The sequence below is a fragment of the Paraburkholderia sp. WS6 genome (genome assembly GCF_030464835.1).
In the GTDB taxonomy this organism is placed as follows: domain Bacteria; phylum Pseudomonadota; class Gammaproteobacteria; order Burkholderiales; family Burkholderiaceae; genus Paraburkholderia; species Paraburkholderia madseniana.
The window spans coordinates 56,647-113,960 of record NZ_JALQCK010000012.1 but is presented as its reverse complement, the minus strand read 5'-3'; the positions used below and the strand labels follow the sequence as shown (position 1 = coordinate 113,960).

General features: G+C 62.6%; 50 protein-coding genes and 1 riboswitch. Of the genes, 32 read left to right on the top strand and 18 right to left on the bottom strand.

From position 1 onward, the window contains the following. Window positions 1–29: 29 nt before the first annotated feature. From M0D64_RS16855 to M0D64_RS16840, 4 genes are all read left to right on the top strand, one after another. On the top strand, window positions 30–572 hold the full coding sequence (locus tag M0D64_RS16855) for an Lrp/AsnC family transcriptional regulator (protein WP_266258561.1): 543 nt from the start codon (window positions 30–32) through the stop codon (window positions 570–572). A 135-nt stretch (window positions 573–707) separates the two neighbouring features. Beyond that, entirely contained in the window at window positions 708–1,220 is a 513-nt protein-coding gene (msrB, locus tag M0D64_RS16850) for a peptide-methionine (R)-S-oxide reductase MsrB (RefSeq protein WP_154567028.1), read from the top strand. Window positions 1,221–1,239: 19 nt separating this feature from the next. Next, on the top strand, window positions 1,240–1,983 hold the full coding sequence (gene msrA / locus M0D64_RS16845) for a peptide-methionine (S)-S-oxide reductase MsrA (RefSeq protein WP_266258560.1): 744 nt from the start codon (window positions 1,240–1,242) through the stop codon (window positions 1,981–1,983). Window positions 1,984–2,503: 520 nt separating this feature from the next. Next, on the top strand, window positions 2,504–3,400 hold the full coding sequence (locus M0D64_RS16840) for a MipA/OmpV family protein (protein ID WP_266258559.1): 897 nt from the start codon (window positions 2,504–2,506) through the stop codon (window positions 3,398–3,400). 144 nt (window positions 3,401–3,544) lie between these two features. On the opposite strand, the gene M0D64_RS16835 is transcribed toward M0D64_RS16840, so the two are convergent. Then, window positions 3,545–4,777 carry an MFS transporter gene (locus tag M0D64_RS16835; protein ID WP_266258558.1) on the bottom strand — a complete coding sequence of 411 codons (1,233 nt, stop codon included), beginning with the start codon at window positions 4,775–4,777 and terminating at the stop codon, window positions 3,545–3,547. A gap of 107 nt (window positions 4,778–4,884) precedes the next feature. Between M0D64_RS16835 and M0D64_RS16830 the strand changes: the two genes are divergently transcribed. Further along, entirely contained in the window at window positions 4,885–5,775 is an 891-nt protein-coding gene (locus M0D64_RS16830) for a LysR family transcriptional regulator (protein WP_266258557.1), read from the top strand. Between the two features lie 141 nt (window positions 5,776–5,916). Continuing rightward, entirely contained in the window at window positions 5,917–6,735 is an 819-nt protein-coding gene (locus M0D64_RS16825; RefSeq protein ID WP_266258556.1) for a helix-turn-helix transcriptional regulator, read from the top strand. An 88-nt stretch (window positions 6,736–6,823) separates the two neighbouring features. Here M0D64_RS16825 and M0D64_RS16820 read toward each other — a convergent pair whose 3' ends face one another. Further along, entirely contained in the window at window positions 6,824–7,765 is a 942-nt protein-coding gene (locus tag M0D64_RS16820; RefSeq protein ID WP_266258555.1) for a LysR family transcriptional regulator, read from the bottom strand. Between the two features lie 216 nt (window positions 7,766–7,981). Here M0D64_RS16820 and M0D64_RS16815 point away from each other — a divergent pair, with 216 nt between their 5' ends. The 3 genes from M0D64_RS16815 (at window position 7,982) to M0D64_RS16805 (ending at window position 11,099) form a co-directional block, all read left to right on the top strand. Then, window positions 7,982–9,181: an amino acid aminotransferase gene (locus M0D64_RS16815; RefSeq protein WP_266258553.1), complete on the top strand. Its 1,200-nt coding sequence runs from the start codon at window positions 7,982–7,984 to the stop codon at window positions 9,179–9,181. Window positions 9,182–9,235: 54 nt separating this feature from the next. After that, window positions 9,236–10,027: a class II aldolase/adducin family protein gene (locus M0D64_RS16810; protein WP_266258552.1), complete on the top strand. Its 792-nt coding sequence runs from the start codon at window positions 9,236–9,238 to the stop codon at window positions 10,025–10,027. 88 nt (window positions 10,028–10,115) lie between these two features. Continuing rightward, on the top strand, window positions 10,116–11,099 hold the full coding sequence (locus M0D64_RS16805; RefSeq protein WP_266258551.1) for a 2-dehydropantoate 2-reductase: 984 nt from the start codon (window positions 10,116–10,118) through the stop codon (window positions 11,097–11,099). A 98-nt stretch (window positions 11,100–11,197) separates the two neighbouring features. Here the strand turns inward: M0D64_RS16805 and M0D64_RS16800 are convergent, their stop codons facing one another. The 4 genes from M0D64_RS16800 to M0D64_RS16785 all read right to left on the bottom strand — a co-directional run bounded on the left by M0D64_RS16800 (window position 11,198) and on the right by M0D64_RS16785 (window position 16,718). Then, on the bottom strand, window positions 11,198–11,389 hold the full coding sequence (locus M0D64_RS16800; RefSeq protein WP_097396572.1) for a hypothetical protein: 192 nt from the start codon (window positions 11,387–11,389) through the stop codon (window positions 11,198–11,200). Between the two features lie 19 nt (window positions 11,390–11,408). Next, the gene (locus M0D64_RS16795; protein WP_266258550.1) at window positions 11,409–13,127 is read right to left on the bottom strand and encodes an FAD-dependent oxidoreductase; all 1,719 of its coding nucleotides are present in this window, start codon (window positions 13,125–13,127) and stop codon (window positions 11,409–11,411) included. 220 nt (window positions 13,128–13,347) lie between these two features. Continuing rightward, on the bottom strand, window positions 13,348–15,300 hold the full coding sequence (locus M0D64_RS16790) for an AI-2E family transporter (RefSeq protein ID WP_266258549.1): 1,953 nt from the start codon (window positions 15,298–15,300) through the stop codon (window positions 13,348–13,350). Window positions 15,301–15,437: 137 nt separating this feature from the next. Continuing rightward, window positions 15,438–16,718, bottom strand: a complete 1,281-nt coding sequence (locus tag M0D64_RS16785; protein WP_266258548.1) for a DUF445 domain-containing protein — start codon at window positions 16,716–16,718, stop codon at window positions 15,438–15,440. 195 nt (window positions 16,719–16,913) lie between these two features. On the opposite strand from M0D64_RS16785, the gene M0D64_RS16780 reads away from it, so the two are divergent. Further along, window positions 16,914–18,056 (top strand): DNA repair exonuclease, encoded by a 1,143-nt coding sequence (locus tag M0D64_RS16780; RefSeq protein ID WP_266258547.1) that lies wholly within the window; start codon window positions 16,914–16,916, stop codon window positions 18,054–18,056. Then, a complete protein-coding gene (locus tag M0D64_RS16775; RefSeq protein WP_266258546.1) occupies window positions 18,053–20,677 on the top strand; it encodes an AAA family ATPase in 2,625 nt (874 codons plus the stop codon). The genes M0D64_RS16780 and M0D64_RS16775 overlap by 4 nt, the downstream gene beginning before the upstream one ends. 73 nt (window positions 20,678–20,750) lie before the next feature. On the opposite strand, the gene cobJ is transcribed toward M0D64_RS16775, so the two are convergent. From cobJ to cobG, 4 genes are read right to left on the bottom strand one after another with little or no spacing between them, the layout of a single operon-like run. Next, on the bottom strand, window positions 20,751–22,553 hold the full coding sequence (gene cobJ, locus M0D64_RS16770) for a precorrin-3B C(17)-methyltransferase (protein WP_266258545.1): 1,803 nt from the start codon (window positions 22,551–22,553) through the stop codon (window positions 20,751–20,753). Further along, a complete protein-coding gene (locus M0D64_RS16765; protein ID WP_154560496.1) occupies window positions 22,541–23,272 on the bottom strand; it encodes a precorrin-2 C(20)-methyltransferase in 732 nt (243 codons plus the stop codon). Before M0D64_RS16765 ends, cobJ begins: the two co-directional genes overlap by 13 nt. Next, complete coding sequence (locus M0D64_RS16760) at window positions 23,273–23,899, bottom strand: precorrin-8X methylmutase (protein ID WP_266239250.1); 627 nt, start codon at window positions 23,897–23,899, stop codon at window positions 23,273–23,275. Beyond that, a complete protein-coding gene (cobG, locus tag M0D64_RS16755; protein ID WP_301717543.1) occupies window positions 23,892–25,379 on the bottom strand; it encodes a precorrin-3B synthase in 1,488 nt (495 codons plus the stop codon). Before cobG ends, M0D64_RS16760 begins: the two co-directional genes overlap by 8 nt. Before the next feature lie 92 nt (window positions 25,380–25,471). After that, a riboswitch (cobalamin riboswitch) is annotated at window positions 25,472–25,651 on the bottom strand. 84 nt (window positions 25,652–25,735) lie between these two features. Here cobG and cbiE point away from each other — a divergent pair. From cbiE to cobM, 4 genes are read left to right on the top strand one after another with little or no spacing between them, the layout of a single operon-like run. Then, complete coding sequence (gene cbiE / locus M0D64_RS16750) at window positions 25,736–27,082, top strand: precorrin-6y C5,15-methyltransferase (decarboxylating) subunit CbiE (protein WP_266258543.1); 1,347 nt, start codon at window positions 25,736–25,738, stop codon at window positions 27,080–27,082. Next, window positions 27,082–28,170 carry a cobalt-precorrin-5B (C(1))-methyltransferase gene (locus M0D64_RS16745; RefSeq protein WP_266258542.1) on the top strand — a complete coding sequence of 363 codons (1,089 nt, stop codon included), beginning with the start codon at window positions 27,082–27,084 and terminating at the stop codon, window positions 28,168–28,170. The genes cbiE and M0D64_RS16745 overlap by 1 nt, the downstream gene beginning before the upstream one ends. Next, complete coding sequence (locus M0D64_RS16740) at window positions 28,167–28,889, top strand: cobalt-precorrin-6A reductase (RefSeq protein ID WP_266258541.1); 723 nt, start codon at window positions 28,167–28,169, stop codon at window positions 28,887–28,889. The genes M0D64_RS16745 and M0D64_RS16740 overlap by 4 nt, the downstream gene beginning before the upstream one ends. 46 nt (window positions 28,890–28,935) lie before the next feature. Then, window positions 28,936–29,664, top strand: coding sequence for a precorrin-4 C(11)-methyltransferase (gene cobM, locus M0D64_RS16735; RefSeq protein WP_211608026.1), 729 nt, complete (start codon window positions 28,936–28,938; stop codon window positions 29,662–29,664). 19 nt (window positions 29,665–29,683) lie between these two features. On the opposite strand, the gene M0D64_RS16730 is transcribed toward cobM, so the two are convergent. Continuing rightward, on the bottom strand, window positions 29,684–30,784 hold the full coding sequence (locus M0D64_RS16730; RefSeq protein ID WP_266258620.1) for a polyamine ABC transporter substrate-binding protein: 1,101 nt from the start codon (window positions 30,782–30,784) through the stop codon (window positions 29,684–29,686). A gap of 55 nt (window positions 30,785–30,839) precedes the next feature. Continuing rightward, on the bottom strand, window positions 30,840–31,826 hold the full coding sequence (speB, locus tag M0D64_RS16725; protein WP_266239253.1) for an agmatinase: 987 nt from the start codon (window positions 31,824–31,826) through the stop codon (window positions 30,840–30,842). Window positions 31,827–32,010: 184 nt separating this feature from the next. Here speB and M0D64_RS16720 point away from each other — a divergent pair, with 184 nt between their 5' ends. Continuing rightward, the gene (locus tag M0D64_RS16720; protein WP_266258538.1) at window positions 32,011–32,898 is read left to right on the top strand and encodes a LysR substrate-binding domain-containing protein; all 888 of its coding nucleotides are present in this window, start codon (window positions 32,011–32,013) and stop codon (window positions 32,896–32,898) included. 59 nt (window positions 32,899–32,957) lie between these two features. Here M0D64_RS16720 and M0D64_RS16715 read toward each other — a convergent pair whose 3' ends face one another. Beyond that, window positions 32,958–34,451, bottom strand: coding sequence for an MDR family MFS transporter (locus M0D64_RS16715; protein ID WP_171927120.1), 1,494 nt, complete (start codon window positions 34,449–34,451; stop codon window positions 32,958–32,960). 240 nt (window positions 34,452–34,691) lie between these two features. On the opposite strand from M0D64_RS16715, the gene M0D64_RS16710 reads away from it, so the two are divergent. The 4 genes from M0D64_RS16710 to M0D64_RS16695 all read left to right on the top strand — a co-directional run bounded on the left by M0D64_RS16710 (window position 34,692) and on the right by M0D64_RS16695 (window position 37,722). Further along, a complete protein-coding gene (locus M0D64_RS16710) occupies window positions 34,692–34,952 on the top strand; it encodes a DUF1488 domain-containing protein (protein ID WP_154560487.1) in 261 nt (86 codons plus the stop codon). 181 nt (window positions 34,953–35,133) lie between these two features. Then, a complete protein-coding gene (locus M0D64_RS16705) occupies window positions 35,134–35,637 on the top strand; it encodes a lipocalin-like domain-containing protein (RefSeq protein ID WP_154560486.1) in 504 nt (167 codons plus the stop codon). 121 nt (window positions 35,638–35,758) lie between these two features. Further along, a complete protein-coding gene (locus M0D64_RS16700) occupies window positions 35,759–36,394 on the top strand; it encodes a carbonic anhydrase (protein WP_168435693.1) in 636 nt (211 codons plus the stop codon). 212 nt (window positions 36,395–36,606) lie between these two features. After that, entirely contained in the window at window positions 36,607–37,722 is a 1,116-nt protein-coding gene (locus M0D64_RS16695; protein ID WP_266258536.1) for an alkene reductase, read from the top strand. 116 nt (window positions 37,723–37,838) lie between these two features. Here the strand turns inward: M0D64_RS16695 and treA are convergent, their stop codons facing one another. After that, window positions 37,839–39,506: an alpha,alpha-trehalase TreA gene (gene treA, locus M0D64_RS16690; RefSeq protein ID WP_266258535.1), complete on the bottom strand. Its 1,668-nt coding sequence runs from the start codon at window positions 39,504–39,506 to the stop codon at window positions 37,839–37,841. A gap of 445 nt (window positions 39,507–39,951) precedes the next feature. Between treA and M0D64_RS16685 the strand changes: the two genes are divergently transcribed. The 5 genes from M0D64_RS16685 (at window position 39,952) to M0D64_RS16665 (ending at window position 46,925) form a co-directional block, all read left to right on the top strand. Next, a complete protein-coding gene (locus M0D64_RS16685; protein ID WP_266258534.1) occupies window positions 39,952–40,851 on the top strand; it encodes a DMT family transporter in 900 nt (299 codons plus the stop codon). 327 nt (window positions 40,852–41,178) lie between these two features. Beyond that, window positions 41,179–42,168: a DUF4148 domain-containing protein gene (locus M0D64_RS16680; protein ID WP_266258533.1), complete on the top strand. Its 990-nt coding sequence runs from the start codon at window positions 41,179–41,181 to the stop codon at window positions 42,166–42,168. A gap of 479 nt (window positions 42,169–42,647) precedes the next feature. Next, on the top strand, window positions 42,648–43,793 hold the full coding sequence (locus M0D64_RS16675; RefSeq protein ID WP_266258532.1) for a porin: 1,146 nt from the start codon (window positions 42,648–42,650) through the stop codon (window positions 43,791–43,793). A gap of 263 nt (window positions 43,794–44,056) precedes the next feature. Next, complete coding sequence (locus M0D64_RS16670; RefSeq protein WP_266258531.1) at window positions 44,057–45,220, top strand: epoxide hydrolase family protein; 1,164 nt, start codon at window positions 44,057–44,059, stop codon at window positions 45,218–45,220. Window positions 45,221–45,569: 349 nt separating this feature from the next. After that, window positions 45,570–46,925: a sigma-54 dependent transcriptional regulator gene (locus M0D64_RS16665; protein WP_266258619.1), complete on the top strand. Its 1,356-nt coding sequence runs from the start codon at window positions 45,570–45,572 to the stop codon at window positions 46,923–46,925. Window positions 46,926–47,018: 93 nt separating this feature from the next. Here M0D64_RS16665 and M0D64_RS16660 read toward each other — a convergent pair whose 3' ends face one another. Both M0D64_RS16660 and M0D64_RS16655 read right to left on the bottom strand, forming a co-directional pair. Continuing rightward, entirely contained in the window at window positions 47,019–48,104 is a 1,086-nt protein-coding gene (locus M0D64_RS16660; protein ID WP_154560479.1) for a TIGR03118 family protein, read from the bottom strand. A gap of 122 nt (window positions 48,105–48,226) precedes the next feature. Further along, window positions 48,227–49,630, bottom strand: a complete 1,404-nt coding sequence (locus M0D64_RS16655) for a PLP-dependent aminotransferase family protein (RefSeq protein WP_266258530.1) — start codon at window positions 49,628–49,630, stop codon at window positions 48,227–48,229. A 428-nt stretch (window positions 49,631–50,058) separates the two neighbouring features. On the opposite strand from M0D64_RS16655, the gene M0D64_RS16650 reads away from it, so the two are divergent. Together M0D64_RS16650 and M0D64_RS16645 are read left to right on the top strand one after the other, a co-directional pair. Next, window positions 50,059–51,288 (top strand): FAD-binding oxidoreductase, encoded by a 1,230-nt coding sequence (locus M0D64_RS16650; protein ID WP_266258529.1) that lies wholly within the window; start codon window positions 50,059–50,061, stop codon window positions 51,286–51,288. A 131-nt stretch (window positions 51,289–51,419) separates the two neighbouring features. After that, window positions 51,420–52,571, top strand: coding sequence for a branched-chain amino acid ABC transporter substrate-binding protein (locus M0D64_RS16645; RefSeq protein ID WP_266258528.1), 1,152 nt, complete (start codon window positions 51,420–51,422; stop codon window positions 52,569–52,571). Between the two features lie 32 nt (window positions 52,572–52,603). On the opposite strand, the gene M0D64_RS16640 is transcribed toward M0D64_RS16645, so the two are convergent. Beyond that, a complete protein-coding gene (locus M0D64_RS16640; protein WP_266258527.1) occupies window positions 52,604–53,371 on the bottom strand; it encodes a YkgJ family cysteine cluster protein in 768 nt (255 codons plus the stop codon). A 274-nt stretch (window positions 53,372–53,645) separates the two neighbouring features. On the opposite strand from M0D64_RS16640, the gene M0D64_RS16635 reads away from it, so the two are divergent. Next, window positions 53,646–54,269, top strand: a complete 624-nt coding sequence (locus M0D64_RS16635) for an HAD family phosphatase (RefSeq protein ID WP_266258526.1) — start codon at window positions 53,646–53,648, stop codon at window positions 54,267–54,269. A 30-nt stretch (window positions 54,270–54,299) separates the two neighbouring features. On the opposite strand, the gene M0D64_RS16630 is transcribed toward M0D64_RS16635, so the two are convergent. Then, on the bottom strand, window positions 54,300–55,205 hold the full coding sequence (locus M0D64_RS16630) for a LysR family transcriptional regulator (protein WP_266258525.1): 906 nt from the start codon (window positions 55,203–55,205) through the stop codon (window positions 54,300–54,302). A 136-nt stretch (window positions 55,206–55,341) separates the two neighbouring features. On the opposite strand from M0D64_RS16630, the gene M0D64_RS16625 reads away from it, so the two are divergent. Genes M0D64_RS16625 through M0D64_RS16610 form a run of 4 tightly spaced genes read left to right on the top strand, consistent with a single transcriptional unit; the run spans window position 55,342 to window position 57,076 of the window. After that, entirely contained in the window at window positions 55,342–55,677 is a 336-nt protein-coding gene (locus tag M0D64_RS16625; RefSeq protein ID WP_097397296.1) for a helix-turn-helix transcriptional regulator, read from the top strand. Then, a complete protein-coding gene (locus M0D64_RS16620; RefSeq protein ID WP_266258524.1) occupies window positions 55,674–56,126 on the top strand; it encodes an SRPBCC domain-containing protein in 453 nt (150 codons plus the stop codon). Before M0D64_RS16625 ends, M0D64_RS16620 begins: the two co-directional genes overlap by 4 nt. Before the next feature lie 46 nt (window positions 56,127–56,172). Next, a complete protein-coding gene (locus M0D64_RS16615; RefSeq protein ID WP_266258523.1) occupies window positions 56,173–56,829 on the top strand; it encodes a glutathione S-transferase family protein in 657 nt (218 codons plus the stop codon). Window positions 56,830–56,866: 37 nt separating this feature from the next. Further along, window positions 56,867–57,076 carry a hypothetical protein gene (locus M0D64_RS16610; protein ID WP_154560470.1) on the top strand — a complete coding sequence of 70 codons (210 nt, stop codon included), beginning with the start codon at window positions 56,867–56,869 and terminating at the stop codon, window positions 57,074–57,076. The last annotated feature ends 238 nt before the right edge of the window (window positions 57,077–57,314 follow it).

The following is a 57,314-nucleotide window of genomic DNA, read 5'->3' as shown; positions in this document are numbered from 1 at the left end:
TGACCTAATAAAAGGCCGAACGGGAAACAATGAACGCAACAAAAGTTCGTGGTGCATCAACGACTGCAACCGCAACTGCCGCCGCACCCTCATCCGCGGAAGCCGATCCGCTTCACGCGCTCGATCGCATCGACCGGGCGATCCTGCGTCAACTGCAAACCGACGCGTCGATCTCGAACGTCGCGCTCGCGGCCAAAGTCAAACTGAGTGCGCCAGCGTGTCTGCGGCGCGTCGAGCGGCTGAAGGAGTCGGGGCTGATTCGCGGCGTCGTCGCGTTGATCGACCCGAAGGCGGCCGGGGCGGGCATGCTGGTCATCATCGGCGTGGTGCTGGATCGGTCTACGCCGGAGTCGTTTGCCGAGTTCGAGAAGGCGGCCCAGAAGGTGGCAGGGTGCATGGAATGCCACGTCGTGACCGGCGAGTTCGACTATTTCATGACGATCCGCACGCGTGATAGCGACAGCTTCAATCGTCTGCACGCGGAACAGTTGCTCTATTTGCCGGGCGTCCGGCAAATCCGCTCGTTCATGGTGCTCAAGGAAATCCTGTCGACCACCAAATTTCCGCTGTAGCCGCTGCCGTCACGCAAAAAGACGCGCATGCTGTCATAAATCCCCTTGCTGGACGACTAAGTGTCGGGACCACTCGCGGGCGGCGCGCTTAGCGCCTGAACGGGTGAACGGTACGGACTTTCCGGGGCGATCATCATGGCTTGCAACAGACGGACATTCTTCAGGTTAATCGGCGCGGCGTCGCTCGCCGGCGGCACCGCGGCTTGGCGCACGGCAGGCGCAGCGGAGCTAGGCACAGCAGCGGCCTACGAGGTCGCGCACAGCGACGCCGAATGGCACAAGCTGCTCACGGACGCGCAATTCCGCGTGTTGCGCGAAGCGGGCACGGAGCGCCCATTCAGCAGCCCACTGAACGACGAGCACCGCGCCGGCACATTCGGGTGCGCCGGTTGCGCGCTGCCGCTGTTTTCGTCGAAGACGAAGTTCGATAGCGGCACCGGCTGGCCCAGTTTCTGGCAGCCGATGGATCACGCAGTCATCACGCATACCGACAAGTCGTTCGGCATGACGCGCGACGAAGTACTGTGCCGGCGCTGCGGCAGCCATCTGGGTCACGTATTCGACGACGGCCCCAAACCGACCGGCCTGCGCTATTGCATGAACGGCCTCGCGTTGACTTTCACGCCTGCCGCGCGCGGCACGAGTTGATCGAATCAGGACGGACATCATGAACATCGAGAAACGCATTATCGGCAAACCGGCCCGCTCGCGCGGGGCGGCCATCGCGCTTTCGGTCGGGCTCGGCGCGCTGGCGCTGCTGCTGGCGCAGCGCATGGCATTCTCGTCGGAAGCTGGGGTTGTCATTGCGCCGCCCGCTGTCGACGAACCGATCTCCGCCACAACCGCGCACGAAGAAACCGCCGTGTTCGCGGGCGGCTGCTTCTGGGGCGTGCAGGGCGTGTTCCAGCACGTGCGGGGCGTCACGAAGGCGGTGTCGGGTTATTCGGGCGGCCAGCGCGACACTGCACAGTATGAGACCGTCAGTGGCGGCGAAACCGGCCACGCGGAATCCGTGCAGGTCACGTTCGACCCCACCAAGGTCACCTATGGGCAGTTGTTACAGGTCTACTTTTCTGTGATTCAGGACCCGACCGAGTTGAACCGCCAGGGGCCGGACAGCGGCACGCAATACCGCTCGGCAGTGTTCCCGTTGAATGACACGCAGCGGCACGTCGCGCAAAGCTATATCGCTCAACTCGAGAAGGCGCATGCCTTCCCGGCGCCGATCGTCACGAAAACGGAGCCGTTCAAGGGCTTCTATCCTGCCGAGTCCTACCACCAGAACTACCTGACGTTGCATCCGAACTCCGCGTATATCGCCATCAACGACATGCCGAAGGTCGCCAATCTGAAGCGTCTGTTTCCGAATCTCTATCGCGACAAGCCCGTGCTGGTCGAAGCGGCACAGTAAGCCGGCGCTACAAATCGGCGCAGTCCAGCAGCGCAATAGAGCAAAATAACAAGGCAGCGCTGCAAAGAGGTGAACGCCGCACCGGCGCTAATCGCCCTGTTCCTGCGCCGCATCGCGCGGCGCCGGATTTTTTTTGCGACTGTATTCTGCCTCTCAACATCGCCACGGCACGCCTGGCAGCGACCGCCGGGCTGCCTTGCGATTCTCCTGTTCGACCTCATCGAGCCAACCCGATCCAACCGAAGCCGATCCAAGCCGGCTCTCCGGCGACTAGGCCCGCATTTTGCAAAGGAGCGTACGTCGGCAATTCTTTCGCACGTCTCTGTTCGTGCACATGCCCAATTTACGCTGGGCGGCACCAGGTTCGGACAGCGCGTTTCGCCGGCAGTGCGTGTCGTTCGCTGAAAGAATTACGTGCCGCGCGTAGCATTGCAGCGGTCACCTGGAAGTTTGCAATCCATTGCGGACCTCGGGTGAGAACCTAAACCCCGTCGCGATACGCGAGGAACGGAGGCTTCCGGTGTCGAACAGCCGTAGAAAGCGGATCGGCAAGATTCGCAAAAAAGAAACAAGCATCGCGGCAACATCGCTGGTCGCCGTGACCGTCGGCGGTATCGGCGTTTTGCCGGCTTCGGCCTTGGCCCAAACTCCTTCGCCACTGGGCGAATGGCAGTATTCGGTGGGCATTCCGCTGCAGAAGATGTGGCAGCCGGATATTCCCGAATGGCAGGTGCGTATCGGCGCGGCAACGTCGTTCCAGCCGCGTTATGAGGGTTCCGACCGGTATCACGTAATGGCCGGTCCGAGCATCGACGTGCGCTACAAGGATCTGTTCTACTTTTCGAGCGGCGAAGGCCTTGGGGTCAATTTCGCGCAAGGGCAGAACTGGCGCGCGAGTCTCGGGGTCGTCTACGATCTCGGGCGTCGCGGCCATGACGATCCGGAGGAGTTGAACGGTCTGGGCAACATCAATCAGGCGCCGGGCGTCAAACTCGCGGGGGAATATGTTGTGTCGAAAGATTTCCCGCTCGTGCTGCGCGCCGACGTCCGACGCTATTTCGGCGGCTCGAACGGCTGGATCGGCGATCTCGGCGCCTATTTGCCGATGCCGGGCAGCACCAAACAATTCTTCTGGTTTGCCGGGCCGAACGTGACACTCGCGGACTCCAAGTACATGAACAGTTGGTATGGTGTGAATCAGAATCAGGCGGCACACTCGCAATACTCGCAGTATCACGCGAGTGCCGGTTTCAAGTCGGTGGGTTTCGGCATTAGCGCAGTGTGGCTGTTCGACAAGCACTGGTTTGCCACTGCCGACGGCGCATTTGAAGAACTGGTCGGCAGCGCGGGCAATAGTCCGATTACGCACAGCAGGGCCACCGGTGTGGCCGATGTTTCCATTAACTATCGCTTCTGATGCAGCGGTTCTCTATTTGAGGGTATGGACGCAGGCGCGCGATTCTGGCGCGTCGCTCCAGGTGCTGAAGACCGTAATCAAGGCCGCCGAATGGCATCGCGTGTGGACGTATGAACACGCGCCTCCGGTCGGTCGCAAGATCGATCATGTGTCGCACCCACGCGAACTGTCGCGCAGATGCAGCCCCGCTGCCGCAGCGAAAAACCCCAACGCGGCGACGCATACACCCGTCCAGCCCCAACGCGCGAGCGCCGGCCCGGCGATGGTGGCGCCTACCGCGCTGCCGACAAAAAAGAGCCCCGTGTAGAGCCCATTCACCCGGCCACGCGATTCGGGCGCTAGCTGATTGATTGCGCGCCGGCCGAGCGCCTGATCGGCAATCACGCCACCGTCGATGAAGAATGCGGCCACAGCCAGCATGGTGATCGATGCGACGCGCGACACACCCGAAGTCAGCGCCAATGCCGCCAGCAGTGCGGCTGCGATGGCGACCGCGTGAGCGAGCATACTGGCGGGCTTCGACCAGCCCCTGTCGCCGGCACGGCCTGCCAACGGTGCGATGAACACGCTGCCGCCGCCGGCTAACGCGAAGAGCGCGACAGAGGTGCTGTTCAACCCGAGTGGCGCACGCGTCAGGACAATGGCAACGCTGCTCCAGAACGCATTGAAGCCAGCCATGAGCAGGCCCTGATACAGGGCTCGGCGGCGCAGCACCGGTTCATGTGCCAGCAATCGCACCATGGACGTCAACAACGCAGCATAGGGCGGCGCGCCGACAGGGCGGCTATCCGGCAACCGTGGCACCACGGCGAGCGTAACAGCGGCGAGCAGCAGAGCATCGGCGGCGTAAAACGCTCGCCAGCCGAGTGCGCCGCCGATCACACTGGCAAGCGGCCGCGATAACAGAATGCCGAGCATCAAACCGCTCATCACATTGCCGACGACTTTGCCCCGCGAAGCCGGCGGCGCGAGTGACGCCGCCGCGGGCACCAGCATCTGCACGACACTCGACGTCACGCCGACAGCGAACGACGCGGCCAGAAACACCGGCGCGAGCGGCGCGATGGCGGCCAGCGCAAGACACGCGATCTGCGCGAACAACGTCGCCGCAATCAGAGGCCGATTGGGCAGGCGGTCGATCAGCGGCACGAGTCCGACGAGGCCGACCGCATAGCCGAACAGCGTCAATGCGGTGACGAGCGTGGTCCATGCGCCGAGATGCAGCGAGGCGTCGAGCGGGCCAATCAACGTTTGTGACGCATACAGTGGCAGCACGGCAACCGCGACCATCGCGGCGAAGCGCGCGGTCGGAACGCTCTGTGCCGGCGGCGTAGCCGCTTGGGCTGCCGTCGGGCATTGAATCGTGGATGAGTCCATCGCCGGGCTACCCGTAAAGTCAAAGTGAATCGATGCTACTCTCCCATCAGGCAAACATAATTCGCACGGAATTGGATACATCCTCACGATAAACGGGAGAATCGCCGATGGATGCATTGCGCGATCTGGAAACCTTGGTGGCAGTGGTCGAGGAGGGCAGTCTGACGAACGCCGCGCGCCGGCTTGGCCGGTCGTTGCAGGCTGTCAGCCGCTCGCTTCAGGTGCTCGAGCGCGCGCACGGATCGACCCTGATCGTGCGAACCACCCGCACTTCGCAGCCGAGCGAGGCCGGCATGCGTTTTTACGAACGCGTCAAAGGCGCGCTGACCGAACTCGAACTGGCACGCACCGAACTCGCGGAGGAATTGCACAGGCTCACCGGGCGTTTGCGCATCAATGCGCCCACACTGTTCGGACCAAAATTCGTCGCGCCGCTCGCCGCGGAATTTTTGCAGCGTCATCCGCAATTGGCGTTGTCGCTCGATCTGAGCGACGAGTATCGCGATCCGGCAGAGACCGGCGCGGACGTGACGATCCGCATTGGCGAAATGCCTGATTCACGGCTGGTGGCGCGGCGGATCGGCACGCTTCGGCGGGTGGTGTTCGCAGCGCCGGATTATCTTGCCGAACACGGCAGACCGTCACATCCGCGGGATCTGGCGAAACATGATTGTGTCGTTCGAACGGGCGTGCCGCATCCGGGGCGTTGGGTGTTTACGTCGCCGGACGGCAACGAAATTGCGGTGAACGTGGCGGGGCGCTTTGACAGCAATCAGGTTGCGGCGGTGAATGCGGGCGTGCTGGGTGGTATGGGGGTTGGGGTCGCTGCCTTCTGGCAGATTCAGGAATGGGTTGAGGCAGGCAAGGCTGAGGTTTTGCTCACGGATTTTCAGTTGACACCTTTGCCGTTGCATGCAATGTGGACGAGGACGCGGCGGCTGCCACAGAGGACCCGGCTGCTGGTCGATTTCCTTGCTGTCAAGTTGGGGACGTTGTAGCTATATCCCCCGCCGAAGGGTTTGCGAGGGCTCGGCAGCGTGAGCGGTTTTCGCCGTGCAGGCAGAGCAGCATCAGGTGCAATGCTTCATTGTGCTACGCTTGCCGGACCAAACTCCACGTAGCGTGACCTCGCCATCATCATGCGTTCCTGGCGCATATCCACACCGGCCCGCAGCGGGCATATCAACACGTCGCGTGTTACCGACCTCGTCATGTCGATCTCACATGACGACCCGGACGCGCTTGCTGCAAGCATTCTGAAAACGGTTGGCGACACGCTTCCCGTGTCGCAGTGCACGGTTTTCGCATACGAATTTGATGCGAGGCCGCGCACCGTCTCCGCCGCCGACCATCGCGGCGGCCGTTTCCTTCGTGATGTCGCCGATCGCTACGCCACGCACTTTTATGCGCTCGACGGAAACCGCGCCATCGTCGGCGGCTCGCAAGCGAAGCAGGCGCGCGAGGCGTTAGTGCTGCATCAGCAGCAAAGCGAAGAAATCGAAAACGAAGCGTACCGCGCCGCCTGCTACGCGCAGCCCAACGTATCCGACCGGCTGTCGCTGCTTTTGCAACCCATGGAAAGCGTCTGGCTGTCGATCAATCTGTATCGTGACAGCGCATACGGCGTGTTTCAGCCAGGCGAACTGGAGCATGTGGAAAGCATGGCGCATCTGTTCGCCCACGCTGCAAAAAGCCATTACGCGCTCAATGGGCAGCATCAGCAAGGCACGGCAGCCGCGATGCTGGCACGGGTCAGACGTGCCTGCCCGGCGCTGACGCCGCGTGAGATCGACGTGCTGCGCGGCACGCTCGAAGGCGCCAGCGCCGCCGAGATCGCGGAGCAAATGGGCGTCAAGGTCACCAGCGTGATTACGTATCAGAAGCGCGCTTACGCGCGGCTGGGGATCTCGAGCCAGCGCCAGTTGTTCGCGTTATGTCTGCTGCCTGAGCGGTCTTGAACCGGCGCGCCGAATTTGCAGCCGTAGATTAGCTGCGAGACGGTCGAAGAAGAGCCGCCGAAGCACCATTGAGCTCGCGTCGACAAAATCATCCGCGCTTTGCTCGCGCATCGACCTGCGTCTCGCGATCCCAGCGCTTCAGCCACGGCATGATGAATTCCGCGAATCCGTCCGCGGGTGGTGACAGCGCACGTTCGGTCGAACGATATACGCACACTTCACGGATCGTTTCAGGATCGACGATCCGCTTCATCACCAGCCCGAAGGTTCGCGCGAGCGGCGCGACATAGGCGGGCGCGAGCGTCACAGCAAGCCCCTGCGAAGCCAGACCGAACGCTGTGGTTACGTTGTCCACCACGTCCACGGGAATGATGCGTGCCTCCGCCGGCAGATTAGCCAGCATCTGTTCGACTGCACGCTCGTGGTCGCGGCCGGTGGCAACAATCGGCACACCGCGCAAGTGCTGCCACTGCACCCTGCGTCGTGCATTTAACGGATGCGTCGGCGCGCACCACATCACCCACGGGCTCGCGAAGGCCGGATCGCAACGCACCCGCGTGCCGCTCTGGCGATCCGGGCCGATCGCGAGATCCACGTCGCCGCTTTCCACACGCTCCACCAACTGTTCGACCACGGTGTCGCATATGCGCACGACCACTTTCGGTTTGTCGCGCGCATATTCGGCGATGGCCGCCGGCAGCGCGGTCGCCGCGAGCACCAGCGGCGCGCCGACTCGCACGATCCCGGCCGCGCGATTGCGGATGTCGTCGGCGGACTGGGCGGCGGCGCGCACATGGCGCAAAACCGATTCGGCCGACGACAGGAAATCCTGCCCCGCGCTCGACAGATTGACGCGCCGCGTCGTACGGTCGAAGAGACGAAAGCCCAGTTCCGTTTCCAGTTCGGCCAGCAACTGACTGACCGCTGACGAGGTCAGCCCGAGCCGTTCCGCCGCCGCGCCGATGCTGTGCAAATCGACGATGGCGAGAAACGCTTCGAACTGACGGATGGTGACGCGTGTGAGTGGCATGAGGCGATTCTAAAGAAAAACTTACGAATCGTGAAAAATCGATTGATTGTAGATAGCGTGCCATTGGTCGACACTTGTCCTCGTCGACGCGAAGCAGGAAACCCGCTTAGACTTCCGACTCGCCCACGCTGCTACGACCAGCCTGCAACAGTCCACACTCAGGGTATACGCAGGTCGCAATCCAGCCACATGCAGGGCTCCACTCAAGGAATTGCCATGTTCGACCACATTCCCGCCTATCCGGGCGACCCGATTCTGAGCCTGAACGAGGATTTTCAACTCGATCCGCGGCCCAACAAGGTCAACCTGAGCATCGGCATCTATTTCGACGACGCCGGCAAGCTGCCGGTGATGGACGCCGTGCGGCGCGCCGAAACCGCGCTGCTCGAATCGATCGGCCCACGCTCCTACCTGCCGATGGCGGGCCTGCCGCTCTACCGCGACGCAGCACAGGCTCTGGTGTTCGGCGCGGACCACGAAGCACGTGCCGCGGGTCGGATCGCGACCTTGCAGACCATCGGCGGTTCGGGTGCGCTGAAAGTCGGCGCGGATTTTCTGAAGCGTTATTTCCCGGCCTCGCAGATCTGGATCAGCGATCCGAGCTGGGAAAACCATCGCGTGGTGTTCGAAGGCGCGGGCCTCACGGTCAACACGTATCCGTATTACGACGAACACACCGGTGGCTTGCGTTTCGCTGACATGCTCGACACGATCGACCGCTTGCCGGAACAGAGCATCGTGCTGCTGCATGCGTGCTGCCACAACCCGACCGGCGTCGATCTGAGTCCGGCGCAATGGGCGGAACTGGTGCCGGTATTGCAGCGCCGCAAACTGATTGCGTTTGTCGACATGGCGTATCAGGGTTTCGGCGCAGGCCTTGAGGAGGATGCCGCCTGCGTACGCCTGCTCGCCGATGCGGGCGTGCCCTTGATCGCCGCGAATTCGTTTTCGAAGAACTTCTCGCTGTACGGCGAGCGCTGCGGTGCGCTGAGCGTGGTGTGCAAGAGCAAGGAAGAAGCGGCTCGCGTGCTCGGTCAATTGATGTCGACGGTGCGCGCCAACTACAGCAATCCGCCGACGCATGGTGCGCGCCTCGTCGCCAACGTGCTGTCCGACGCGTCCTTGCGTGCCTCTTGGGAAGCGGAACTCGCCACCATGCGCGAACGGATTCTCGCCATGCGCGGCACGATTCACGAAGGCCTAGCAGGCCGCGTCGATGAAGTGATGCGCGCGCGTTACGTCGCGCAGCGCGGCATGTTCACGTACACGGGATTGAGCGAAGCCCAGGTCGAGCGTTTGCGCGGCGAATACGCCGTGTACGTACTGCGTTCGGGACGCATGTGCGTCGCCGGATTGAACGCGCGCAACGCCGGCTATGTGGCGTCGTCGATCGCGGCGGTGGTGGCAGGCGCATAACGGCTATTACTCGCAACGGCTTGCCTATAACGAACGATAAAAACGGAGACCCTGATGACGACTCTTGAAATGCCGACGGCGAGCCCTAAGAAGGCCGCCGGGATGCACCCCGACGAATGGCAGGCGCGCGTGCAACTGGCCGCGTGCTATCGCATCTTCGACATGCTCGGCTGGACCGAGATGATCTATAACCACATCACATTGCGCGTGCCGGCGAGCGTGAGCGGCGGCGAGCGGCATTTCCTGATCAATCCGTTCGGCCTGCACTACAGCGAAGTGACGGCGAGCAATCTCGTGAAGATCGACGCGCAAGGACGCGTGCTCGACAACTCGCCGTATCCGGTGAACCCTGCGGGTTTCGTCGTGCATGCGGCGATTCACGAAGGCCTGGCCGATGCGCACTGCGTGATGCACACGCACACCACGGCCGGCGTCGCGGTGGCGTGCCTCGAAAACGGCCTGGAGCAAACCAACTTCTATAGCGCGCAGTTGTATGACCGCATTGCGTATCACGACTTCGAAGGCATCACGGTGCATGCGGAGGAAGGGCCGCGTCTGCTCGAACATATCGGCAGCAGGCAAGCGGTGATCTTGCGCAATCATGGCCTGCTGGCATGGGGCCACACGTTGCCGCAGACTTTCGCTATTCTGTGGACGCTCAACCGCGCGTGCGAAATCCAGATGGCCACGTTCTCGATGGGCCGCGCGCGGCCGGTGCCGGAAGACGTGGCGATCCGTTGCTCGCGCGACTCATTGCAATTCGATCCACGTCACGGCGGGGGGCAGGATGTATTCGATGCGCTGGTGCGGCGCGTGGATCGCATCGACGCGAGCTACAAGGATTAACGCGAGGATTAACACAAGAATCGGCGCAAGGATTAACGCGAGACTTGAGGCGAAGATCGCTCCGACGATTAAAGCAAGGATTGAAGCAATGAAAGTAGGTATCTACGGTGCCGGCGCGATCGGTGGCTGGATGGGGGTGAAGCTCGCACAGGCCGGCCACGACGTGAGCGTGGTGGCGCGCGGCGCGACACTCAGTGAGTTGCAGCAGCACGGCTTGCGTCTGATCGAAGGCGGCGTGACGCACGCGGTGAAGGTGACTGCAAGTGAACAGCCGGCGGATCTCGGCGTGCAGGACCTCGTCGTGGTGGCGGTCAAGGGTCCGGCGATGGCGTCGGTGGCCGCGCATATTGCGCCGCTGCTGAGTCCGCAGACGATTGTGCTTACGGCAATGAACGGTGTGCCATGGTGGTTCTGCGACGGGCTCGGCCGTGATTTCGCCGGCAAACGGTTAAAGTCGATCGATCCTGACGGCGCGATCGCCGCCGCGATTCCGACCGCGCAGACAGTGGGCTGTGTGGTGCATGCGAGCTGTCTGATCGAGTCGCCGGGCGTCATCAGGCATCACCAGGGCAATGGGCTGATCGTCGGCGAGGCGTCGGGGCGAACGAGCGAACGCGTCAAAACGCTCACCGCCACGCTGGCCGCGGCGGGCTTCAACGCTTCGATGTCGGAGCAGATTCAGCGCGACGTCTGGTACAAGCTGTGGGGCAACATGACCATGAATCCGATCAGCGCCATCACCGGCGCGACCACCGACCGGATTCTCAGCGACGAACTGGTGCGCAACTTCGTCACGAGCATCATGCTGGAAGCGAAGGAGATCGGCGCACGTTTCGGTATTCCGATCGAACAGGCGCCGGCGGATCGTCACGAGGTCACGCTCAAACTCGGCGCGATGAAAACCTCGATGCTGCAGGATGTACAGGCGGGCAAGGCGGTCGAACTCGACGCACTGGTGGCTGCGGTGCGTGAACTGGGGCAGCTTACCGGCGTGCCGACGCCATACACGGACGCGTTGCTCGGGCTCGCACGCCTGCATGCGAGTACGTTGGGGTTGTATCCCCGCCAGTGAACGTTGTTCCGACTTCCGAAAAGAAGCCGCCCCGCATGATCAATGGGGCGGTTTTTTTTCGTCTTACGTTTCGCGTCTTATGTAACGGGCTTTCCGCATCACGCAGCCACTGCGGAAGAGGCCGGCAGCTTCGCCGCTTCGATCAACGACAGCGCTCGCTGCGTATCGCCGAGTTCCGTCATGCACAGCAGCGCAAGACGGGCCAGATATAAGGGCGCTTGCGCTTCGCCTTCAGCGGTCAGTGTCTTGCAGAGCGTCGTGTAGACGAGGTCGAGTTCGCTATCGGTCATGGTGTGGGTTCCTCTTGCGTCAATTCGTCAGACTGGCCGTCACGGCGCTTTGCACGTTCGTCGCGTTGCCGTTGCGCCAGCGGGCGAGCACATGACCGTCCGGCCTGATCAGATAGACGGTGCCCGGCGTGGCATCGAGCATCTCATGCAAGCGTCCCGCTGAATCGACCACATGCGCGACGGTGGCGCGCGGTGCATCGCCTGTGACCAGCGTGATCGCTTTGAACGGAATGCTATGTTCGCCGAGTGCATGATGCAATTGCTGCCATGCTTCGTCTTGCGCCATGTCCGCGCCGAAGCGAAGTGCGGTGAAGCATGGTCCGAGCAGATCGGTGAGATGGAGATCGACTGCTACGCCGTCGCACATGCGTTGAAGTCGGCACTCCGGCAGGACCGTGCCCGGCGCTGGACCCCTGGCGAACGCGCCTGATGCAACGGCGGCGACCCGATTGAGCGGCGACTCGGCATACGCAATCGCATGCGTCTGCCGCGGATTGATCAGTGGCCGCACGGCCGGATGATGCGCGGCAAGTCCCAGGACTGCCTTGCGCATCAGGTCGAACGCGAACGAGGGCGGCGCCATGAATTCGGTGCTCTTCATCCCGTGGCTCAGGTTTTCACGCGCCGCGAACACGCGCTCGTCGCTGTAGCTGTCGAGCAGGCGGTCCGATGCAATGCCGTTGACGACGCAACCGAGTTTCCAGCCGAGATTGTCGGCGTCGTCGATGCCGGAATTCGCGCCACGCACGCCGAAAATCGGCACGAGATGCGCGGCATCGCCCGCGAACAGCACCGAGCCGTGCCGGTAGCGTTCGAGCGTCAGCGCGTTGGCCTTGTAGACCGTAATCCAGATCGGCGACCATTCGCCCGTTTCGCCCATCGAGTCGAGCACGCTCTGCACGCGTGGCATGACGTTTTCAGGTTTGACCGCGGCCTCGGGATCTTCATCGTCGCGAAGCTGGTAGTCGATGCGCCAGACGTTGTCGGGCTGTTTGTGCACCAGCACCGTCGAGCCGGGATTGGAGGGCGGATCGAAGTAGGCGAGACGCTCGGTGGCGCGTTCGCTCTTCAGTTCGATATCGACGATCACGTAGCGGCCCTCGTACGTGGTGCCGGTGAGCTTGAGGCCGAGTGCCTCGCGAACCGTGCTGCGGCCGCCGTCGCACGAGACGACCCAATCCGCGCGCATTTTCCATGCGGTGTCGCCGGTGCTGAGGTCAAGCGTGGCGCCAGCGGTGCCGTTGTCGGCATGTTGTTCGATACCGGTCACGCGGGTTTGCCAGCGGATTTCGATCAGATCGGCATGGTGTTCCACTTCGTCGAGCAGCAACTGCTCGATCTGGTATTGCGCGATGTTGATCATCGGCGGCAGCGATTGCTCGTCGTCCTGATGCATGGCGAAGCGGAACACTTCGGCATCGCGATAGAAGCTGCGGCCGCCGGTCCATGGCAAGCCCTTTTGCAGAAAACCGTGCACTGCGCCAAGGCGTTTGAAAATCTCCAGGCTGCGGCGTGAGATGCAGATCGCGCGACTGCCGGTGCAGACGCCGTCGTCGGCTTCGATCAGCACCGAGCGTACGCCCTGGCGAGCCAGCGCGAGTGCCAGCGTCATGCCTACCGGACCGCCCCCGACAATCGCGACGGCGCGCCGCACAGGGTCGCGCCCGTCGACCAGCGGCGGCACCTCGCCCGCATAGTGACGCGGCGTGAACGGATAGGGTTTGAAACTGCGGCTCATACGTGTCTCCTGGATCTTCGCTGCCGATGGATTGCCCGCCGTGGCTTGAGTGCTCTCAGGAGGCGATGCGAATCGATAGGTGAAGTATGAAGGAGGGGTGGTGGCTGGCTGTCCTCATTTTGGGTACAAGGACTGGGCGTTCCGGCGATAGAAAGGCCGCAGGGCGCTTACGCACCCTGCGGCCTTTCTGATTCACGCAATGAAGACCGCGCAGACTTGCCTAATCCGCCCCGGCCAGATGCGAAGCCTGGCGCGAGTGCTGCACGCTCGCTCCCGCCCGGCATTCCTCGATCATCGCGCGGAACGTCGGCGCCGCGTGCGAAGCGCCGGTTGCACCCATCTCCGGACCGGCTTCCGGTGTGCCACCCACGCCCACAACCAAGGTAGCCCTCGGCCTCCATTCCCGCGTGCGCCGCAGCATGTTGCGCAGATACGGCGGTGACTCCGGCGCGTCGAGCGAGACGATGCAGATGATCGGCGCCTCCTTGAAGCTCGGTTCGTCGGCATGCGCGCTGCGATAGCCCGAGTGCGTGGCGATCATCGGCGCGAGACCCTGGCGGCCGAGCAATTGCACGGCGATCGCGGCGGTGACCTCATCGAATGCGCCGCGCCCAGGCACGCACAGGACCGACGCCCTGTCGGTTTCATGGTGCATCGGCGGATGGGCCGAAATGTGGCTGTCGTGCCGATCCGAAAGATCGGCCGTCGCCGATGCCGACATTGCGCCAGCGGAGTCGGCCGGTTCCGTGCGCGACAGACGATCCGGCAGTCCGTCGGCAATTTCCAGGTTTTCGACGATATCGACCAGTGCGTCATTGATTCGCGCCAGTTGCTCAGGCATCAACACCCCGCGCATCGCATCGTTGCGCGCAAGCTTGAGGCCTTCCAGTGCGACGTTGTCGTAGTAATCGATCAGCGACATCTCGCGCAGCAACCGCTCGGCCTGCACGATGGCTTCGTGCGGATCGTCAGCCAGAAGCCGTTGATAGAAGTTCTGCGCAGGCGTGAGAGCAGGCTGGTCGCCCAGCAGCACCGTGAGAAAGTTCAGACGATCCGCGTAGCGGCCCAGCGTGACGACGCACAGCGTGAGCGGCGTGGACAGCACGAGGCCGATCGGCCCCCACAGCCAGCTCCAGAAAATCGCCGCCACGACCACGGCCAGCGGCGACAGCCCCGAGCGATGACCGTACAGCAGCGGCTCGGCAATCTGTCCGGCCACCACATCGACGACGATGAACAGGATCAGCGTATAGACCGCCATCGTCCATTGAGGCTGGATGGCGGCCGCGAGAAACACGGCAAGAATCGCGGCGATCCAGATGCCGATGTACGGCACGAAGCGCAGCAACGCAGCAATCACGCCGAACAGCAGCGCGCCCGGCACGCCGATGATCGCGAGCCCGATGGCGATGATCCCGCCCGCGCTGAGATTCACGCCCAGTTGCGCGACGAAATAGCGGCTCAGCCGCCCGGCGGCGTCGTTGATCGCGGTGGTGGTGCGGTGCAGATCGCGTGAACCGAAAAGACTGATCAAACGGTCGCGCAGGTCTTCGCGTTGCAACAAGATGAAGATCGTGACGACCAGTACGATAAAGGTGGTCTCGATCGGCGCAATTGCCGGTGATAGTGCGCGTTGAGCGAGTTGCATCGGCGTGAGCGACGGCTCGTGTACTTCGACGGGCGTCGGCACAGCGGGTGCGTTGCGCGCCGCGCGTCCGGTGAGGCGCGGCGGGCTCGGCTTGCTCGGCGCGACGCGTTGCAGCGTGGCGGCGGCGCGGCTCATCAGCGAATCGGCCCGGCCGACGGTTTTCTCCTGCACCGTCTCGATCTTTTGCTCGATCGCCGCCTGATACTGCGGCAGATCGCCCGCCAGTTGCACCAGTTGCGCACCGATCAGCCCGCCGACGGCCAGCAAGGTGGCGAGTGCGAAGAGCACCGCGATAAAGATCGATGGCAACTGGCCCATGTGCAAACGCCGCAGCGCCTGCACGAGCGGTGCGAGCAGAAAGCTGAGCAGCACCGAGAGCGTGATCGGAATCAACACCTCGCGGGCGAAGTACAGTGCGCTGACCACCACGACGCCGGTGATGACCGAGGCCAACCCATGCAGACTGGGCGTGCCCGGCGGGTATACGCGGTTCGGCCGCCCAGGTGGCGGTAACGATATTTTCATGGACACACTTCTCGATGTTGTGGCGCTGTCGCTTTTGCTGAGGGTTTGCGCGGCTGGAACGGCGGCGGTCAGCTAAAGCGGCCGAGCAATTCATATGCCCGGATTGTAGGCGCTTTGGCGTGCGGCGGCCGCATCCCTTAGCCCATGTGCAAACGCAACAGCTCGAATAGCTGTGAGCTCGCATACAGCAGCAAGCCGATAAAGCCGCCCACAATCGTCCCGTTGATGCGGATGTACTGCAAATCCTTGCCGATGTTCAGCTCGATTTGCCGTGACATGTCGTGTGCGTCCCAGTTCTTCACTGTATCGCTGATGTGGCGCGTGAGGAACTGGGCAAAATCCGGCGCCATGGCGCGCGCCGCTTCTTCCAGGTGGTCGTTCAGCGACTGACGCAGCGCGGGGTCATGCGCCAGCTCGCGGCCCACCCACTGGCCCATTGCCATCACCCGGGCGTGCAGGGCCGAATCGTTGCTTTGCAGATCGCGTTTGAGCCATGCGCGCAATTCGCCCCACATGTCCTTCACATACGTGCTGAGTGCTTCGCCTTCCACCAGATAACGCTTCAGTTCCTCGCCTTTCTGCAGGAATGCCGGATCGGTCTTGAGTTTGACGATCAGCTTCTGCACCGCGTCGTCGAATTTCTGGCGCAACTGATGAGTGGGGTTCTCGCTGATCTGCTCGAGCATCCGGTTCACCACATTGGCGATCGTTTCGGCGCCTTTTTCGCCGAGCCATGCCGACGGCAGGATCATCTCCATCGTCGGATATTCGCTCTTCACCCATTCGACGATGCGCTCAGCGATAAACTCGCGCGCCTGCGGTTCTCGCAACAGCGCCACGACCTGCTCGATGCCGGCGTCGAGCAATTCCTGATGACGGCCGTCCTTGGTGAGCGTGTCGAGAATCGAGCCCATGGATTGCGACAGATCGACTTTGGCCAGCACGTCGCGCAATGCGTCCTTGATGAAGACCCGGATGCGCACGTCGTCGGTCAGTTCGAGAATGCCGCTCGTCAGTTTGACCACGTAGTCGCCCAGACGCGCGGTATTGGCCGGCTTCGTCAGCCAGCCGGTGATGCTTTGCGCCGGGTCGTATTTCTGGATCAGCCCGACCAGCGACGGCACGTCCAGAAATTTGTCCTGCACGAACACCGCGAGGTTGTCGGCGATCTTGTGCTTGTTCTTCGGAATGATCGCCGTGTGCGCGGAGACGATCGGGATCGGCACGCGGCGAAACAGTGCGACGACGGCGAACCAGTCGGCGAGCGCGCCGACCATGGCGGCTTCGGCCACTGCTTTAATGCCGTCCACCCAGAGGCCGCGCGGCATGAAGGCGGTCACGAGGAAAACGCAGGCGGCGGCCGCCAGCAACAGCAATGGGGTGCGCTTGGCCTTCTTCAGTTCGGTTTCTTTGTTCATCGGCAGCAGGGCAGCGGGGTTCTATTCGATTGGAATGGTGCGGTGCGATTGGCGTGCTGGTCCAGAAACGCGAGTGTAGCGCCGCTGTTCCTGCCGTGTGGCGCCGGCTTGGGACATTCTTTGACCCGCAGGCGCGGTAACATGAGCGCCGAATGAGTATTGAGTGACGATGCAATTGAACGGAATGGAGGCACAGTGATCAGGTTTCTGCACACCGCGGACTGGCAGATAGGTACGCAATTCGGCCAGTTCGAGCCGGACGAAGCCGCGCACCTCGCGGAAGCGCGCTTCGAGACAGTGCGCCGGATCGCTGAGGAAGCGGCGGCGCGCAAGGTTGACGCCGTGCTGGTCGCCGGCGACGTATTCGACCTGCAGACCGTCTCGGACACGGTGATTCGCCGCTTGTTCGGCGCGCTGCAAGCGTTTTCCGGGCCGTGGATCATGCTGCCGGGCAATCACGATGCCGCATTGGTCGAGAGCGTGTGGGCCCGTGCGCAGCGGCTGAACTGTGTTGCGCCGAACGTGCGGCTGGTGCTCGAACCCGGCGTGGTGACGCTCGACGCCTGCCAGTGCGCGTTGCTTTGCGCGCCGCTCACGCAACGCATCACTTACGACGACACGACGGGTTTCTTCGACACGACGGAGACGCCGCCCGGCTATCACCGTATCGGACTCGCGCATGGCAGCGTGAGTGGGATTCTGCAGGAGGGCATCGATTCGTCGAACCCGATCGCCCCGACGCGTGCCGCGAGCGCGCGTCTGGACTATCTCGCGCTCGGCGACTGGCACGGTCATTTGCGCGTCGACGAACGCACCTGGTATGCCGGCACGCACGAGCAGGACCGTTTCCGCGCCAACGATCCGGGCTTCATGCTCGACGTCACGCTGACCGAGCCTGGCGCCGTGCCGTCCGTTGAAGCGGTGCGGGTCGGTAAATATCAATGGCATCGTTGGGAAGAGGCGATCTCCGTGTCGACCGACGTCGATTCGCTCAAGCTGCGCCTCAGCGCGTTAGGCAGTCACGACGTGCTGCGGGTCACCGTAAGCGGTTCGACCGCGCTGGCCGAGGCCGAAGCCATTCACGTCGCGGTGGAAGAGACCCGCGCGCGGGTGCGTGCACTACGCGTCGATCTGAGTGGTCTGCAGGTGCTGCCCACCGCCGACGATCTCGCCGAACTCGGCGCGCAAAGCGGCTACCTCGCGAAGGTGGTGGCGCGTCTGCGAGGCTTGCAGGAGGACCCGCAGTCCGACCCGCAACAGGTCAAGCGCGCGGCGGAGGCGTTATTGCTTCTGGCGCGTTTTCAACGTGAACTGCCGCGCGAAGCGAGGTCCGCATGAAGCTGGAAAGCATCGCGATTCAGGAGTTCAAGCAGTTCACCGGACGGCTCGTCATCGACGATCTGCAGCCCGGACTCAATCTGTTCACCGGCCCGAACGAGGCTGGCAAGAGCACGATCGCCGAAGCCGTGCGGGCGGTGTTCCTCGAGCGCTACAAGGCTTCGCATCTGAAAGACCTGCTGCCGTGGGGCAAGGCGAGCGGGCAGCCGTCGGTTGAAGTGGCGTTCGACATGGACGGCACGGCCTGCAGGCTGTCGAAGCAGTTCGTCACCCGGCAGCGCTGCGAATTGAAGATCGGTCAAGCGGTGTTCGGCGAAGACGAAGCCGAAGACAAGCTCGCCGCGCTGCTCGGTTTTTCGCGGGCCGCGCGTGGGCCGCTGAAGGCGGAAAACGCCGGTGTCCCCGGTTTGTTGTGGGTGCAACAAGGCGGTACGCAGGAGGTGCGCGATTCCACGGGACATGCGGCGCAGTATCTGCGCGATGCGTTGTCGCAACTGTCGGGTGGTCATGAATCGGCGGGTGAGGATGCGCTGATCGCGGCGGTGCAGCGCGAGCTCCGGCAACTGCTCACGGCGCGTACGCAGAAGTCCACCGGCCCATTGGCCGAGGCCGAACAGGCGTTGGCGGCGCTGATCGAAGAGCGTGACGAACTGGAGCAGCAGCGCCAGCAGTTCGACGAGAACATCGTCCGGCTTGCCACGCAGCAGGAAGCCTTCGACGACGCGCAACGCAAGCGCCCCTGGGAGCTTCATGAGCAGAAGGCCGTGCAGGCGCAACAGCGCGCCGACGCCGCGGCCGAACTCGAACGCAGTCTTCAGGGGCTCTCCCAGTCGCTGCAATTGAAGGACGCAGAGTTGGCGCTTTCGTTGCAGCAGGAACAGGCGGCCACTGAACTCGAAGCAGCCGTTGCACGCGAGCGGCAGCAACTCGACGCCGCACGAGCCAATGTCTCGGCAGTTCAGAACGAACATGCGCAGGCTCAGGCGCGCGTGGCGAAATTTGAGCAGGCGGCTACCGATGCCAACCGCGCGTACGAACTGGCGAACGCCGCGGTAACCGCGGGCGATTTGCGCAGTCAGATCGCTCTGCACCGCACCGAGAGCGAGCGGCTCGAAGCCTCGATCGCGGCCGCCGGCAAGGCGAACGAGGCCGTGCTGGAGGCGACGCGCGCAGCGGCGGCGCTCGAAATCGACGGGGCGCAATTGAAGCGGCTCCGGTCGCTCGATGCGGAATTGACCGTGCTGCGCGCGCGCACCGAAGCGGCGATGACGCGCATCGAATACCGGTTGAATGGCGCGATCACCGTCGGCGATGCAGAGGTAAACGGCGAGGGCGTGCTGCGGCTCGACGAGGAAAAACTGATCGGTCTTGGCGAACTCGGCGAATTGCGGGTGATTCCGGGCGTTTCCGATCTGTCTGCGCGGTTGTCCGAGTTGGCGTCGCTCGAAGCCCAGCATGCGCAGTTGTTGCAGACGCTGGGCGTGGCGTCGCTGGGTGAGGCCGAGGCCAGGCACGAGCAGTGGAAGACGCTGGTCGCGCAGCAGAAAAGCCAGGCGAAGATTCTTGAGGTGCATGCGCCGCAGGGTATCGACGCGCTGCGGGCTGCGTTGGCTTCGGCGGATGCGCGATTGCAATCGGCTAACGGACGGCTTGCGGCCTTGCCCGATGTCTCCGCCGCGCCACCGCTCGACGAGGCTCGCCGCAACGCCGACATCGCACGTGATGCGCTGGACGCCGCCCGAAAAGTATTGGCGCAAGCGGCGGAAAAGCGGTCGACCGCTACGGCCACGACGGAATCGCTCGCCGCGCAACTCCAGCGTAAGGAGGCGCAACTGGGCGACGAGGCGTTCTGCCGCAACCGCGCGCTGTGGCAGACGAAAATCGTCGAGCAGCGTGTGCAGGTCGAGGCGCTGAAGAAACAGCTTGAAGGACGTGAGCGTGAGTTGGAAGCTGCGCGTCTCGACGATCCGGCGGCTGAAGCGAAGCGCTATCGGGCGTCGGCAGAACTTGCGCGCAACGAGCAGCACGAACGGCAACTGCGGATCGCGCAGTTGCGCAGTCAGCTCGAGACGGTTGGCGCGTCTGGGCTCGGGGAGCGTCTCGCTACAGTAAATGCTTCAGTCGAACAGGCCACGCGCCGCAAGGAAGAACTCAGCTTGCGGGCGAGCGCTTTGAGTCTGCTCGACGAAGTGCTTGTCGACGAACGTGATGCGGCGGTGGCGCAACTGCGCGCGCCGTTGACCGAGCGGCTCGGGCACTATCTGAAGCGGATTTTCCCGCAGTCGACGATTGCGCTCGGCGACGATCTGAGCCCGGCGACGCTGGATCGCTATGGTCGCGCGGATACGCTCGATGCGTTGAGCTTCGGTACACGGGAGCAACTCGGTATTCTGACGCGGCTGGCGTATGCGGATCTATTGAAGGCGTCGGGCCGCCCCACCTTGCTCATGCTCGACGACGCAGCCGTGCATACCGATGCGACGCGACGCGATGCGATCAAGCGCGCGCTGATCGACGCGGCGACGCGGCATCAGATTCTGGTGTTCACGTGCCATCCGGAACTCTGGGATGATCTGGGCGTCAGGCAGCGGGCGATTGAGGATTTGAAGGTGGCGGCATAGGGCATCGCGCGGGCGGATGGGGTGCAAATGGAGGCAATGGTGAGGGGGATGGGGCGAAAATAACCCACTGTGCTCACTCATACCACCGCGGCGTGTAAACCCATTCCCCGCCATCGACACCGTTAGCAAACGCGCGTGTCGTCGATGACCCCACGATCACCATCGTGCGCATATCCACATCGGACGAGCGCAGTTCACCGAGCGTGATCGTGCGCAGCGTGCTGCCCGGTCTGCCGATATCGCGGCCGAGCACGACTTTCGTCGCCGCAGCGCGATATTCCCGCACGATGTCCAGCGCTTTATCCAACTGCCACGGCCGTGCGCGAGAGATCGGGTTATAGAACGCCATCACCAGATCCGCTTCGGCCGCATGCCGAAGGCGCTTTTCGATGATGGTCCACGGTTTCAGATTGTCGGATAACGACAGCATGCAGAAGTCATGGCCTAACGGCGCGCCGGCTTGCGCCGCAGTTGCCATGGCAGCGGACACTCCCGGCACGATGGCGAGTTGGACCGAGCGCCAGTCAGCGTTCGTCGAAGCGCCTTCTTCGAGCGCTTCAAGCACCGCTGCCGCCATCGCAAACACGCCGGGATCGCCCGACGACACCATCACCACTGACCGTCCAGTGCTCGCGAGTTCGAACGCATGGCGCGCCCGCTGCATCTCTTCGCGATTGTCCGTGCCGTGTACGCGTTGGTCGGCACGCAAGGGGCCGGCCATTTTCACGTATGTTTCGTAGCCGAGAATATCGGTGGCTTCGTTCAGCGCCGTTCGTGCGGCGGGCACCATCAGATCGGCGCTGCCGGGGCCGAGGCCGATCACGGTCAAGCGGCCGCGCGTACGGCCAATCGTGTCCGGGTCGATTGCCAACGCGGCCAACGCGAGTGCAACCCCTGCGTCCGCGTCGTCATGCAAGGTTTGATAAGGGACGCGCAGCGCGGCATGCAGCAAATTGCTCGGCGGCTCGCCGTCCTCCGGGCCCGCCTGGGCAAAACGCAGCGGCACGTTCAGGCTCGCCGCGGCATCGACCAGCGCCGGGTTTGCCATGTGTTCGGAAGGAACCAGCAATGCCGCGAGCGAGAGTGGTGCAAGACCGTGCGCGCCCAATGCCTCGTGTACTAGCGCGGCGATTCGCGCGCCGGAAGCCGTCTGCGAATCAGCACCGGAATTTGTGCCGAGATCTGTATCCGTATTGGAATGCGCACCAACACCAGCACCAGCACCCGGAACCGTCACTGCCGCCACCACACTCCGCGGATGAATCACCAACTCATCATCCCGCCCATCCCACGCACGTGGCGTCACGCGGATCGCGAGACGTGCGGATTCAGAGCGAGGCAATTGCGCGTCATCGAGCCACGGCGCTTCACCCTCGATGCGCGTGCTTTCACCCGCCAGCAGATCAGACACGAAGCGCTTGCCTTGCGCTATATCGGCAAGCGCATAGCCCTCAGGCGGATTGAGCACACACGTTCCAAAGCGCAGTTCGCCACTCGTTGTAATCGCAGGCGACACGTTCAACGCAGCCGCAATCTCGCGAGCCATCACGTTGACTCCCGCAAGTCCACCGAGCAAGGGCACGACCGCACTCCCATCTTCTGCAACGGCCAGCACCGGCGGCTCGACGCCCTTATTCGACAACAAGGGCGCGACGCAACGAATCACGATCCCGGCGGCGCACAACGCGATGATCGGCGTACCGCGCGCATACAGATCACACAGATGCGTGCGGAGTTCCGTGTATGAGACGTCAGCCTCGACTCGGCCCTGCAAGGCATGCACCTGGCAACCGGCATACAACATCTGGATACGCCGTGCGGTCTCCAGCGCGCCCGCACCGAGAATCACGATCGCGGGCGGCGTCAACCTTGCCATTTTTCCCCCGGCACCACGAGCAGCGAAAAATACGGCGAGGCCATCGGGTCGACTTCGTCAAGCGGCACGATGCGCTGATTGCCCATGGTCGCGCGTTCGACATAAAGCGCACGATGCGCGAGTCCCAGTTCGCCGAGCACGCGCCGCACCTTATCGAAATTGCGGCCGAGTTTCATGATGACGGCAGCGTCGGCATCGGCGAGACGCCGCCGCAGTTCGTCTTCAGGCAACACGCCGGAGAGCACCGACAAACTCTGATTGCGATACACCAGCGGCGAGCCGAGTACCGCTGCACCGCCGAGCATCGAGCACACGCCGGGCACGACTTCGGCTTCGAAACGCGCCGCGAGGCGGTCGTGCAAATACATGTACGAGCCGTAGAAAAACGGATCGCCCTCGCAAATCACCGCTACGTCGCGGCCCGCGTCGAGATGGCCGGCGACGACCTCCGCAGCGGTGTCATAGAAGTCGGCGATGATCACTTCATACGAAAGCGGCGGTTCGAGCGCTTCGGTCGTGACGGGATAAACGAGCGGCAGATGCTGTTGAGCGTCATGCAGATGCGCCTCGATGATGCTGAAGGCGTTGCCCTTCTTACCCTTTGCGACGAAATACGCGACCACGGGCGCCGCTTTCAGCAAGCGCAGCGCTTTCAGTGTGATGAGCTCAGGGTCGCCGGGGCCCACGCCCAGTCCGAATAAACGTCCTTGCACCGTCATTTACTCGACCTCCGTCGCCAGTGCGTTCACGGCAGCGGCGGCCATCGCGCTGCCGCCGCGTCGGCCGTGAACCACGACGTAGGGCACGCCGCGACTGTCTTCGGCAAGCATCGCTTTCGATTCGGCCGCGCCGACAAAACCGACCGGAAAACCTAGGATCAGTGCGGGTTTTGCTGCGCCGGCATCGAGCATATCGAGCAAGTGAAAGAGGGCGGTCGGCGCATTGCCGATCACGACGACGCTGCCGGCCAGCCGCGCCCGCCACAATTCGAGCGCAGCCGCCGAGCGCGTATTGCCGAGTTCGCGTGCGAGTGCGGGCACGTCCTGATGCGTCAGCGTGCAGATCACGTCGTTGTTCGCGGGCAGGCGTGCGCGCGTGATGCCTTGCGCCACCATGCCGGCATCGCACAGAATCGGCGCGCCTTGCGCCAGTGCCGTACGGCCCGCGGTGCCTGCGCCTTCGGAAAACTGAAGATCTTCAACGACGTCGACCATGCCGCAGGCGTGGATCACGCGCACCGCGAGTTTCTCGAGGTCGGCGGGGATGCGCGACAGGTCGGCCTCCGCACGTATCGTCGCGAAGGATTGGCGATAGATCTCCTGACCGTCGCGAATGTAATCAAGCATCTGAGGGGCTCCGGGCCGGGTGTGCCAATGGGTCGAGCATGTCGGCGGCCTGTTCGATCGTGAGTTGGTGCGCGACGCGCGAGCCGAAACCCGGCTGGCCGTCGCGTCGATAAAGGTCGTAGATGCCGGGCTCCGCAGCCAGCAGCGTGTACGGCGCGCAATGTGCGGCAGCGCATGAGCGCGGACAGCCGCTCAGATGGACGTCGATGCCATCGGGTAAGCGATCTGCTAGCCGTAACGCATCGGCTTTGGTGTCGGCGAGGCTTTTTGCACAGCCTGTGGAACCGGCGCAGGCGATCAGACGTGTCATAGGCTGCGCAGGATCGCATGCGAGGCCTAGCGCGTTCATTTCAGCGAGCACGGTGGGTGCGGCATCGGCTGCGATATCGGGTAGTAACACGCTTTGCCAGGGCGTCATGCGCAGCGTGCCGTTGCCTTGCTGTTGCGAGAGCGTGGCGAGGCCGCGCAAGGTCGTGGCGTCGAGGCGTCCGAGCGGCGGTTGGCCGCCTACGTGCAGCATTCCCACGACTCGCTGTGCGTGCGCGCCGAGTCGCAACGTGGCATCGGCGGGCGTGGGGCGTAGCCAGTTTGCAAGCGATGTGTCGCGTGACAGTGGGAAATCGACGTACGTTTGAGCGTGCTGCAATAGCGCGTCGACGGGATGCGTGGCGAGCAGGTGACGCATGCGCGTGGCATCTGGGGCGGCCAGATCGAGGAACGTATGCAGCAGCGCGCGGACGAGGTCTGTGACTTGCGCGGGCAGCACTGCGGCGAGAGCGCCTGCGTAATTCGGATGAGGATGGTCAACGGCGCTATGCGAGCCGGTACGCGCGATATGCGGGAAGGCATTCGCATCCGCGTCCGCCACGGCAGGCGGACAACCCGCCAATCCGAACACAAATCGCACACCGTCTTCGGCCTGCATGGCTGCCAGCCAAACATCATGCGGATGATCCAGCCTGGCAAGGCGCTCACCACCATCGAGCAGTAGCGCGAATTTCGGCGATAGCGCCGCGAAACGCGCTTCGGATTGCAGCAATGTGAGCATTTCGATGCAAAGCGGCCTCGTATCGAACAGCGCAAATGGATCACGCCCCGCAGCCGGGCTCACCATCACGTTACGCACATCGTCCGCCGAGCTCGCGAGCAGCAAGTTGTCAGCATCCACCGCACCGGTCGCCCGAATCGGCCCAAGCCCCGCATCGACCAGCGCCGCGATCAACGCCGCTTCATGCCCGCTTCGCACGCCACGCACCTGCAGATTCGCGCGATTGGTCAGCTCGACCACACCGGCCGCATGCCGCTCGCTGACGTCGGCGATCACCGCGGCCTGCGCCGCGCTCAACTCACCGCCGGGCAATTTGATCCGGCAAATCCCCCCATCGCGCGCCGCGACGATGCGCAGCAGCCCCGGGCACGCCGAGGGCCGCAGCGCGAGGGCCGCATCGGGCAAAGCAGTGGAGGGCGAAGCTTGATTCAAGACGGACACCGGGTTGAGCGTCGCGCGACGGCCCGAGCAAGCCGCAAAGCGGCGATTGCTACGGCATCGGTACACCCCGCCCGATGTAGGCTGGCACGAACAGTCTGGCCGGCAGGTCTCCTGGCTGGCAGGTCATGGTCCGCCGCGGCCTTCCCGGTCGAACCAGTGGCGCGGAGCGCAGGCGGACTCGCTGCATACAGTTGCGGGGGCAGCCACAGCAACACTGTGTTCCCTCTTCGGCCCCGAAGGGCACCGGCGGCTGTATTATGCCTTTTTTCGAACAGCACAACGAGGCTGGACGCTTTGATCGGCGTGGCACAGCGCATTATTTGAAGATACAGAAAGAGGATGGATGCATGCCGGCATGGCTGACCGTGGTGGGCATAGGCGATGACGGCTTCGCCGGCTTGGGGAGGCCCGCGCGGCGTGCTTTGCTGGAAGCGTCGGTGGTTTATGGCGGCGAACGTCATCTGGCGATGCTGCCCGCGCGCCTCGCCGCGCGCCGCGCGGCATGGCCCAGGCCGTTCGATCTCGCGCCTTTGCTGGCCGAGCGCACGGGGTCGGTGTGCGTGCTGGCGAGTGGGGATCCGATGCTGTTCGGCGTCGGCGCGACCCTCGCGCGGCAGTTGCCGGCAGGCGAGTTGCGGGTGCTGCCGGCGCCGTCGTCGTTGTCGCTGGCGGCCGCGCGGCTTGGCTGGCCGTTGCAGGACGTCGCCACGGTTTCGCTGGTGGGAAGGCCATTGCCGGCGCTGAATGCTCATTTGCACGACGGCGCGCGCGTCTTCGTGCTGAGTGCCGACGGGCGCACGCCCGCCGCGCTGGCCGAACTGCTGAATGCGCGTGGGTTCGGCGCGACCCGGATGACCGTGCTGGAACATTTGGGCGGCAATCTGGAGCGGTGTATCGATGGCCGTGCGGACCAGTGGTCTGCGGGCGAAGTGGCAGCGTTGAACCTGATCGCACTCGAATGCCGTGCAACGGAGGGTGCTCCGCGTCTGCCGTTGACCGTCGGCTTGCCCGACGACGCCTTTCGCCACGACGGTCAGTTGACCAAGCGCGACGTCCGCGCGATCACGCTGGCACGCCTCGCGCCGACGCCCGGCGAATTGCTTTGGGACGTGGGCGCGGGCAGCGGCTCGATCGGCATCGAATGGATGCGCGCGCACCCGACCTGCCGCGCGATTGCGATCGAAGGGCACGCGGAGCGGCAGCGGTTCATCGAACACAATCGCGATGCGCTGGGCGTGCCGGGTTTGCAACTGGTGGCCGGCCGCGCGCCTGATGCGTTGGAGGGATTGGCTGTGCCCGATGCCGTGTTCATCGGCGGTGGGGTGACGGTGCCGGGCGTGCTCGACGCGTGCTGGGCGCGTCTGCGCGACGGCGGGCGTCTGGTCGCCAATGCCGTGACCTTGCAAGGCGAGGCCGCGCTGGCAGCGTGGCGTGAGCAACACGGTGGCACGTTGACCCGCATTGCGCTGGCCGACGCACAGCCGCTTGGCGGCTTCGATACGTGGCGCCAGGCGCTGCCGATCACGCTGCTGGAGGTCACGAAGCTGGCTGACGGCGCCGACGGCACGTTCCGTGCGAGCGGCGCGAACAGCACGAGGAATACGAGCAGCACGAACGCCGCTAGTGGCATCAATCCCGCCATTTGCACATCCGGCACCTCAGCCACCCCCGCAGACTCACCACCCCACCCGTAATGCGCGAAGAAACGCCCGAACAACCCGCACCGCTGCGTAGCGGCTACACGACCGGCAGTTGCGCCACCGCGACGTCTCTCGCGGCCGCGCGTCTGCTGCTCGCGGGTATCGTCAGCGAGGTCGCGGAGATCGTGTTGCCAAAGGGCCAGCATGTGCCGATGCCGCTGGTGTTCTGCCGCCTGACCGCCGACGGCGCGGAAGCGGGCACGGTGAAAGACGCTGGCGACGACCCCGACGTGACACACGGCGCGATCGTATTCGCCCGCGTGCGACTGCTTGCCGAACCGGGTGTGATCTTCCGCGCAGGGCCAGGCGTTGGCACCGTGACGCGCGCCGGCCTCACGCTGCCCGTCGGCGAACCAGCGATCAATCCGGTCCCGCGCAAGATGATGACCGAGCATCTGACCGAGCTCGCGGCGGAACATGGGTACGGCGGCGGCTTCGAAGTGACGATCGGCGTCGAAGGCGGCGAAGCACTTGCACTGAAAACGATGAACCCGCGCCTCGGCATTCTCGGCGGCTTGTCGATTCTCGGCACTACCGGCATCGTCCGGCCGTTCTCGTGCTCGGCCTATATCGCATCGATTCATCAGGGCATCGACGTCGCGCGTGCGAACGGTTACATGCATCTCGCGGCCTGCACCGGCAACGCAAGCGAAGACGCGATGCGCGCGCATTACGGTCTGCCGGACATCGCGCTGATCGAAATGGGCGACTTCGTCGGCGCGGTGCTCAAGCATATGAAGCGTGCGCCGGTCGAGCGCTTGAGCGTGTGCGGCGGCTTCGGCAAACTCAGCAAACTGGCGGCCGGGCATCTCGATCTGCATAGCCGCAATTCGAGCATCGATCTGGAACGGCTTGCGACCTGGGCCGCGGAGTATGGCGCCGACGACGCGTTGCAGGCGGCGATCCTCGCCGCCAATACGAGTCAGCAGGCGGTCGCGTTGGCTCACGCGCAAAACGTGCCGCTCGGCGATATCGTCTGCCGTCACGCGCTTGCCATCGCGCGCGCTATCGTGCCGCCGCAGGTTGCGGTCGAAATGTTTGCGATCGATCGCCAGGGCAATCTGATCGGAGCCGCGCAATGATGCGGATCCTGCTGCTCGGTGGCACCGGCGACGCTTTGCGGATCGCCAGGCAGCTCGGTCCTGAGCATGTGTACAGTCTCGCGGGCCTTGGCAAGGTGCCGGACGATCTGTCATGCGAGGTGCGCGTGGGCGGCTTCGGTGGCAGCGAAGGGTTGGCGCGTTATATCGAGGACAGACGCATTAGCCTCGTGATCGACGCGACACATCCGTACGCCGCGCAGATCAGCGCCAATGCCGCGAAAGCGAGCGGCGCCGCGCAGGTACCGTGCTGGGCGCTGCGCCGCGAGGGCTGGCAGCCGCAAGCTGGCGACGACTGGCGCATGGTCGACGATTGGACCGAACTTACGGCCGCGCTTGCTTCATTCAAGCGACCACTGTTCACGCTCGGACGCGAACCGCTCGCGCATCTCGACGAAATCCCGCCGCAGCAATTCTGGACAATACGCTGCCTCGGCGCACACGAAGCCAATCCACGTGCGCGAATTCTGGCGACACGCGGGCCGTTTACGCTCGAAGGGGAGCGAGCGCTGTTCAGCGCGGAAGCATTCGATGTCGTCGTCAGCAAAAACAGCGGCGGCAGCGCCACCGAAGCGAAACTCGAGGTCGCGCGCGAACGCGGCTTGCCGGTGGTCATGCTGCGACGCCCTGAATTGCCCGCAGTCGATCGCGAGTTTGCTAGCGTGGCCGACTTGCTGGAAGCGTTGCAAGTCTCAGGTTAAATGGCGCATGCATGTCATGCCGGCCAAACGAATCATGGAGTAATGAATGACGGTGTTTTTTATCGGCGCGGGTCCCGGCGACCCGGAACTGATCACGGTGAAAGGGCAGCGCCTCGTGCGTGGCTGCCCGGTGATCCTGTACGCCGGCTCGCTGGTGCCGGCCGCTGTGTTAGAGGGGCATAGCGCGGAGCAAGTCGTAAATACCGCCGAACTCGACCTCGATCAGATCGTCGCGTTACTCAAGGCCGCACACGACAAAGGCCAGGACGTGGCACGCGTGCATTCCGGCGACCCGTCCTTGTATGGCGCGATCGGCGAGCAGATCCGCAGACTTCGCGAACTCGACATTCCCTACGAGATCGTACCGGGCGTGACGGCAACCGCGGCATGCGCGGCGACCCTCGGCTGCGAACTCACCTTGCCCAATATTTCGCAGACGCTGATCCTCACGCGCTTTGCAAGCAAAACGACCATGCCGGAAGGCGAGCAACTCGCCGACCTCGCGAGACATCGCGCGACGATGGCGATTCACCTAGGCGTGCGCCATCTTGCACGCATCGTCGATGAACTACGGCCGCATTACGGCGGTGCGTGTCCGATCGCGGTGATCTATCGTGCGAGCTGGCCGGATGAAGAAAAAATCACCGGCACGCTCGACGATATCGTCGGCAAAGTGCAGTCCACCAATATTGAGCGGACTGCGCTGATCCTGGTGGGACAAGTGCTGGCGGCTGAAGGATTCGCGGAGTCGACGTTGTACGCGAAAGGCGGCTGATCCGTACACCGCCGATTCGTTATCCCCCTGTTTTCAACTGCGCCCACAACCTGCCCTCCAGACGTTTGATCTGAGCGGGCAAGGGCTTGAGCAGAAACAGCGTTTTCAACACGGACTCAGGCGGGTACACGGTCGGATCGTTGAGAATTTCCGGCCGCACGAATTTGCGCGCGGCGGCGTCCGCATTCGGATAGAACACCTCATTGGTGATCCCGGCATGAACCTCGGGGCGCTCGATGTAGTTGATCCAGTCGAGCGCCGCCTCCGGATGCGGCGCATCCTTCGGGATCGCCATCATGTCGAACCAGACCGGCGCGCCGCCTTGAGGGATGAAGTATTTGACCTCGTAACTCTTGTTGGCATCGCGCGCGCGATGGCTCGCCATCGACACGTCACCCGACCAGCTCAACGCGAAACAGATGTCATCGCCCGCAAGATCGTTGATATAACTCGTCGCGTTGAACTGCGTGATGTACGGGCGGATCTTCTTTAGCGCGTCGTACGCGGCCTGGTAGTCGGCCGGATTTACGCTGTTCGGATCACGCCCAAGATAGTGCAGTGTGACCGCGAATACATCGGTCGGTGCATCGAGTATGGACACGCCGCAACTCTTCAGCTTGCTCAGATACTCGGGCTTGAAGAGAATGTCCCAGTTATCGAGCGGCGCATCGTTGCCGAGAATCTTCTTTACCCGCGTGACGTTGTAGCCGAGGCCCGTGGTGCCCCACGCCCACGGCACCGCGTACTGGTTGCCGGGGTCCGCATCGGCGACCAGCTTGAGCAGACTGTGGTCGAGGTTCACCAGGTTCGGCAGTTTCGATTTGTCGAGCTTCTGGTAGATGCCGGCAGCGATCTGCTGGGCGAGAAAGTTCGAGGTCGGCACCACGACGTCGTAGCCGGTCGAACCCGTCAGCAGTTTCGCCTGCAAGGTTTCGTCGCCGTCGTAGACGTCGTATTGCACGTGAATGCCAGACTCTTTCTCGAAGTTCGGCACGGTGTCTTTCGCGATGTAGTCGGCCCAGTTGTACAGATTGAGCTGCTTTTCGTCGGCGTGTGAGGCGGTGCCGAACGCGCAGAACAACAGCGCTGCCAGCAGCGGCGCGGTCGGCCTCGGCTTCATGAAGGTGTGGGGCATGATGGTCGTCCAGAGAGGATTCAACAGAGCGGTCGCGGCCTTACATACGCTGATGGCGTTGCAGCTTCTGATTGCGCATCAGGCACAACATATCGGCGGCAAGGTGGGCCGCGGCGAGCGCGGTGACGTCGCTGTGGTCGTAGGGTGGCGACACCTCCACCACGTCCGCGCCGACCAGATTCACGGCGCCCAGCGCGCGAACGATTTCCAGCGCCTGTGCCGAGCTCAGGCCGCCCGCCACCGGCGTGCCCGTGCCGGGCGCGAAGGCCGGATCGAGGCAGTCGATGTCGAAGGTGAGGTAGGTGGGCGCATCGCCGACAATCGACAACACTTCGTCGATGGTCGCCTGTGTGCCATTGCGATGGACCCAGGGCGCGTCGAGAATGCGCACGCCCATGAAGTCGTCGTTCCAGGTGCGAATGCCGATCTGCACCGAGCGCGCGGGATCGATCAGCCCTTCACGGATCGCCCTGTAGAACATCGTGCCGTGATTCAGCGAATCGGGGTTGTCGTCCGGCCACGTGTCGCAATGCGCGTCGAAGTGGATCAGGCTCAACGGCTTGCCGTATTTTTCAGCGTGCGCGACCAGCAGCGGGTAGGTGATGTAGTGGTCGCCGCCGAGCGTCAGCATGCGGGTGCCCGTGGCGAGAATCTCGCGGGCATGGGCGATGATCGCGTCGCGAATGCCGAGCGGGTTGTGGGCGTCGAACCAGCAGTCGCCGTAGTCGACCACGTTCAGATGATCGAACGGGTCGACGCCCCACGGAAACGCGCCCAGTTCGGCCAGTTGCACCGAGGCGGCACGCATGCCCGCCGGGCCGAAACGCGTGCCGGGGCGGAAGGTGGTCGCGAGGTCGAGCGGAATGCCCGATACGGCGACGTCGACGCCGATGAGATCGCGCGTATAGGGCCGGCGCATGAAGGACAGCACGCCGGCGTAGGTGGGCGCATGGGGTTGGCCGGCCGCGTCAGTGCCCGCGGCAGGGGCGGTCGAGGCGGGGTGCAAAGCGTTCAGGTTCAGGGTCATACACGTCGATCCGGTCAGTTTCAGTGAGCGCCGTCACACAAATATTTCTCATGTCTGACGAAACAGCATGCGGCGTGTGAAGGGCAACTGGCGCTATGATTGCGAGGCAATATTCCGGCGAAAAGCGAAGAATCTTGCTGGAAGTATCGATATTTCTAATATCTCCCCTGACCGTGGCGACCCGATGCGAAGACTTCCCCCTCTGCAGGCCTTGCTCGCTTTCGACGCCGCCGCGCGCCTCGGCAGCTTCACGCGCGCGGCGCAAGAACTCGCGCTGACCCAATCGGCGATCAGTCATCAGATCCAGCAACTCGAGGAATGGGCCGGGGTGCCGCTGTTCCGGCGGATTGGACGCGGCGTTGCGCTGACGGCCGCCGGCGTGCTGTTTGCGCAGACCGTGACGTCGGCGATGACGACCCTCGCGGATGGGCGCGATCGCATCGAACCCTATGGCAATCCCGACTCCGTGATCATCTATTGCGCGCCGCAGTTCGCGACGGGCTGGATCATGCCGCGCATGCCGGCGTTTTCGGAGGCCATGCCGAACATCGAGATCTGGCTCGTTACCGGGGACGAGGTCAACGAGATCGATCGTGTCGATGTCGACCTGATCGTTTCCACGAAGGAGATCCGCACGCCCGAAGTGATCTGCGAGCCGTTGCTCGACGAGGAGGCGGTCGCTATCTGCGGACCCGTGACCGCGCGCCGTCTGCGTTCGGCGCCCTTTCCCGAGGTGTTGACGCAGGCGCCGTTGCTGGTGCTCGAGCAGCGTCCGGAGTGGGCGCCGTGGTTGCCTGAGTTAAGGCGCGGCGGTTTGCGCACGCGGCGCGCGATGACGGTCGACGACCCCCGCATCCTTGTGGCGGCCGCCGAGCAGGAAGCGGGCATCGCGATGGTGTCCCGGCTCACCGCCGGCGACGCGTTGACGAGCGGGCGCGTCGAGGTCCTGCCGCAGGTCGCGGGGTTCGCACTCGCGCCGCTCTGGCTGATGCGCTCCGCCCAACCGGCGCGCTCCGCGGCGGTGGATGCGGTTTATGCGTGGATGGTGAGGCTCTGCCGGGACGGTGGTTGACGCGCAGCAGTTTCATGACGAAGGCAAACGTCACAATGGTGCCAGGCGCATAGCGAAGCTCAGTCCTCAAGCGGCGATAACGCTTCAAGTGGCACCTGCTTCGCCGGCCCGATGTTGATCGCCGGCACGAATCCCAGCAGCACGACCACAAAAATCGCAATCGCGAAGATCGAGATAAAGGTCAGGTGCAGCGACTGATGCAGCACCATGCGGATCATGTCGCTATCGGCAAGACTCGCCACCTGATTCTGCAACAGCGCCTTCAACTGATCCGACGTGACCACGGCGACGTCCTTCGAGTGACTGAGCCCGAAGTTGAGCACCGCGCCGAACAGCGTCGCGCCCAGCGTGCTGCCGAGATTGCGCGAAAAGAGATTCGATGCGGTGGCGCTGCCGCGCTCATCCATCTTGACGATCTCCTGGATCAGCACCAGCGAACTGACGCTCGACGTGCCCATGCCGAAACCCATGATGAGCGAGCCGAACGCCGCGATGAGCGGCGAGCCGCCAGGCTGCAGAAACAACAGCAGCACCGCGCCAATCGGGATGAACGCGCTGCCGCCGATCAGAATGCGCCGCAAGCCGATACGGTGAAATGATTTCGCCGCGAGCGTCGCACCCGCGGGCCAGCCCACCATCATCATCGTGAGCGCAAGACCGGCGACCACCGGAGAGCGGTGCAGCACGCCCTGAACATACATCGGCAGGAAGGTGGTGGAGCCCATCAGGATCATGCCGGACAGCACGGTTGCTGCATTGCACGCGGCAATCGGCCGGCGGCTCCAGAGCGCGAACGAGATCATCGGCTCAGTAGCGCGGCGTTCCTGGAACACGAACAACAGCAGGCACAGCATGAACGCGCCGCCCGCGAGCGATGCTTTGGCGATGTCGTCGTCGCCGGCGTAAGTCAGCGCCATCATCAGCGCGGCGATCGCCGCCATGAACAGCGCCGCGCCCGCGAAGTCGATCGACGGACGCGCATGCCGTTCCGATTCGCGCAGGAACGCGATGAAGCCGGCTGCCGAGGCAAGGCCGATCGGCACGTTCATCCAGAAGATCCACGCCCACGACAGGTTGTGAATGATGAAGCCGCCCACCATCGGCCCGACCACCGCTGAAATGGCCCACACGCTGGCGAGATAACCTTGCACCTTGCCGCGTTCGCGCGCCGGATAGAGGTCGGCGACGATGGTCAGCGTGACCGGCTGGATCGCGCCCGCGCCGACGCCTTGAATCAGGCGGAATACGATCATGGCGGGCATCGACCAGGCGAAGCCGGCCAGCACCGAGCCGAGCAGAAAGATGGCGATGCCGGCAAGCATGACCGGCTTGCGTCCATAGAGATCGGCGAGCTTGCCGAATACCACGGTCATCGCGGTTTGCGTCAGCAGGAACGATGAAAAAACCCAGCTATACAGATGCAGATCGCCGAGTTGCGCGACGATCTGCGGCATGGCGGTGGAAACGATGGTGGCTTCGATGGCGACCATCGCCATTGATGCCATGACTGCGGCAATGACTAAAGGACGCGACGATTGCGGGCTGCGGGACATGGGGCGGGTAGTATTAGGATGTTGGAAGCGTCTGACGGCGTGAAAGGTGGCATGCACGCCGCGACGCAAAAGCGCGGCCGCACAAAAGCGGCCGATGTCGAGTATGCACCTTGCGGAGAATGTGCGCTCTGAACGCGCGCAGCGATGGCCAGGCTCAAGCCGCTTTGATTCGGCTTTAAAGCGGCAGCCTGGTACAGCCTTTGCGCGTTCACCGCTACTTTCGCCAAATGGAGGGTCATTATGAGGATCGAATTCACCGGACGCCGTGAAGTGGTGGCAGCGGCGCGCGTCGCCTTCGAAGCCAATGTCGATGGGGCTGACGTCTGGTGCAGCGTGTCGCTGGACGCGCTGAACGACCATTTCGGCAACGCGGGACCATCGGCCCACGATCTGGTCGGTACCTTCGAGGCCAATCGCGCGCGGATTGAAAACGCTACGCGGCGGGTCCTCGAAAAAAACGGGGGACGATCCGTGGAGCTCGAAACCGCGGATTTCAACTGAGGGCTGAGCGGCCCAATTCTTGACTTAGGGGGGGCGGTCCGGCATCTGCGCGCCGGGCCTGCTCCAATAGCTTTTCATTCGCAAACCACCTAGGCTTCAAAGCACCCGAACCCAATCCGCAGCACCAGCGGAGCGCGATGGATTCGTCTGACCTCATGTCCTCGCACGCGTGGAGAGCGTCATGAAACCAACTTACCGAGTCTTCGCCGTCATCGTGATCGCGCTCGCAGCATGGTGCGCGCCAGTGCGAAACGCTTTTGCTCAAGCAGCGGACAGCCTCGTGGGGTCGTGGTCGCTTGTCTCGTTGACGGTGGCGAGGAGCGGCAACGAAGTGGAATTGCTCGGTCCGCATCCGCAAGGGCAACTCGTCTTCGGCAGTGATGGGCGCTACGTGCTGCTCGTGCTGAACTCCGACCTGCCGAAGTTCGCTTCAGGGGAGAGGCAGCAAGGCACGGCGGAAGAAAACGCAAAGATCGCTCGCGGCAGCGTCGCGCATTTCGGCACGTATACCGTGGACCCGGCGGCGCGGATTATCGTCTTTCACATTCAAAAGAGTACGTTTCCGAACTGGGACGCGGATGTCCAGCGCCGCCCATTTACGCTCGACGGTGACCGGCTGACATACATCACGCCTGGCGCCTTCGGCTATGGATCGTCGAAAGTCGTGTGGCAACGAATCAAATAGCGCGCCTCACTGCGGGCATACGATTCGCGCTGCGGTATAGTCGCGGCAACCGAACTCAGACACACCTTGGACCTTTGCCGCGGACTCGGCAGGCTGAGGCTTTGACTATCCGGAGAATGTCGTGCAGGAAATCATAGAAGGATTCATCCGCTTTCAACGCGAAGTCTTTCCGCAGCAAAGCGCATTGTTCAAACGTTTGTCGATTGCGCAAAGTCCGCGCACGCTGTTCGTGACCTGCTCGGACAGCCGTGTCGTCCCCGAGTTATTGACCCAGGTGGAGCCCGGCGCGTTGTTCGTGATCCGCAACGCGGGCAACATCGTGCCGTCTTACGGCCCGGAGCCAGGCGGCGTGTCGGCCACCGTCGAATACGCGGTGGCGGTACTGGGTGTGCGGGATATCGTGATCTGCGGGCACTCCAATTGCGGGGCGATGACGGCGATCTGCACGTGCAAGAACCTCGACCATCTGCCGGCCGTGGCGGGTTGGCTCCGTCACGCCGACGCGGCGAAAGCGATCAACGCATCGCGAACTTATGCGTCAGATGCCGAGCGTCTCGACGCCCTGGTCAAAGACAACGTGATGGCTCAACTCGCGAATATTCGCACGCATCCGTCGGTGGCCGTGGGCCTCGCGAACAAAACGCTGCGACTGCATGGCTGGATTTTCAATATCGAAAGCGGCGCGATGCTCGCACTCGATGGGCGCACAGGAGAGTTTCTGCCGTTGGTGGACAACCCTGAAATTTATGTTGTCTAGCCGTGCATGGCGGCCCGCGAAAAGCGGGCGCGGTAATGCCGGAAAACCTCTTCGGCGTTCCAGATAGCCGCCTATACTGCCAGAGCGCCTGGAGCCGACGATACCGCTCCGCCGTGTGTTGCAACGCGCGCCGCCGACGCCGCTCGATGAAGCACTACGAGCCAGGCAGCTAGCCGCCTTTCGATGCATTGGATCTTTTTCAAGGAACCACTATGTCTACCGAATCCGCGCATATCGATAGTTACCTGTTCGAGCCGGTCGCGCTCGGGCCGCTGCGGTTGCCCAATCGCATCGTGATGGCGCCGCTGACGCGCAGTCGCGCGAAGGAGGCCGATGTGCCGAGCGAACTGGCCATCGAGTATTATGCGCAACGTGCAACGGCCGGTCTCATCATCGCCGAGGCGACGCAGATTTCACCGCAAGGCAAGGGCTATGTGTTCACGCCTGGCATTTATGACGTTGCCCAGGTGCAGGCGTGGAAACATATTACCGATGCCGTGCATGCGAAGGGCGGCCATATGTACCTGCAGTTGTGGCACGTGGGCCGTATTTCTCATCCGTCGCTGCAGCCGGGTAATGCGTTGCCCGTAGCGCCGTCGGCGATCAAACCCGAAGGCCAGGCCTATACCGACGACGGCTTTGTGCCGCTCGTCACGCCGCGCGCACTTGAAACCTCGGAGATGGCGGGCATCGTCGAGCAATATCGATTGGCCGCGCACAACGCGAAGGCCGCCGGTTTCGATGGCGTGGAAATCCACGCGGCAAACGGCTACCTGCTCGACCAGTTTCTGCGCGACAGGACCAATCAACGAACCGATCAATATGGTGGCTCGATTGAAAATCGCGCGCGCCTGTTGCTGGAAGTGGCCGATGCCGTGACGGACGTCTGGGGTGGTGAGCACGTCGGCGTGCGCATTTCTCCGCTCAGCAGCTTCGGCGATATCGCCGACAGCGATCCCGAACCCCTTTTCACCTATGTGGTGAAGCAACTCAATGCCCGCAAGCTCGTCTACCTGCATGTCATCGAAGGCGACACGGGGGGCACGCGTGACGTCGAGGGCGGCTTCGATCTGCAGGTGTTGCGCCAGGCATTCGACGGATTGTTCATGGCAAACAATGGCTATGACAGGGAGCTCGCGCAGAAGACGCTCAAGGCAAAACGGGCAGATCTGATCGCGTTCGGCCGACCTTTTATTTCGAATCCGGATCTGGTCGAGCGGCTCCGGGTCGGCGCACCGCTGAACGAGCCGGATAAGAACACGATGTATGGCGGCGGCGCGGAAGGCTACATCGATTACCCGACGATGGACGAAGACGCGAAGCGCTGAGTGGGCCCGGGCTTCGTCACGCAGCGAACCGCAAGGCCGATTTCGTGATCGGTGCTTCCGCGCACACGCCGCTACTGGCGACGTGTGCGCCTCCTTGCATGGCTTCACCGTGCAGATCAGTCACCCGGGCTATACAGATCGAGCAGCTTGAGCGTCACCCCGTTGGTCCATCCAAAGCCGTCCTGCAGCGGATATTCGCCACCGCCGCCCCCTCCGGTGCCCGCACCTTCCACCACGTACTTTTCGACCAGCTTGTTCTCCGACGCGTAAACGCCTTTCACGTCAGCCAGAAAGCGCGTGCCGATCTGCTGCGCAAGCGCATCCTGGCCATAGCGCTTCAGGCCTTCGATCGCGACCCAGTGCAATGGCGCCCAGCCATTCGGTGCATCCCATTGCTGCGTGGTGTTGTAGGTGGTCGTCGCAAGGCCGCCCGGTTGCAGCAGGACGGACTGCACCTGCTGAGCCGTCTTTTGCGCGCGGTCCGGCCACGCCGCACCGACCCATAACGGAAACACCATCGCCGCAGTCTTGTTGTCGCGCGGCTTCGCAAGCGTCCAGTCGTAATCGCCGTAGTAGCCCTTGGCGTTCCACAAGTACCTGTTGATGCCGAGCGCCCGTTTGGCGGCGCGCTCGGCGAACTCGCCGACGCAACGGAAATCGCGCGTCTCGCCGCAGCCTTTCGCGATGGTGATTTCAAGGTGGAACATGAGGCTGTTCAGATCGACCGGGATGATCGACGTGGTGCGCACCGTCGCGAGAGTCATGTTGTCGCCGAACCAGCGGGAGCTGAAATCCCAGCCGCTCTCGGCGGTCGCCCGCAACTCGCGGTAGACCTCGTTCGGATTGCGGCCCGTTGCCTGCTGAGCGGTCTGAATGTCCTCCAGATAGGACTCGTCACGCGGCGTATCGAGTTCATCCCAGTAGCGGTTGAGCACCGTGCGATCCGGCATCACGACGACGTTGCGGGTTGCCTGACCCGGTTGCGTCGAGGTTTCTCCCTGCATCCAGTACGCATACTCCTTGCGCAGGGCCGGCAAATACTTCTGATAGACGCTGCGGCCTTCGACTTTCGCTGCCAGCGCCACCATGTACGAGAAGAACGGCGGCTGGGAACGGTCGAGGTAGTAGGTGCGGTTGCCGTTCGGGATGTGGCCGAACGTATCGATCTCATAGGCGAAGTTGTCGAGCATGTTGTCGACGAGATCTTCATGCCCCGACTCCTGCAAACCTAGCATCGTGAAGTACGTGTCCCAGTAGTAGCCCTCGCGGAAGCGGCCCCCCGGCACCACGTACGGCTTCGGCAACGGGATCAGCGAACTGTTCGCCGGCGCACTCGTCGTGGTGCGGGTGAGGGCAGGCCATAGCCAGTTGATGTGCTCGCGCAGCGTCTGATTCGCCGGGGGTGTGATGACAGGTTCGCTCGGTGGGGTGAAGTACTGGTTGACGAAGTTCGCCAGCGAAAAGCCGGGATTGTTCTTCTGCTGTTCGTACAGTTGCACGATCGCGGCAGGATCGGCGTTCGGCGTTGCGTCGACGAAAGTCTTCTGGTCCGGATAAATCTGCGCGGTTTGCACGGCTATGAAAAGATCGCCGTATAGCTTGTCGGGAGCGGGAGGAAGCGTGCCGCCGACCTGGGTGTCGGCATGACAGACGCCGATGAGACTGGTGAGGAAAACGAAGCTGGAAACGGCGGTTGCTTTTCTTAAACTGGCAACGCCCACCGGAGGGGCGAATGTCAGACGACGGGTGAGGTCGATGCGGCGCAATTGCGATGACACAATCATGTCTCCTCCTGAGGAATGGACAACAGGATTGGTCTGCCTCACGCCCGTGTTTTTCTCGTGATTGCTGGGGCGCGGCTAGCATCGCACAAAACGGAGGGCGGTTCAAACTATGCGGGAGGAATGCGCCGAGGTGCGCTGCGCAAGCCGATGGCATTCGACTGCCACCAGCCGCCCGGCAGCTTGCGCGCTGCCGAGCGGCTAATTAAGCCTTCTTAAGCCTCCTTCAGTTCGACGTCACGAGCGAATCCGACGGCACGATTTTGAGTGCCCCGGGGCCCAGCGCCGCCGGGCTCGACCATGACAGATGCATGCTGGCCGGACCCGTATCGTGCTTATACCGATCGAGCGGGGCGCAGCAGGCATAATCCGTTTTCCGATTACGCCTCCCTTTCACCGGAGGCGAAACCTAAGCGACGCGCTGCTTCGCGCGTTCCCAGGAAAACCCATGCCGCCCATCACCGCCGTCCGGAATAGAGCCGTACCGTTGCGTAGCGTCGCGCTGATTCTGGTTTCGATGTTCTGCTTTGCCCTCGTCGACGCTCTGGCGAAATCCGTGGCGCTCGCCTATCCGGCCAATGAAGTGACGTTCTTCCGGATGCTGTTCGGCTTGATGCCTGCGGTGGCGGTTTGCCTGCGCGGCAAGCCGCTCATCGAGCGTTTCAGGCGGATGGATGTGCGTGGACAGACCTTGCGCGCGCTGACGTTGCTCGGCGCGTCGGGGCTGTTCTTTGCCGGGCTGCCCTATGTGCCGCTCAGCGAAGCGGTGGCGATCGTTTACTCGGAGACCTTGCTGGTGATTGTGCTTGCACCGCTGCTTTTAAAGGAAACGCTCAAGCCGCGCGATGCGCTTGCCGCCGCGGTCGGTTTTGTCGGCGTGCTGTTCGTGGTGCGCCCGGAAGGTTCGCATTCGAATTGGCTTGGTCCGGTCCTGCTGATTTCGAGCGCGTTTTTCGGTGCTTTGTCGATCATTCAGATCAAGCGGATTCGTGCCACCGACGATTCGGGCACCACAGTGCTGTACTTCACGGTGATCGGCACGATCGTCACCGGGGCATCGCTATATTTCGCGTGGCGCACGCCTTCGATCGAAGCACTCGCAGTGATGGCCTTGCTCGGTGGGTTCGCCACGGCAGGGCAGTTGCTGATGACGATGGCATTTCGACAGGCCGACGCCGGTGCGCTCGCGCCGTATAACTACACGAGCATCGTGTGGGCTGCACTGTTCGGTTACATCGTGTGGGGCGAGACGATCGGCAGCATGTCGTTGTTCGGCATTGCGTTGATTGTCGGCAGCTCGATTGCGGTCGCCGTGCGAGGCAAGCAGACTGAAGGTCCGCTTGTGTAGCTCCGCGCTGCATTCGCCGAATTCAAACGCCGGATTCAAACTCGCATTTATTGCTTCGCAGTTCAAACAATCGTCCTAGGAAAGCCTGGTCAGTAAGCTGGCTTTTTCGGACAACACGCCCTACGCAAGCGGACGAATCGACGTTTGGCGACTATAAATAGTAGATAGCACGCATCCAGCTTGCACTCTTATTCGTGCGTGACTGCGCCGGCCCGAACTCGCGGCCGTTGCGGCGGCGTCGATTGATTCGCTGCGAACCCTCTGATGAATTCGGGCCCGTTTGCGATACGGCAAACGCGCATGTCCACGATTCGAGAGGGAGACGTCATGGTTAGCGAACCCAGGAAGATCGTTCTCACGGGCCTGTTTGTCGGCGCGGTTGCGATCGCGGCTTATATTTCGCAGGCGGACAAAAGCTGGCTGTCAACGGACGAACTCGGCCTGGAGCGTGACAATGCATCTCGCACCACACGTGGCGACACGATAACTGGTTCAGTGAGTTCCGGGCCGGTCGCTGCACACAGCGATTCAGCGGCGGCCATTGCCGGGGACCTCCAGGCGGCGCGCAATAGTCTGCAGCGCAACGATCTTGTTTCCGCGCAGGCGCAACTGGACGCGGTGCGTTCAGCACATCGGGACGACGATCAGGTTCTTGCGCTGCAAAGAGAAGTCGAGGCGCGCGCGAAGCAGACGCAGCAGGCGCTGGCCGTTGTGCATGGGAAGAAGCCGACGCAACACGGGGCGAAATTGGCGCGATCTTCGGCGCCGTCTTCCGGGAAAACAGGCCGCTCGCACGGAAGCTACGTAGCGACGCGCGAACACTCGAACCGTGCGTCCTCCAGTGACTCGAAGACCCGGCATGCTCCCGAAACCGCAGTAGCCGCGGTTGGCGCGGGTAGCCTGTCGAGCGGGAGAACGAGTGGCGTTGGCGCACCTGCTGCTGCGAGCTCGTCATCCTCTGTTCCGGCCGAGGCGAAGGTACTCTCCAACGTAATCGACGCGCCTGCCGTGTCAGCGCCGATACGGCTGATACAGCCAACAGAGCCAACAGAGCCGACATCAGCGCCGCCAGGCCCACTAACCCCACAAGCCCCACAAGCCCAGCTAACCCCGCAAGCGATACCGGCGCCATCGCCACCTCAGATCGCGCCCGCCGCCAGCACGCTGTTGAAATCCGGGAGCGGGCCAAAAACCCGCGCGCAGGTACGCGCGGAGATCGCCCGCGCCCGCGCCGACGGCAGCCTGCCCACGTTCGGCAATCCGGACCCGGCGGGCCCCGGCGGCGCACCGAGCATGACTGGCGCGCCGCGTCCGTGACGCTGCTCAGCGCGCTGGTTAACGCAGCGATGCAGCGAGCCGGGCAGAACTGGATTTGTCCGTGCAATGCGATTTTTCGGCGGCTTTTAAAACTAACAATGACTATTTTCAATTTCCGAAATAATCGCCTGAATGAGTTTGTTTATCTGGCAAGATATTCCAATTTATTTCAATTGAAATTAATTGGAATATAAATCGCCCGGGATGCGTTGTTGGAAGAGATTCTCCATGCTATTTTGCGCCGGCTTGATTCTCCGGGAGAGGCATTAAATCAGGCACTTGGGGCATGCTCGCGAGAGGAGCGTGACCCATTTAATTTCTGGCTGCAGACCGGCCGTTACGTGAAATGATCGGCAATCTGAAAAATCAGTGACGTCGCATAAACACAACGCTGTAATTAACTGAAAAACAGTCTTGCGATTAGTGAGATATTCTCGGCCGCTCGATAGCATCCGCTATTCGAATCAGGAGAGAAATCCATGAATAAATTCGTATTGTCGGGCCTCTCGCTCGCACTCATCGGCGCCGCGGGTGCCGCCCACGCACAAAGCTCGGTCACGCTGTACGGCCTGATCGATACGGGTCTGACCTACACCAGCAATTCGGGCGGCAGCAGCAATTTTCAGCAAGCCAGCGGCATCCTGAACGGCGACCGTTGGGGCTTGCGCGGTTCGGAAGATCTGGGCAACGGCCTGAAGGCGATCTTCGTGCTGGAAAACGGCTTCAATCTGTCGACCGGCAAGCTGGGGCAGAACAGCCGTGAGTTCGGCCGTCAGGCCTTCGTCGGTCTGTCGAGCGACCAGTTCGGCTCGGTCACGCTGGGTCGCCAGTACGACAGCGTGGTCGACTATCTCGCCCCACTCGCGCTGAATGGCACGCAATACGGCGGCACGCTCGCATCGCACCCGTACGACAACGACAACCTGAACAACTCTGTGCGTATCAACAACTCGGTCAAGTTCCAGAGTGTCAACTACGGCGGCTTAAAGTTCGGTGCGTTGTACGGCTTCTCGAATGCAGCGGGCAGCTTCGCGGACAGCCGCGCCTACAGCGTCGGCGCATCGTACGCATTCGGCGGCCTAAAGTTCGCTGCGGGCTACCTGCAACTCAACGGCGGCGGCTCGACGACCAACACGAGCGGTGCCGTGGCAAGCGGCGACTCCACGTTCAACGCGGGCCTTCAGCGCACCTATGGCGCGGGCGTGAACTATGCGTTCGGCGCGGCCAACGTCGGGCTCGTGTTCACGCAGACGCAACTGAGCAACGCAACGTCGATCGGATCGTCGGCCTCGGGCACGACGAGCGGCTTCGCGCTGACCAGCGGCAGCGCGCGCTTCACGAACTATGAAGTGAACGCACGTTACGCATTCACGCCGGCATGGACGGTGTCGGGCGCATACACGTACACCGATGCACGTCTGAACGGCGCGAGTCCGAAGTACCAGCAGATCACGTTGCAGACCGGCTATGCCTTGTCCAAGCGTACCGATGTGTATGTTGAAGCGGCATACCAGCACGTCGGCAGCGTGGGGGACTCGGGCATCACGGCGGATATCGTCGGCGTGAGCCGCTCGGCGACCGATTCGCAGGTGGTCGGCACGGTGGGTATCCGTCACCGCTTCTGAGCGGCTGGTGTAGGCAGTAAGCTGTAAGGAAAGCCCGCATTTCGCGGGCTTTCCTGTTTGCCGTAGAGCAGTGAGCGCTGCAACCATGAAGGTCTCCGGCGCGCTAAACGAGAATCGCGCTCATTGTGTACCATGCAGATTGCTTCGTGCGCGCCGTGCGCTTCATGCTCGCTTCGTGCCTTGGCCCTTGCTGGTTTGCCGTGAACAGCGCTATCGAATCCGAAGCGCCTGTTATCCCCACCCCCTGTGCCGGATGAACTGACATGCAGATAGAGCCGTTTCAGATTGCCGTGCCTGACGCTGACATAGACGATCTGCGCCGGCGGATTCACGCGACACGTTGGGCACCGGCGACGCCGTCCCCTGCCTGGCAGCAGGGCGCCGATTCTGCCTGGCTGCGCGAACTCGCGCAGTACTGGGTCGAGCGTTTCGATTGGCGCGAGGCGGAGCGCAGATTGAATCTGCAACCGCAATTTCTCGCCGAGGTCGACGGTCAGCGCGTGCACTTCGTGCATCGGCGCGGGGTCGGCCCGGCGTCTTATCCGCTCGTGATTACGCATGGCTGGCCGGGATCGTTTTTCGAGTTCCACGCACTGCTCGACCGGTTATGCGATCCGGGCGCATTCGGCTGTGATCCCGCCGATGCATTCGACGTCGTCGTTCCATCGCTGCCCGGTTTTGCGTTCTCGCAGGCTCCCGTAGAGCCCGGTACTTCCGCGTTTCAGGTGGCGGATTTGTGGGCTTCACTGATGCGTGGCCTCGGTTACGAGCGCTTTGGCGCCCAAGGCGGCGATCTGGGCGCCGGCGTCTCGATCGCACTCGCGGCGCGGCATCATGAGCATGTCGACGGCGTTCATCTCAACTTCCTGCAGAGCTCATACGAGCCCGCGAGCGGTGCCGCGCAGACACCGCTTACGCCCGCGGAGGAAGCCTATCTGCGGGAGAAGACTGAATGGGCCGCATTGGAAGGCGGCTACGCCCATATGCACACCACGAAACCGCAAACCGTGGCGGCGTCGCTGAACGATTCACCGGTGGGGCTCGCTGCATGGATCGGTGAGAAGTTTCGCGCGTGGAGCGATTGCGACGGCGACATCGAGCGGGTGTTTTCGAAAGACGAGTTGCTCACCAACATTTCGCTCTACTGGTACACGCAGAGTATTGGAACGGCGATGCAGATGTATTGGGAAAACCGTCTGCAGCCGATGCGCTTCGCCGAGGGGCAACGCGTCGTGCCGCCGGTCGGATTCGCCCAATTCCCAAAGGAGATCAATCACCCACCGCGCACGTGGCTCGAGCGAACCTTCAACGTCGTGCAATGGACCGACATGCCGAGCGGCGGGCATTTCGCTGCAATGGAAAAACCTGATTTGCTCGCTGCCGAGATTCGCAAGTTTTTCAGGAAGTTGCGGCGCGAGGTGCGTTGACGCCACTGTGGCGGCGCACAAGACGCCAGTTCGATAGCGACTCCGATGCGCCGCGCGGTGCGCTTGCCGATTCAATCATCAAATAAGGTCAGGACGCACCACGGCGACCATGCAGCCGCGTATGATCGACCGTCGTTGTCGCATCCGGTTTTTCGTCAGCCGACGTCTGGAACACCGCCGACTCGCCAAAACCCGATGCATCATGAAATGGCAGCTCCCGGTACGCGCCTGATTCGCGAGGACAGGCATCCGCGGCCATGGAGCAACAAGAACAATGCCGCGACGATGGGCCTGACCGCAACAGGTTTCAGAGCAGGCTCGGCGGGAAAACAAAAAAACAATGCAGAAAATGAAGGCCATCAAGCGGCGTGTCATCTACTTCACGCGCGATCCTTCGCCGGATCTATTGGCGAGTTTCGAGGAGCGCGATTGGGAGATCGAAGTCATCGGCTCGGTTCGTGACGTACGCCAGGCCGTGGATGATGGCTCGCTGGCGGCCGGGCTGGCCGATCTGTCGAGCGTGTTCGATCCCCGTGACATTGCCGCGCTGGAAGCTTGCCTCGCGATGCCAAACATCGGCTGGGTCGCGATGACCGCCGCGCCGGAACTCGATGACGCCGCCATACGCAGGCTGGTGCGCGACTACTGCTTCGATTACGTGACACTCCCCGCTGCGAACGCCAGGATTGTCGATACGGTAGGCCATGCCTGCGGCATGATCTCGCTCGGCGAGCCGGCGTTCGTCGATACGTCCTCGGCAGAAGACGAGATGATCGGCACCTGCGATGCCATGCTTGCGTTATTCCGCTCGATCCGCAAAGTGGCCGCAACCGACGCGCCCGTTTTTGTCTCCGGTGAATCCGGTACGGGCAAGGAACTGACAGCGGCGGCGATTCACGCGCACTCGCCGCGTCGCAACGCGCCGTTCGTCGCCATCAACTGTGGTGCGATTCCGCCGCACCTGTTGCAGTCCGAGTTGTTCGGCTACGAGCGCGGCGCCTTCACAGGGGCGAATCAACGCAGAATAGGGCGCGTCGAAGCCGCGCACGGCGGCACCGTGTTTCTCGATGAAATCGGCGATCTGCCGTTCGAGAGTCAGGCGAGCCTGCTGCGCTTCCTGCAGGAAAGCACCATCGACCGCCTGGGGGGCAACGGTTCGATCGATGTCGACGTGCGCATCATCTCCGCCACGCACGTCGATATGGAGGCCGCGATCGAACACGGGCGCTTTCGTGCTGACCTGTATCACCGCTTGTGCGTGCTGAGAATCGACGAGCCGCCGCTTCGCGCGCGCGGCAAGGACATCGAACTGCTCGCGCTGTACACACTGGATCGCTACAGGAAAGATGCGAGCCGCCGGCTCTACGGTTTTTCTCCCGACGCGATCGCGGCGATGCATCAATACGACTGGCCCGGCAATGTCCGGGAACTGATCAACCGGGTTCGTCGCGCCATTGTGATGTCGGAGGGGCGCACGATTACCGCGGACGATCTCGAACTGTCGGGTTACGTCGCGACCGCGCCCCTGACGCTTGCGCAGGCACGCGAGACAGCGGAGCGGCAGGCCATCGAACTCGCGCTGCTGCGCCATCGTGGGCGGCTCGGCGACGCCGCGCGCGAACTCAGCATTTCACGCGCGACGCTGTACCGTTTGCTGGGCGCGCGTGGCATGCGGTATGGGGAAGACAGCGCCACCGAAATGTGACACTTGAGGCGAAGATCGTGTGCGGCAGTCAGGTAAATCGCGAGCGCCCATTCGGCACTGCGCCGCGCGCGCCGCCAACGCGCGCGGCGTCGTTCACATTTTCACGTCGATCCGTCCATAAACGCCATCCGCTTCGTCGTTAGGCCCCGCAGCAAAAAACAGCGTGTTGGTCGGCTGATTATCGAGTCCGTTGCCGAACGCGATACCCCAGAGCCCCTGTTGCACGAACGTGGTTCCGTTCGACAGGTTGACGGTGCCGAGGGATTGCCCGCTTGCCGGATCGAAAGCGTTGATCGTGCCGTCGCCGAAATTGCCGATCAGTATGTCGCCGCTGAAGCGGCCGAAGTTGCCCGGCGCCTGTGCGACGCCCCACGGTGCGTTCAGCGGGCCAGCCGACGCGAAGCGCTGCAGTAGCTTGCCGCCCGTATCGAATACGTCGACGAAGCCGAGCCCAGGGCCGTCTAAGTTGTCATGCGCGACTGCGTTCTGTTTGGCGTAGGTCACGAAGAGTTTTCCGCCGATTGCCTGTATACCGAACGGCGCAAAGCCTACCGGCAGCGCAGCGTCCTGAAAGTTGCCGGACATGGCGACCTTCGCGAAGTTCTTGTCGAACACGTCGATCTTGTTGTTGTGAAAGTCGGTGGCATAGAGGAAGTTCGCCGTGCCATTGCTGGCGAGGGCGAGCCCCTTGTAGACCGCGCCACCACTGCCGTCGTCGAACATGACGATCGCGTTCGTGGGCGCGACCGCGGGCGCCCATGCGGTGATCGTGCCGCCTTCGCCGGAAAAAATAAACACGCCTACGCCGGACTTGCCACCCTGACTGACCGTGAAATCCGTCGTGCCGTTGAATACGATGCCGGTCGGATTCGCTGGGCCGCTGGTTCCGTTCGGAATGCTGACGACCAGGGATTGCGGCACGCCGTTGCCATCGTAGAGCGTGGCGACTGAGGTTCCGTTGTCGGCGACCCATACGACACCCTTCGGATTGAACGCAATGCCCCATCCATTTTTCAGATTGGCGTCGGTGTGCGGCGCGGAAACCGCGCCATCGGAGACCAGCGTGGTCGCAGTAAATGATTGCGTATTGATCGACCCCGAACCGCCCCCGCACGCGACAAGACCCGTCAACGCCACGCCGCTCACCACGGCGCTCAACACTGTAAGCACAGACTTCATGACCGCACCTCTCTCAGGACCGATGGTTGTTGCGGTTATTGAACGTGCTGGGTGGCGGGTTTATTCCTTTGGCGGTTGAAAAATTTGATTTGATCTGAGGGGACGGCCCGGGTGTCCGTCGATCAGATCGTGCCGAACAGTGCCCGAGGACGATCCTTCAGCGTGCCCGTCAACAGTCGTAATGCACTCACGAGTTGATCGCGGCTCGTCGCGCACGCGAGGTTGATCCGTACACCGTGTTCGATCTCCGACCTGTCCACCGCAAACGCCGAAGAAGGCATCACCACGACACCGCGCGCCTTCGCATTCGCAGCAAAATCATCGGCACGCCAGGGCGGCGGTAACTTAAGCCACACGAACATGCACGCCGGGTCGGTCTGCAGCAATTCCTGTGGGAGCAACTCGCGCGCCAGATCCTGTCGCGCGCGAATTTCGGCAAGCTGCGCGTCCATGATGTGGCGCGCCGTACCATCCTCGATCCAGATCGAAGCGATCAGCATCGACATCGGCGCGGGCATCCACGCGGTGGTGCGCACCGCCTCGGCACACAGCGCGGAACTGTCCGGCGGACTCAGCAGGTAGCCGAGCCGCAAGCCGGGCGCGAGAATCTTCGAGGTCGCCGCGAGGTGGAACGTCAGTTCCGGACACAGGCTCGCAATGGTCGGCAGCCGCTGCGAAACCAGCGGCCCGTAAACGTCGTCTTCGATGATCGCTACACCGTGCCGGCGGGCAATGTCGACGAGCGCCATGCGGCGCTCGAGACTCATCGTCGTCACGGTCGGGTTCTGCAGATTTGGAACGGTGAAAATCGCCTTCACCGGCATACGGCGGCAGGCACGCTCCACCTCGTCGGTCAGCAAGCCCTCGCGGTCGCTCGGAATGCCGACGATCTCGAACTGGAACACCGGAGCCAGTGCTTTCAACCCGTAGTAGGTGAGTTGATCGGCGAGGATTACGCCGTCGGTGCCGATCAGGCTGTTCAGCACCGCATACAAGCCGTGTTGCGCACCGCTCGTGACCACCACGTGATCGGGCGCCGGTGTGAAGCCCGGCGCGGCCATCCAGCGGGCGCCGGCGGCGCGCGCCCAGGCGGGACCTTGCGGCGGCTGGTACTCCTGCAATTGCGGGTAACGCGGATCGCGCGGCAATTCCGCCAGCGTGCGCGCAAGGCAGTTCAGGAATTCGCCGGTGGCCGGCCGGTTGACGGTCAGGTCGATCGCCGCGTTGCTGGCCGGCGGCGCAGGGTCGACGCTCGGCATGGCGCCGCCGGTGACGAGCGAGCCGCGCCGTTTGCTGCCGATCACCAGTCCGCGCAACTGCAATTCCTTGTACGCGCGGGAGACCGTCGACACATTGATGCCCAGTTCGGTAGCCAGTTGCCGCTGCGGCGGCAGGCGGCTGCCCGGCGGATAGACGCCGCTGCGAATCTCGTTCTCGATCGAGCTGGACACCTCGACATAGGTGGAACGCTTCGTCTGCGCCGGCGCCCCGTTGGCCCCACGCGCTGTGTCTTTGCCAGAAGCCATAAGAACTGATGTCTCCATACAAAATCGACTTTGTCCGCGATTGTGCGGAATTTTGCCGATTCTATACCAGACAAGCGCCGCCGCAAGGCCTAAAAACGGCGCTCCGGAACGGTTGGCGTCCGGTGCGCCCATGTTTGCAAGGACTGCGCCATAGGCCATCCAGGGAAAATGCCAGGGCCACACAATGTGAGTTTTAATTGCACACAAAAAAATATTGTGTGATTCTGATAGCCAGAGTTTGTCTGGTGGTGAGTGCGCCAAGGTGTCGCCGGACAGTGTCCGGATTCTGTCCGCAGGAGTTTCCCGATGAGTTTTCCGCAGTCTCCTCAAGCCTCATCCGCGCCGAAGCCTGGCGCGCTGGCCAGTGAGCGGCATGTCGCGATGCACGCGCTCTTGGGCGACGGCTGCGAAATGCAAGGACGCAAGTGATGCCGGAGATTGCCATCATCGGTGCTGGATTCATCGGCCTCGCGAGCGCTGCGGCGCTGATGCGCGACGGCCATCGAGTCACGCTGTTCGATCCGGCCGGCGTGGGGCAGGGTGCGTCCTTCGGCAACGCGGGGACCTTCGCGCACTATGCGTGCATTCCGGTCAATAACCCGTCCGTGTTTCGCGATCTGCCGCGCTTTCTGTTATCGAACGACAGCCCGTTCAGATTGCGTTGGGGTTACCTGCCGCACCTCGCCCCGTGGCTCGCGCGTTTCATGATGAGCTCGCTGCCGCGGCGCTATGAGGCGAGCGCCACGGCACTCGCCGCGTTGCTCGATCAGGCGCAGGACGGATATGCGCCGCTGCTTGCAGACGCGGAACTGGCGCGTTTCGTCCGGCCCCGCGAATGTCTCTATCTGTACTCGAACGCAGCGTCGTTCGATGCCGCGCGTCCTGCACTCGATCTGCGCCGCCAGTTAGGCGTTGCCTTCGACGTGCTGGGCGGCAGCGACATCCGTGCGCTCGAACCGTCGCTCGCGCCGATATTCGAGCGCGGCGTATTGTTCAGTAACAGTTGGCATTTCTCAAATCCACATGGCTTTCTGCAGACGCTTTATCTGCAGCTTGCCGACCAGGGGCTGACACTGCAGCGCTCGACCGTCGACGCAGTGCAGCCTGCGGCTGACGGCGCGAGCGTGACGATCGAAGGCGCCGCGCGCCGCTTCAGTCACGTTGTGATTGCCACTGGCGCGCGCTCCGCCCAATTCGCCAAACAATGCGGCGACCCGGTTCCGCTCGACACGGAGCGCGGCTATCACGTCCGCTTTCCAGGCGCGCAACAACTGGTTTCGCGACCGGTCGGCTGGGCCGAGCGCGGCTTTTACATGACGCCGATGAGCGACGGCCTGCGCGTCGCCGGCACGGTCGAACTGGCGGGTTTTGGCGACACGCGCAACCGCTCGCTGATCGATCTGTTGACGTTTTCTTCGAAACGCGCGTTACCCGCGCTCGATAAGCCGGATAGCAGTTGGCTCGGGTTTCGTCCGACGTTGCCGGACGGTGTGCCGGTGCTCGGACGCTCGCGTGTGAGTGAACGGGTGATCTACGCATTCGGCCATCAGCATCTCGGACTGACGTTAGCGGGGGTGAGCGGGCGCATCGTCGCCGATCTGATCGCGCAGCGCGCGCCGCCGCTCGATCTCGCGCCTTACTCGGCCACGCGCTTTTGACTTTCGTAGAGGTTTTGACCGCACCGATTTTCTTGTTTCACGACTAGCACCGCAGGACGGATTCGACGCGTCGCGCATCGGATCGGCCAACCTACACATCGCGCGACGTTACATCTCGCAAGGAGCGCATCATGAATCGCCGCAATTGGCTGTTGAGTGCCACAGTTTGTGCACTCGTCACGTATCTACCGTCTGCGTGGGCGGCCGATCCTGAAGTCGTCAAGATCGGTTTCGTCGGACCGTTGATCGGACCGGTTGCACGGGTCGGCAAGGATCTGCAGTATGGCGCGCAATTAGCGCTCGATGAAGAGAACGCGAAACATCCGGTGATCGGCGGAAAACCGGTCAAATTCGTGCTCGATGTGCAGGACGATCAGGCGGACCCGCGCGTGGCGATTCAGGTCGCGCAGAAACTGGTCGACGACGGCGTAGTCGGCGTGATCGGTCACTACAACTCGGGGTGTAGCATTCCGGCGTCGACGGTCTATCACCAGGCGAACATTGCGATGATTACGCCGGGCTCGACCAATCCGCAACTCACCAAGCAAGGCTACAAGAATGTGTTCCGCACCATGGGGCATGACGGCATCGGCGGTGTCGTAGCCGGGCATTTCGTGGTGGAGCAGATGAAGGCGAAGCGCATCGGCATCATCGACGACCGTACGGCATTCGGGCAAGGGCTAGCGGATGCGTTCGAAAAGGGCGCTAAGGAAGCGAATGGCAATATCGTCGATCGTGAGTTCACGAATGACAAGGCCGTGGATTTTCGCGCCATTCTGACGACGCTCAAGAGCAAGAACGTCGATCTGATTTTCTTCGGCGGTCTGGATGAACAGGGCGCGATGCTGGTCAAGCAGATGCGCTCGCTGGGCATGCAAGCGCAACTGTTCGGCGCGGGTGCGCTGAAGAGCAATGCGTTCCTGCAGATCGCCGGCACGGCAGGTGACGGTACTCAGGATCTCGAGCCGGGTCCGGCGCTCGACAAGCTGCCTGCCGCGCAGGAGTTCGGCAAGCGCTACAAGGCGCGTTTCAATCAGGATGTCGAACTGTACGCACCGTTTGCGTACGACGCCGCGCTCGCCATGATCAAGGCGATTCACGAGGCCGACTCGCTCGATCGCGCGAAGATCGTCGACAGCCTGTCGAAAGTGAAGGTTGCCGGTGTGACCGGCAATATCACCTTTGACCCGTATGGCGATCTTATCAAGCCGCCGTACACGCTGTTTCAGGTCCAGCAAGGACAATGGAAGAGCATCAAGACAGTGGGCGGCAGCGGAGCATAGTTCTCTGCCAGAAGCTGCCGGCGGTTCTACGGTTATGAGGGCGGGAAAAATCCGTGATACCGGGAATTGCCGGCAGCGGTGGGTTCAGCGAGGTGACCGGTGGCGCCCACCGACAGAAGCGTTTCCAGGGTTCCCGCCCGATTCGACACAAATGTCCACTGCGCGGCTGCGTCTTGCGATTCCGGCGTCGCGTGAACATGGCGCAGGGCAGTCAGCAGCGCCTCGCTATCCGGCGAAATCATGACAAAGCCTTCGTTCGCGAGCGCGGCATGGTTCAGTCCCAGTTCGAGGCATACCTGCATGCGCAGCGGCGCCTCGAGCTGATTCGCGCGACGCGACTGCTCGACGCGTTCGACGGTCGTAGCATCGACAAGGATTCCGTGTCTTTGCAGCGGCGTCTTCTGCCACGCATCTGAAGGACACGCCTTGTTTTCCGGTGCCAGCACGACGAAAGGATTGATTTCAGCGGGATAGATCCGGCACACCAGCGGCCTTTGTTCATAGATGCCGCAGCGCATGTCGGCGCCCAGATTGGGGCAGGCTCCATCGAACGCCGCGGCGAGAACGATCGAGATACGGACAGGCAGGCTTCCGCTCATTGCAGGCGAAGAACGCGCCCGTTTGTACTCAGCTTGCGCATTGCCCGGCTCGGGCTCGACGGGCCACGGTATGGCCTCGCAGATGAGTTCCGTGTGGCCGCCGCGCTCCAGCCAGGTGATAGCCTCGGCAATCGTCAGTGCCAGGCGCAAATCGTGGCAGCATTTGCCGCATGCAGTGCATTCGAAATTGATGTCGTTCACGCTAAATTCCTCGTTGCAAGAGTCTACGCGGGTCTTAGTCGAGGCGGAGGAAAGATTCTGACTGTGAATCCGATAAATTTTTGCTGTGGACTTGCCGCGCTGCCCAAGGTCTCTGCCTGGCGGCGGTTTGCGCCTGTACGCTTGATCTCTTTTCGTTCATGCGGCGCATGGCGTCGCCGGCCAGCCGAGGCACAATAGAAACCGATCGTCGTCCGATGGCCTACAGTCGGATGGCAGGTTCATTTCTAGAAGCTTTCGATGCGAGGCCGACAGCATGACTGCATCCATCACGCTGGTCCTGTTCGACATGGAGGGCGTCCTGTCCCACTACGACCGTTCGGCGCGGGTCGATCGTCTGGCGGCAATTTCCGGGCAGACGCCTGAGGCTGTACGGCACGCGATCTGGGGTTCCGGGCTCGAAGCTCGTGCCGACGCGGGGCAGATCAGCGACGGCGACTATCTGGCCGCGCTCGGCGAACTGCTGAATTATCCCGTCAGTCGGGAAGACTGGCTGAGCGCGCGCCACGCATCGATCACGCCGAATAAAGAAGTGCTTGCGCTTGCCGAACGCGTTGCCGAACATCGCCGGATCGCCGTGCTCACCAACAACTGCCGTTTGCTCACCGACCATATCGGCTTTCTGAATCCACCCGTCGCGCAACTGTTCGGTCCGCACGTCTATGCGTCCGCCGCGTTCGGCGCAGCGAAGCCGGCCGCTCAAACCTATCTTCGCTGCGTGGAGCAACTCGGTGTTCCAGCGGCCGAAACGCTCTTCGTCGACGATACGGATGCCAACGTGGCCGGCGCACGCGACGCCGGTCTGCAGGGATACAAGTTTGTCAGTGCAGAAGCGTTGTCGGCGGAGCTGGAGCGTTGCGGATTGATCGAGCGGACGTAACGCGGGCGCGATGCACGGTTAAGCGTGCGGCTAACCGTTGAGGTCCGGATTATTCTGCGCGAGTTCGTGAACCCACTCGCTAAATACCCGCACGCACATGCTCAGGCGACGATGCGGATACAGCAAGGAAAGAGGCAGAGGCGGGCATGGGTAGGCGCACAGGATTTCGCGCAACGCGTCGGCCTGGATCGCCTTTGCGACCATGAAGCGCGGAACCTGAATCATCCCCAATCCTTCGATTGCGGACATCACATACACCAGTCCTTCGTTGACCGCGAGTATGCCGTCCAGTGGTTTTCTGACCCGCGCTCCGTCCACTTCAACCTCTAATGGATAGGTACGCCCCGTGCGCGCGGAAAAGTAATTGACGGCCCGATGGCGGTCGAGGTCGTCGGGCGTGGCGGGTTCGCCCATCTGCTCGAGATACGCCGGCGCGGCGCAGATGCTCATGCGGACATTGCCGATCGGTCGCGCGACGAGATTCGAATCGTCGAGAACGCCGATCCTGATCACGCAATCGACGCCTTCCTGCATGAGATCGACGTTGCGGTCGCCCAGTCCCAGCTTCACGGTGATGTCCGGGAAGCGCGCATAGAAATCGCGCATGGCGGGCAGCAGCACGTTAGCGGCAAAAGTGGCGGACGTGTCCACCCGAATCGTGCCGCGCGGGTTCAACCGCTTGTTCGACAACGCGGACTCGGCGTCGGAGACCTCGGCCAGAATGCGCGTGCAGTATTCATAGTAGAGCGCGCCGTCGTCGGTGACCTGCACGCTGCGCGTGGTGCGATTCAGCAGGCGTACCCCCAGATGGCTCTCCAGATTCTGCACGAGCGTCGACACCGACGCGCGCGGCATCTCCAGCGAATCGGCCGCCTTCGAAAAGCTCGATGCATCGACGACACGCTTGAACACTGCCATCGCTTGAAGAAGGTCCATACCGGCTTGTCCTCTCGAATGTGACCGATCCGCAGTCTAGAACGGACTGGCGACGGGCCGCAAACAGGAGTGCGCGCGCCGTGGCTCGCTCACAAAAAATCTTGACACCGTTCGTTCACTGCCTATAGTTCACCATATGGCAAAGTCTCCAGTCAGTCAACTCGATCGTACGTTTTCCGCCCTCGTGGACCCGACACGCCGGGCCATCCTCGCTCGCCTTGAGCGGGAGCCCGGCCTGTCGATTACGGAAATCGCGCGGCCACTGCCGCTCAAGCTTCCGGCGGTCATGAAGCACCTCGACGTGCTGAGCGACGCGGGTCTGGTGGCGCGTACCAAGAACGGACGGACCGTTTCGGTCGATCTGGTCGCAGGGCCGATGGAGGAGGCGATGGCATGGTTGAGGCGCTATGAGCGCTTCTGGTCCGCGAGCCTCGACCGGCTTGCCGATTTTGTGGAGGGACACGAGGAATGACCCAGGAAAAGCCGAGCCTGACTATCGTGCGGCGCATCAAAGCCCCGCCAGCCCGAGTTTATGCAGCGTGGACGAGACCCGAACTGATGGCGCGCTGGTGGGGGCCTGACGCGGGGCCAGTGCTCAGCGCCGAAGCCGATCCGCGCGTGGGCGGCCAATTTCGCGTGGTGTTCCAGACACTGGACGGCAAAACGCACGACTGCCGCGGCGAATACCTGGAAGTCGAAACAGATCGCAAGCTCGTCTTCACGTGGGAATGGGTTACCACCCCTGAGTGGCGCTCGCTCGTCACCATCAGGCTGCGCCCCATTGAAGACGGCACCGAACTCACGCTCACGCATGCGCAGTTCTTCGACGAGGCCGAACGCGACGCTCATCAGACCGGCTGGAGCACTGCATTGGACAAGCTCGACGCATTCATGGCGCAACTGGAAGACGAAGGCGACTGACGCTGACGCGCATCGGAAACGAACTCAACTCATACCGAGGTTGAATATGAAGCTCTATTACGCTGAAACACTGGCTCCACGGAAAACCTGTGCAGTAGCGAAATATTTAGGCTTGCCGATTGACTATGCCTTGGTCGATCTGACGAAGGGCGAGCAGAGCAAGCCGGGCTATCTGGCGATCAATCCGAATGGCAAGGTGCCGTGCCTCGTCGACGGCGAGCGAATCATCTGGGAAGCGGACGCGATCATCAGCCATTTCGCGCAGCGTGCGGAGTCCGACCTCTGGCCGCGTGATGACCGGCAGATCGATGTTCTGCGCTGGTTCAGCTGGAACAGCCACCATTTTTATCCGCACGCCGGCGCGCTTTACTTCGAGTCCATCATCAAGCCGATGTTTGCACTCGGCGGACCCGACTCGTCGAAAGTCGCTGAAGAGCAGGGCATGTTTCGCAAGTCTGCCCGCGTGCTCAACCAGCAACTCAAAGGTCGCAAATGGCTGCTCGGAGACGGCCTGAGCGTCGCGGATTTTTCCGTTGCCATCGCGCTGCCTTATGCGAAAAAAGCCGCCATGCCGCTCGCTGAGTTTCCGGAAATACAGCGCTGGCACGATCAGCTGAACACCATCGAAGCATGGCGCAATCCGTTTCCGGTGCGCTCGGAGACTTCCGGCACTTCCGCTGCGAACGCTGCGCTCCACGCCTGAAGGCACGACTATGTGCTGCGCGATCGTTGCAGTCGCCATGACTTTGCTCGCCAGTTGGCGTAGCGTGTCGGGCACGCTGATCGGCCGTGCCGGGCGTCTGCGCCGAATCGCGATCGTGTTGATTGCGATCGGCGCTGCTGCCGGCTCCGCGTTGGCGGCCGATCAATTCGCCGATGTCCGCGGCGGACAGTCGTCGTTCTATGCGCGCCTAAGTGCGATGCCGATTTGCGGCCACTTCATTCGTTAATGGTTTATTTTCTTTCGTGGACTCAACAGCTAGTTAATTTTAAAAACATTGGCTGTCGCCACGTCTAATAGCACACTCCGCACTGCAATAAAATAAAGTTTCTCGTAGAAATGTGCGCGTATCCCGCCTTTAGAGTATTAACTCTGCCGATTACTTCATCCATTCGATTTGCATACGTAGTGCACTCATTCAGGAAAGATTATGAAAGGAAGTTGACACGAGAACGTTTGCCAATCTA

Bases quoted from the DNA above. Each gene is read 5' to 3' on its own strand.
- M0D64_RS16855 (WP_266258561.1), top strand. From the start codon at position 30: ATGAACGCAACAAAAGTTCGTGGTGCATCAACGACTGCAACCGCAACT.
- msrB (WP_154567028.1), top strand. From the start codon at position 708: ATGGCTTGCAACAGACGGACATTCTTCAGGTTAATCGGCGCGGCGTCG.
- msrA (WP_266258560.1), top strand. From the start codon at position 1,240: ATGAACATCGAGAAACGCATTATCGGCAAACCGGCCCGCTCGCGCGGG.
- M0D64_RS16835 (WP_266258558.1), bottom strand. From the start codon at position 4,777: ATGGACTCATCCACGATTCAATGCCCGACGGCAGCCCAAGCGGCTACG.
- M0D64_RS16830 (WP_266258557.1), top strand. From the start codon at position 4,885: ATGGATGCATTGCGCGATCTGGAAACCTTGGTGGCAGTGGTCGAGGAG.
- M0D64_RS16825 (WP_266258556.1), top strand. From the start codon at position 5,917: ATGCGTTCCTGGCGCATATCCACACCGGCCCGCAGCGGGCATATCAAC.
- M0D64_RS16820 (WP_266258555.1), bottom strand. From the start codon at position 7,765: ATGCCACTCACACGCGTCACCATCCGTCAGTTCGAAGCGTTTCTCGCC.
- M0D64_RS16815 (WP_266258553.1), top strand. From the start codon at position 7,982: ATGTTCGACCACATTCCCGCCTATCCGGGCGACCCGATTCTGAGCCTG.
- M0D64_RS16810 (WP_266258552.1), top strand. From the start codon at position 9,236: ATGACGACTCTTGAAATGCCGACGGCGAGCCCTAAGAAGGCCGCCGGG.
- M0D64_RS16805 (WP_266258551.1), top strand. From the start codon at position 10,116: ATGAAAGTAGGTATCTACGGTGCCGGCGCGATCGGTGGCTGGATGGGG.
- M0D64_RS16800 (WP_097396572.1), bottom strand. From the start codon at position 11,389: ATGACCGATAGCGAACTCGACCTCGTCTACACGACGCTCTGCAAGACA.
- M0D64_RS16795 (WP_266258550.1), bottom strand. From the start codon at position 13,127: ATGAGCCGCAGTTTCAAACCCTATCCGTTCACGCCGCGTCACTATGCG.
- M0D64_RS16790 (WP_266258549.1), bottom strand. From the start codon at position 15,300: ATGAAAATATCGTTACCGCCACCTGGGCGGCCGAACCGCGTATACCCG.
- M0D64_RS16785 (WP_266258548.1), bottom strand. From the start codon at position 16,718: ATGAACAAAGAAACCGAACTGAAGAAGGCCAAGCGCACCCCATTGCTG.
- M0D64_RS16775 (WP_266258546.1), top strand. From the start codon at position 18,053: ATGAAGCTGGAAAGCATCGCGATTCAGGAGTTCAAGCAGTTCACCGGA.
- cobJ (WP_266258545.1), bottom strand. From the start codon at position 22,553: ATGGCAAGGTTGACGCCGCCCGCGATCGTGATTCTCGGTGCGGGCGCG.
- M0D64_RS16765 (WP_154560496.1), bottom strand. From the start codon at position 23,272: ATGACGGTGCAAGGACGTTTATTCGGACTGGGCGTGGGCCCCGGCGAC.
- M0D64_RS16760 (WP_266239250.1), bottom strand. From the start codon at position 23,899: ATGCTTGATTACATTCGCGACGGTCAGGAGATCTATCGCCAATCCTTC.
- cbiE (WP_266258543.1), top strand. From the start codon at position 25,736: ATGCCGGCATGGCTGACCGTGGTGGGCATAGGCGATGACGGCTTCGCC.
- M0D64_RS16745 (WP_266258542.1), top strand. From the start codon at position 27,082: ATGCGCGAAGAAACGCCCGAACAACCCGCACCGCTGCGTAGCGGCTAC.
- M0D64_RS16740 (WP_266258541.1), top strand. From the start codon at position 28,167: ATGATGCGGATCCTGCTGCTCGGTGGCACCGGCGACGCTTTGCGGATC.
- cobM (WP_211608026.1), top strand. From the start codon at position 28,936: ATGACGGTGTTTTTTATCGGCGCGGGTCCCGGCGACCCGGAACTGATC.
- M0D64_RS16730 (WP_266258620.1), bottom strand. From the start codon at position 30,784: ATGAAGCCGAGGCCGACCGCGCCGCTGCTGGCAGCGCTGTTGTTCTGC.
- speB (WP_266239253.1), bottom strand. From the start codon at position 31,826: ATGACCCTGAACCTGAACGCTTTGCACCCCGCCTCGACCGCCCCTGCC.
- M0D64_RS16720 (WP_266258538.1), top strand. From the start codon at position 32,011: ATGCGAAGACTTCCCCCTCTGCAGGCCTTGCTCGCTTTCGACGCCGCC.
- M0D64_RS16715 (WP_171927120.1), bottom strand. From the start codon at position 34,451: ATGTCCCGCAGCCCGCAATCGTCGCGTCCTTTAGTCATTGCCGCAGTC.
- M0D64_RS16710 (WP_154560487.1), top strand. From the start codon at position 34,692: ATGAGGATCGAATTCACCGGACGCCGTGAAGTGGTGGCAGCGGCGCGC.
- M0D64_RS16705 (WP_154560486.1), top strand. From the start codon at position 35,134: ATGAAACCAACTTACCGAGTCTTCGCCGTCATCGTGATCGCGCTCGCA.
- M0D64_RS16695 (WP_266258536.1), top strand. From the start codon at position 36,607: ATGTCTACCGAATCCGCGCATATCGATAGTTACCTGTTCGAGCCGGTC.
- treA (WP_266258535.1), bottom strand. From the start codon at position 39,506: ATGATTGTGTCATCGCAATTGCGCCGCATCGACCTCACCCGTCGTCTG.
- M0D64_RS16685 (WP_266258534.1), top strand. From the start codon at position 39,952: ATGCCGCCCATCACCGCCGTCCGGAATAGAGCCGTACCGTTGCGTAGC.
- M0D64_RS16680 (WP_266258533.1), top strand. From the start codon at position 41,179: ATGGTTAGCGAACCCAGGAAGATCGTTCTCACGGGCCTGTTTGTCGGC.
- M0D64_RS16675 (WP_266258532.1), top strand. From the start codon at position 42,648: ATGAATAAATTCGTATTGTCGGGCCTCTCGCTCGCACTCATCGGCGCC.
- M0D64_RS16670 (WP_266258531.1), top strand. From the start codon at position 44,057: ATGCAGATAGAGCCGTTTCAGATTGCCGTGCCTGACGCTGACATAGAC.
- M0D64_RS16665 (WP_266258619.1), top strand. From the start codon at position 45,570: ATGAAGGCCATCAAGCGGCGTGTCATCTACTTCACGCGCGATCCTTCG.
- M0D64_RS16660 (WP_154560479.1), bottom strand. From the start codon at position 48,104: ATGAAGTCTGTGCTTACAGTGTTGAGCGCCGTGGTGAGCGGCGTGGCG.
- M0D64_RS16655 (WP_266258530.1), bottom strand. From the start codon at position 49,630: ATGGCTTCTGGCAAAGACACAGCGCGTGGGGCCAACGGGGCGCCGGCG.
- M0D64_RS16650 (WP_266258529.1), top strand. From the start codon at position 50,059: ATGCCGGAGATTGCCATCATCGGTGCTGGATTCATCGGCCTCGCGAGC.
- M0D64_RS16645 (WP_266258528.1), top strand. From the start codon at position 51,420: ATGAATCGCCGCAATTGGCTGTTGAGTGCCACAGTTTGTGCACTCGTC.
- M0D64_RS16635 (WP_266258526.1), top strand. From the start codon at position 53,646: ATGACTGCATCCATCACGCTGGTCCTGTTCGACATGGAGGGCGTCCTG.
- M0D64_RS16630 (WP_266258525.1), bottom strand. From the start codon at position 55,205: ATGGACCTTCTTCAAGCGATGGCAGTGTTCAAGCGTGTCGTCGATGCA.
- M0D64_RS16625 (WP_097397296.1), top strand. From the start codon at position 55,342: ATGGCAAAGTCTCCAGTCAGTCAACTCGATCGTACGTTTTCCGCCCTC.
- M0D64_RS16620 (WP_266258524.1), top strand. From the start codon at position 55,674: ATGACCCAGGAAAAGCCGAGCCTGACTATCGTGCGGCGCATCAAAGCC.
- M0D64_RS16615 (WP_266258523.1), top strand. From the start codon at position 56,173: ATGAAGCTCTATTACGCTGAAACACTGGCTCCACGGAAAACCTGTGCA.
- M0D64_RS16610 (WP_154560470.1), top strand. From the start codon at position 56,867: ATGACTTTGCTCGCCAGTTGGCGTAGCGTGTCGGGCACGCTGATCGGC.